Origin of the sequence: Arthrobacter sp. NPDC058130 (assembly GCF_042884475.1) — a bacterium.
Lineage (GTDB): Bacteria > Actinomycetota > Actinomycetes > Actinomycetales > Micrococcaceae > Arthrobacter.
In genome coordinates, this window is the sequence record NZ_JBHVTV010000014.1 from 1 (window position 1) to 55501 (window position 55501).

Below are 55501 nucleotides of genomic sequence, written 5' to 3' on the forward strand. Positions count from 1 at the left end.
GGCCTGCCCATGGCCATCAACCTCGTCAAGGCCGGCCACACGGTCACGGGCTTCAACCGCAGCCAGGACAAGATCGACAAGCTCGTCTCCGAAGGTGGCCGCGGCGCCGGCAGCATCGCTGAGGCCGTCAAGGACGCCGACGTCGTCATCACCATGGTTCCGGACTCCCCCGACGTCGAAGCCGTGGTCAGCGGCGCGGACGGCGTCTTCGCCAATACCCGCAAGGGCACGCTGTGGGTCGATGCCTCCAGCATCCGCCCCGATGTCGCCAAGCGCCTCGCCGACGACGCCCGGGCCGCCGGGATCCGTCCCCTCGATGCCCCGGTCTCCGGCGGCGAACAGGGCGCCATCGACGCCGTGCTCTCCATCATGGTGGGCGGCGACGCCGCCGACTTCGAGGCCGCCCAGGATGTCCTGAACGCCGTCGGCAAGACCATCGTCCACGTGGGGCCCTCCGGCTCCGGCCAGACCGTCAAGGCAGCCAACCAGCTGATCGTGGCCGTCAACATTGAAGTCCTCGGCGAGGCGATCGCCTTCCTCGAGGCTTACGGCGTGGACACGGACGCCGCCCTGAAGGTCCTCGGCGGCGGCCTGGCCGGCTCCAAGGTCCTGGACCAGAAGGGCCAGAAGATGCTGGACCGCAACTTCGACCCCGGCTTCCGCCTGGCCCTGCACCACAAGGACCTCGGCATCGTCACCGCCGCTGCCCGCGAGGCCAACGTCGCCGTCCCCCTCGGCGCCGTCGTCGCGCAGCTCGTCGCCGCCACCGTCAACCAGGGCGACGGCGGACTGGACCACTCCGGACTCTTCAAGCAGGTCCTCCAGCTCAGCGGCCGCAAGTAACCAGGCCGCAAGACATCCCCGGCGACAGGCCGGACAACAAGCAAAAACCGGGCAACCGCCGTCGTACATCAACGACGGCGGCTCCCCCACCACACCCAAAAACAGACTTTCAAGGAGCACACCATGACGAAGATGCGCACTGTAGACGCAGCCGTCGCCATCCTGGAGAAGGAGGGCGCCACCGAGGCGTTCGGCCTGCCGGGCGCCGCAATCAACCCGTTCTACTCGGCCATGAGGGCCCACGGCGGCATCCGCCACACCCTGGCCCGCCACGTTGAAGGCGCCAGCCACATGGCTGACGGCTACAGCCGGGCCAAGGACGGCAACATCGGCATCTGCATCGGCACCTCCGGCCCCGCCGGCACGGACATGATCACCGGCCTGTACGCGGCATGGGCAGATTCCATCCCGATGCTCTGCATCACCGGCCAGGCCCCCGTTGCCAAGCTGCACAAAGAGGACTTCCAGGCCGTGGACATCGAGTCCATCGCCAAGCCCGTCACCAAGATGGCCATGACCATCCTGGAGCCGGGCCAGGTTCCCGGCGCCTTCCAGAAGGCGTTCCAGCTGATGCGCTCCGGCCGCCCCGGCCCCGTACTGCTGGACCTGCCGATCGACGTGCAGATGGCCGAAATCGAATTCGACATCGACACCTACGAGCCCCTGCCCGTGGAGAAGCCCAAGGCCAGCCGGAAGCAGCTGGAAAAGGCCCTGGACATGCTCACCGCCGGCGAGCGCCCGCTGATCGTGGCCGGCGGCGGCATCATCAACGCCGGCGCCTCCGGCCAGCTCGTGGAACTGGCCGAACTGCTGAACATCCCCGTGATCCCCACGCTGATGGGCTGGGGCGCCATCCCGGATGACCACACCCTGATGGCCGGGATGGTGGGCCTGCAGACCAGCCACCGCTACGGCAACGAGAACTTCCTGCGCAGCGACGCCGTGATCGGCATCGGTAACCGCTGGGCCAACCGCCACACCGGCGGCCTGGACACCTACACGGCCGGCCGCACGTTCGTGCACATCGACATCGAACCCACCCAGATCGGCCGGGTGTTCTCCCCGGACTTCGGCATCGCCTCCGACGCCGGCGCCGCCCTGGACGGCCTGCTGGAACTGGCCCGGGAACGCCGCGCCGCCGGCTCGCTGCCGGACTACACCGCCTGGGTTGACGAATGTTCCGGGCGCAAGGCCACACTGCACCGCAAGACCCACTTCGACAACGTGCCGATCAAGCCGCAGCGCGTGTACGAGGAAATGAACCGTTCATTTGGACGCGACACCACCTACGTGTCCACCATCGGACTGTCGCAGATCGCCGGCGCCCAGATGCTGCATGTGTTCGGCCCGCGCAAGTGGATCAACGCCGGACAGGCCGGCCCGCTGGGCTGGACCGCCCCCGCCGCGCTCGGCGTGGTCCGCGGCAAGCCGGATGAGACCGTGGTTGCCCTGTCCGGTGACTACGACTTCCAGTTCATGATCGAGGAACTGGCCGTGGGCGCACAGTTCAACCTGCCGTACATCCACGTGGTGGTCAACAACTCCTACCTCGGCCTGATCCGCCAGTCCCAGCGCGGCTTCAACATGGAACAGAACGTGTCCCTGGCGTTCGAGAACATCAACTCCACTGAGCTCTCGGCGACCGCCAGCGGCTACGGCGTGGACCACATCAAGGTGGCCGAGGGCCTGGGCTGCAAGGCCATCCGGGTGGAAACCCCGGAGGACCTGCCTGCCGCGTTCGACAAGGCCAAGGCACTCATGGGCGAGTTCAAGGTTCCCGTCGTGCTGGAAGTGATCCTGGAAAAGATCACCAACATCTCCATGGGCACCGAGATCAACGCCGTCAACGAGTTCGAGGCCCTGGCCGAGACCGCCGAGGACGCCCCCACCGCCATCCTGGCCCTGCAGGCCTGAGATGCGCGTCGTCATAGCGCCGGACAAGTTCAAGGGCTCGCTCTCGGCCCCGGACGTTGCCCGGCACCTGGAAGCGGGGCTGCAGCGGGCGTGCGGCGGCAACCTGGAGGTAGTGCGGATTCCCGTGGCCGACGGCGGCGAGGGCACCCTCGATGCCGCCGTCGGCTCCGGCTTCACCCGCCGCAGCGCAACCGTCAGCGGCCCCACCGGCGCGCCGCTCCGGGCAGAATTCGCGGTCCGCGGACGCGAGGCCGTCATTGAGATGGCCGCCGCGTCCGGACTCGCCGTCCTGCCGGACGGCATCAAGGACGCCAAAGGCGCCACCAGCCTGGGCACCGGGGAACTGATCCGGGCAGCGCTCGACGCCGGGTGCCGGCAGATCATCCTGGGCGTCGGCGGCAGCGCCAACACCGACGGCGGCGCCGGGGTCCTGCAGGGACTCGGCGCCAAGTTCCTCGACGCCGACGGCAACGAGCTGCCTCCCGGCGGCGCGGCCCTGGCCAGGCTGGACTGGATCGACTTCTCCGGCTTCGATGCCCGCCTGGACGGCGCACGCTTCGTGCTCGCCAGCGACGTGGACAACCCGCTGCTCGGAGCCCAGGGCGCCGCGGCAATCTTCGGCCCGCAGAAGGGCGCCACGCCGGAGGACGTCGGTGTCCTCGACGCCGCCCTGGCCCACTTTGTGGACGTGCTCTCGGCCGAAATCGGGCCCCGCGCACGCAAGGCCGCCGAGGCCCCGGGCGCCGGGGCGGCCGGCGGGGCGGGCTACGCCGCGATCGCGGTACTGGCCGCAACCCGCCGTCCGGGCATCGACGTCGTCCTTGAATTCACCGGGCTGGCGGAGCGGCTGGCCGGCGCTGACCTGGTGATCACCGGCGAAGGCAGCCTCGACGAGCAGAGCCTGCTGGGGAAGACCCCGGTGGGCGTTGCCCGGGCGGCCCGCCGCGCCGGGGTCCCGGCGGTTGCGGTCTGCGGGCGGTCCGTCCTGACCCCGGAGCAGACCAGCAGTTCCGGATTCCTCGCCGTCCACGCTTTGACGGAGCTGGAAAGCAATGTAGACACATGTATAGCCGAGGCCGCTGCGCTCCTGGAGCGCCTCGGACGGCAACTTGGCGAGCAATTGACCAACGTGGCGTACTCCGCGCAGGGCGCCCGCGCCCTGGACAGTGCTCCGGGAAAGGAGACCCTCAGTGTCTGAAGAAACCTATGACCTCGTCTTCCGCGGCCGGCGGGTGCTGACCACAGCCGGCATTGCCGCGCGGGAAGTCGGCATCCGCGGCGGGGTGATTGTCGCGATCGAGCCGTTGGGCAACGGCCTTTCCGGCCGTGAAGTGATCGAGCTCGCCGACGACGAAACCCTCCTGCCGGGCCTCGTGGACACCCACGTGCACGTCAACGAGCCCGGCCGCACCGAGTGGGAGGGCTTCGCGTCCGCCACCCGGGCGGCCGCGGCCGGCGGCGTCACAACCATCATCGACATGCCGCTGAACTCCATCCCGCCCACCACCACGGTGGAGGGCCTCAAACTCAAGCGGGAGGTGGCCGAGGACCAGGCGTTCGTGGACGTCGGCTTCTGGGGCGGAGCCGTCCCGGGCAACAAAAACGAACTGCGGCCGCTGCACGACGAGGGCGTCTTCGGCTTCAAATGCTTCCTGCTGCACTCCGGCGTGGACGAGTTCCCGCACCTGGAAGCGGACGAGATGGAAGAGGACATGGCCGAGCTGAAGTCCTTCGACTCGCTCATGATCGTCCACGCCGAGGACTCCCACGCGATCGACCACGCTCCCCACCCGGGCGGCGACCACTACTCCACGTTCCTGGCCTCCCGCCCCCGCGGCGCCGAGAACAAGGCCGTCGCCGAGGTCATCGAACGAGCCCGCTGGACCGGCGCCCGCGCCCACATCCTGCACTTGTCCTCCTCCGACGCGCTGCCCATGATCGCCAGCGCCAAGCGCGACGGCGTCCACCTCACCGTGGAAACGTGCCCGCACTACCTGACGCTGACGGCCGAGGAAATCCCGGACGGCGCCACGGCCTACAAGTGCTGCCCGCCCATCCGCGAGGCCTCCAACCGCGAACTGCTGTGGGCCGGCCTGCAGGACGGCACCATCGACTGCATCGTCTCGGACCACTCCCCCTCCACGCTGGACCTGAAGGACCTGGAAAACGGTGACTTCGCCGTGGCCTGGGGCGGCGTCTCCTCGCTGCAGCTGGGCCTGTCGCTGATCTGGACCGAGGCCCGGCACCGCGGCATCGCGCTGGAGCAGGTTCTCTCGTGGATGGCGGCCAAGCCTGCCCAGCTCGCCCGCCTGGGCAACAAGGGCCAGTTGGCGCTGGGGTACGACGCCGACCTCGCCGTCTTTGCCCCGGACGAGGCGTTCGTGGTGGATGTCTCCAAGCTCAAGCACAAGAACCCCATCACCCCGTACGACGGCAAGGCGCTTTCCGGCGTCGTCCGGCAGACCTACCTCCGCGGCACACTGGTCGACGGCCGGACTCCGACCGGCAAGCTGATCCGCCGCGGCGGCGTGTGAGCCAGTCGGCCGTGGCCGGCACCGCACCCGCCGGTCACGGACGGGCCCAGCCCAACGGGCAGGCACGGCAGGGGCAGGCGCGGGCCAACGGACAGGCACGGCCCACCGGACAGGCACGGCAGGCCGGCCTCACCGCGAGGGGACTGGCTGTCTGGGTCACCGTGCCGGACGGCGCCGACCTTGATCCGGCCTGCCTGGCCCGCGCGGCCGAACTCGTGCTCGGCCGCGCCCTCAGATGTGCCCCGGAGGCGGAAGTCCACTTTAGGCCCGCCGCCGGAGCCGCAACGTCCGCCGTCGTCCGGTCCCCCGAAGACGACGGCGGGGCGGGCGCCGGGGCTTGCCCGGCGCCTGGCCCGCCAAGGCACCCTATCCCCGGCAGCATCAGCCGGCTCGCCGTCGACCTCGCGGCCGGGGACGCCAGGCTCGACGGCGAGCGGGTGCCCCTGACGGAGCTGGAATTCACCCTCCTGAGATGCCTCGTGCAGAACTGCTCCCGCACGGTGAGCCGGCAGGAGCTGCAGCAGTGCCTCGACGCGTTTGACACTCCTGGCGCGGCAACCCGGTCCATCGACGTGTACGTCGGCCGGTTGCGCCGCAAACTCAAGGGCTGCCGGCACGCCGTCGTCACCGTCCGCAGTGGCGGCTACCGCTTCATCCCGGGTCCGATGGCAACTGTGCGCGGACCGGCGGAATACAGCATCTGACGCCGTACCAGCCACCAGACCGTACCTGCCATCCAGACCCCACCGAAGGAACCGCATGCAAACTGCACTGACCAACAAGCTGCTCACCAAGCTGCAACCGGGCACACCCGCCCCCGCGTTCACGCTGCCCGACGCCGAAGGCAAGCCGGTTTCGCTGGCCGATTACCGCGGCAAGAACGTCATTGTCTACTTCTACCCGCGCGCCGCCACCCCTGGCTGCACCACCGAGGCCTGCGACTTCCGCGACAGCCTCGCTGCCCTCCAGGGCGCGGGCTTCGAGGTCCTGGGCATCTCCCCCGATCCCTTGGAGGCCCTGGCCGCCTTCGCCGCCGAGCATGCGCTGACCTTCCCACTGCTCTCCGACGAGGACCACGCCGTGGCCCTCGCCTGCGGGGCCTGGGGCGAGAAGCTGGTGGACGGCGAGGTCCGCGAGGGCACGGTCCGGTCCACCGTGGTGGTCGGTCCCGACGGCACGGTGGTCTTGGCGCAGTACCAGGTCAGTCCGCAGGGCCACGTGCGGGCGCTGCGGGACGAGCTCGGCATCTAGGCGCGGCACTCCGGGTCTGCGCGTGTTCGGTTTCCGCCCGTGTTCGTTTCTGCGCCGTTCGTTTCCGCGCCGCGTTCCGATTTCTGCCCGGCTTTCGGACAGGGCGCCGCAGATCCGGGCCGCGGTGGTCCGAATCCGCCGCGGAAATCCGAAAACCCCGCTAGAACAGGGCGCCCGCCACCGCCTGCGTCAGCTGATGAATCACCTCGGTGCGTTCCGGGACGTCGCTCAGGTCCTGGCCCTTGGTGTAGATGACCAGGGCGCAGGCGGTGCCGTCCCGGGTGAGGATGCCGGCGTCGTGCAGTTCATCGTTCAGGAGCCCGTACTTGTGGAAGACGGTGATCCCGTCCGGCACCGCGGCGGGAATGAGCGTTTCGTAATTCGTGTCCTGCATGTAGGACAACAGCTCGGCGGTGTCCGCGGCGTCCAGGAGCGTCCCGGAATAGACCCCCGCCAGGATCCTGGCCATAGCAGCCGGGGTCAGCCTGTTGGTTTCCGGGTCGTAATCCACACCGAGCGACGCCGCGTAGTCGGTCAGTTCCGAGTGGCCCACCGCGTCCATGACGAGCGACCACGAGTCGTTGTCGCTCTGCTGGATCATTTCGCGGAGCTGGAACCTGGCCGTGTAGGCCCCCAACGGGTCATCGACGCTGGCGGCGCCGGTTTCGACCAGGTGGTAGTAGGCTGCGGCGGCCAGGACCTTGGCAGTGCTGGCCGCCACGAAGTCCTCCCGGACCCCGTATTCATGGACTTCCGCGGGGTCCGCTCCGGAGGACACGTCCATCAATGCCACGCCGATCTGGTACTGGCTGTTGGCATCCAGGATGGCCTGGATGCGCGCGTCCAGTGCCGCGTCCGCCGTGCCCGCCGCCTTGTCAGATGCAGGGGCTGATACCTCGGCTGAAGCGTCCGCAGAAGCCTCGACGCCGGGAGCCGCCGGGGCGCCGCCCGCTGCCGGGCTGGCCGCGGACAGGCCTCCGGCCGCCGTCAGGGTCCGTGCCCCGGCGGCCGAAAAGAAGCCGGCCGCCAGCGCGACGGCGAGCACTGCGGCACAGACCGCCCCCATCAGGACCCGCGGCCGGGCTGCTATTCGGCGGGGACTGCGGCCGGCACCGCGCCGGGATCCGAATCGACGCTGCCGTGGTGTGTGCTGTTCCATGATGGCTCCACGCTAGCGGTGGCAGCTATGCCGGAGCTATGAAAAGGCTGTCATAGGCGACCTTCGAATACTGCCCCGGGACCGGTGCTTGGTAGGCTCAGGCGGCGGAATACAGCCTCGGCCAACGATGTTGTGCATCACAGACCCGTTGTCCACTCCCCCCGAAGGATCATCATGAGCGCAAACATGACCGTCAAGCTCCAGCCCGGCACGCCGGCCCCGGACTTCACCCTGCCCGACGCCGAAGGCAAGCCGGTTTCCCTTGCCGACTATCGCGGCAAGAACGTCATTGTGTACTTCTACCCGCAGGCCGCCACCCCCGGCTGCACCACCGAGGCCTGCGACTTCCGCGACAACCTCGCCTCCCTGCAGGGCTCCGGCTACGAAGTCCTGGGCATCTCCCCGGACGCCCCCGAGGCCCTGGCCCACTTCACCGGCGACTTCGCCCTGACCTTCCCGCTCCTGGCCGACGAGGACCACGCCGTGGCCCTCGCCTATGGTGCGTGGGGCGAGAAGCTGATCCAGGGCGAGGTCACGGAGGGCATTGTCCGCTCTACCGTGGTGCTGGACCCCGAGGGCAAGGTGACGCTTGCGCGGTACCAGGTCAAGGCGCAGGGCCACGTCGCGGCGCTGAAGGAAGAGCTGGGCGTCTAGCCGCCCTGGTTTTCGCTGTGGTTTCGGAGCACCGCTGCGGAATGGGACACCTGCTGCGGGGATCCGCGGCGCGCCAGTCCGATGCCCACGCGCCTGCCCGGAACTGCAGCGGAAAAGTTTTCCACTTCCGCTTTGCCGGTCGTTGTCCAGCCGGGCGGCACGGACCACGATCGGGGCATGGAAACACCCCCACTGATTCTCAGCAGCGATCTCGCACAACTCGGCCAAGACGCGCGGGGCCTTGCGCGACAGGCGAAGTCCGGGCAGCTCCGGCGCATCAGGCAGGGCGTCTACGTCCGGGCCCAAGAGTGGGAAGCGCTGACGCCATGGGACAGATATCCAGTCCTCATCCGGGCAGCGGCGTCCACGCTGCGCAGCCGCACTGTCTTCTGCCGCCAATCCTCCGCTGCGCTGTGGGGCATGCCACTGCTGGGCCACCGCCATGTGGTGCATGCATGCACTACCGACGACGGCGGCGGACGCTCGCGCGCAGGAGTCCGGCGGCATTTCGTCGATTTGGACTCGGTGCGAATCGAGGAACGGCACGGACTCCTGGTCACGGACCGTGTCCGGACGGCCTTGGACTTGGCAGCCTTCGAATCGTTCGAGCAAGGCGTCACGGTATTGGACCACGTCCTCCGGCCTCAGCCTGACAACTTGGCACCGCTCAGCCGCGAGGAACTCTACGCAGGCATCGATGGCAACTACACGGGAGCCGCGGCCCGGCGAATCCGGGCCGCCCTGAAGTTCGCGGATCCTGCGTCCGGTTCCCCAGGAGAATCCGTGAGCCGTGCCCTGATGCACCGGCTCCGTTTCCGGCTCCCCCTCCTTCAGATCGAAATCCGCGATGCCCGGGGGTTCGTGGCATTCACAGACTTTGACTGGCCCGATGAGCATCTTTGCGGAGAGTTCGACGGCCTCGCCAAATACCGCAAGCCGGAGTATCTCCAAGGCCGGACGCCAGCAGAGGCCCTCACCGACGAGAAACGCCGGGAGGACAGGATTCGCGCCACGGGCCGACGCGTGATCCGATGGACTTGGTCGGAGCTGTCCAGTCCCGGAACATTTGGCTCATTTCTGGCGGCGGCCGGCGTTCCCCGGCAGCAGCTCCCGTCCTGCCGGCGCTGATCCTGCCCCGCTTCCGGGAAGGCGCCACGGAATCGGACACAGGCCCGGAGGATCCGGGGTGCATCCGTCCAAAAGCCACGCCCCGGTCCGAAAACGCCGCGAAAACCCGCCTAGTTACCCCTTGGTCCCGGCCACCACGGTGGCGGTCGACCGGAGCCGAATCGCGCCGTCGTGCTCATAGCGGCCCAGCAGCGCAAACACGTCCTGGCGGATCAGGGCCCGCGACTGCTCGTCCGCCTTGGCCAGCCCCATCGCCACGGTGGTCGCGATGTCGGTCATGAACTCCCAGTAGCTCTCGGGGGATTCGTGCACCAGCTCGGTGCTGACCTGGCGCTCGGTCACGTCCGCGAGGCCCGCATCCTTGAACATGCGGGTCATGAACCCGGTGGGTGCGCAGCGGAACAGCCCGGGAGTCCCTGCGGGCGGAATGGGCAGTTCGCGGTGCCGGGCAATCGTGCCCAGGATCAGGCTGGCCCACGGGTTTGCGGCGGCGCGCCCCCAGACAACGGCCCCAACGCGGGCGCCCGGCTTGGCGGTGCGCACCATCTCTGCCATAGCCGCGGACATCACGGGAAAGAACATCAAGCCAAAGCAGCAGTACACGGCGTCGAACCTGCTGTCCCCGAAGGGCATAGCGGCAGCGTCGCAAACCTCAAAGTCCACGTTTGTCAGGCCCCGGGCCAAGGCCTTCTCTTCGGCTACGCGGAGCATTCCCGCCGAGATGTCGGTCAGGACCACCCTGCCCTCCGGCACTTGCCCGGCGACATTGAGCCCAGGTTCCCCCGACCCGGCGGCGACATCCAGAACCCAGGAGTTGGAGCGCAGCCGCAACTCCTCGAGCAAAGCTTCCCCGAACGGAGCCTGCCAGCCGAGCAGTTCAGCGTCCCATTTGTGCCAGCCCGCCGAGAACTCGTTCCAGATCATGCGCTGCTGGTCACGAACGCGATCGGCTGAGGCTAACATGGCGGTTCCTTAGCTCGTCTGTACCTAGCCCTCCCCCATCCCCTAGTCTGCTCCGGGAACCGGTCCCCGGCAATGAACGAGTCCGAGGGCAGTAGGCTTAACGGCATGTCTTCCCACGAAACCCCCGGCACCGCAGGCTCCGACCCAGAGCGGGAGTCTGCCCCGGGCGGCGTTCCGGAGCGCCGCGAGGTCACCGTGCGCCGGGCGCCGAAATTTGTGCCCTTCCTGATCCTGGGCGGGCTCGTGGGCGTGGCCGTGGCCGCCATCATCGCCTACGCCCTGCCCGGTGACGCCAGCTACGACCGCGGCTCCGTCTTCGGCTTCTTCATGGTCCTGTGCGCTGCCGGCGGCGTCATCCTGGGTGCCGCGGCGGCCCTGGTGCTGGACCGGCTGAGCGTCCGCCGCGCCGAGCACGCCGTCGTCGAGTCCGCACCTGACGCCGACGACGACGAAAACGGCGCCTGAGCGGCCGCCTGCACTCCGCCTAAGCCCCGCCTAAGGCCCGCCTGAGCTGCACCTGAGCCGGGCGGCAGGTCATAAAACGGCCGCCGGAAAAGTCTTAGCGCACATCGTGAGATAATCGACCAGTGGCACGCGGCGATGGAAAACTTTCTCATGATCTTCTCCCAGGCGAAAAAGGCCCTCAGGACGCATGCGGCGTCTTCGGGGTCTGGGCACCCGGTGAAGAAGTAGCAAAACTTACCTACTACGGGCTGTATGCATTGCAGCACCGCGGTCAGGAGTCGGCTGGCATAGCAACCAGCGACGGCAAGCGGATCAACGTCTACAAGGACATGGGCCTCGTTTCCCAGGTCTTCGACGAGACCACGCTGAACACCCTGACCGGGCACCTGGCCGTCGGCCACTGCCGCTATTCAACTACCGGCGCCAGCCACTGGGCCAACGCCCAGCCCACCCTGGGCGCGACCGCCACGGGCACCGTGGCGCTGGCCCACAACGGCAACCTGACCAACACCGCCGAGCTCAAGGCGATGATCGAGGACCGCAACGGCGGCCAGCTCAGCGGCGAAATGAAGCAGGGCAACACCTCGGACACGGCACTGGTCACGGCGCTCCTGGAGGGCGAAGAGGGCAAGTCCCTCGAAGAGACCGCCATGGAGCTGCTGCCCAAGATCAAGGGCGGCTTCTGCTTCGTCTTCATGGATGAGGGCACCCTCTACGCGGCCCGGGACACCTACGGGATCCGTCCGCTGTGCCTCGGCCGGCTGGAGCGCGGCTGGGTGGTTGCCTCCGAGCAGTCCGCCCTCGCCACCGTCGGCGCCAGCTTCATCCGCGAAATCGAGCCCGGCGAGTTCATCGCGATCGACGAGGACGGCGTCCGCTCCCAGCGCTTCGCCGAGTCGACCCCGGCCGGCTGCGTTTTCGAATACGTGTACCTCGCCCGCCCGGACGCCGCCATCGCGGGCCGTTCGGTGTACGAATCCCGCGTGGAGATGGGCCGCCAGCTGGCCCGCGAAAACACCCAGGAAGCGGACATCGTCATCCCGGTGCCGGAATCGGGCACCCCCGCGGCCGTGGGCTACGCCGAGGAATCCGGCATCCCCTTCGCGCACGGCTTCGTCAAGAATTCCTACGTGGGCCGCACGTTCATCCAGCCTTCGCAGACCCTGCGCCAGCTCGGCATCCGGCTCAAGCTCAATGCCCTGGAATCCGTGATCCGCGGCAAGCGCGTCGTGGTGGTTGACGACTCGATCGTCCGCGGCAACACCCAACGCGCCATCGTGCGGATGCTCCGGGAAGCGGGCGCCGCCAGCGTCCACATCAAGATTTCCTCCCCGCCGGTCAAATGGCCCTGCTTCTACGGCATCGACTTCGCCTCCCGCGCGGAACTGATCGCCAACGGCGCCACCATCGATGAAATCACCCAGGCCATCGGCGCCGACTCGCTCGCCTACATCTCCGAGGACGGCATGATCGAGGCCACCCGGCAGCCGCGCGAACGGCTCTGCACCGCCTGCTTCACCGGCAAGTACCCGATCGAGCTGCCCGGCGCGGACAAGCTCGGCAAGAACCTGCTCGAGCGCACGGACCTCGGCGGCCTGCCGTCCGCCCCCGCGGGTGCCGCTGTCGGCACGGCGCCGGACTCCACTCCGGGCGCAGCGGCCGACCCCGAACCCGGCACCTCGATCTCCGACGACCCGGCCGAGAAGGCCGGCGCCACCGGCTGCGATCCGGGGCCGGACTCCGAATTCGAAGAACTGCTCACCGATGCCGACCGCGTCACCTCAGCCGACAAGAAAGAGCCAGTATGACTTCCGCCTCCCCGGCCGCTGACATGAACGCCGCCCAGAACGCCGGCATCACCTACGCCTCCGCCGGCGTCGACGTCGAAGCGGGAGACCGCGCCGTCGAACTCATGAAGGGCGCCGTCAAGGCGACCCACAACGCCTCGGTGATCGGCGGCGTCGGCGGGTTCGCCGGCCTCTACGACGTCTCCCGGCTGCTCACCTACAAGCGCCCGCTGCTGGCCACGTCCACCGACGGCGTCGGCACCAAGGTGGCCATCGCCCAGGCCATGGACATCCACGACACCATCGGCTACGACCTCGTCGGCATGGTGGTGGACGACATCGTCGTGGTGGGCGCCGAGCCGCTCTACATGACCGACTACATCGCCTGCGGCAAGGTGGTCCCGGAGCGCATCGCGGACATTGTCCGCGGAATCGCGGCCGCCTGCTCGGTTGCCGGCACCGCCCTGGTGGGCGGCGAGACCGCCGAACACCCCGGCCTGCTCGGTGAACACGAGTACGACGTCGCCGGTGCCGCCACCGGCGTGGTCGAGGCCGACGCGCTGCTCGGCCCGGACCGTGTCCGCGCCGGCGACGTGGTCATCGGCATGGCCTCCTCCGGCCTTCACTCCAACGGCTACTCCCTGGTCCGCCGCGTCATCAACCACGCCGGCTGGGCCCTGGACCGCCAGGTCTCCGAACTCGGCCGCACCCTGGGCGAGGAACTCCTCGAGCCCACCCGGGTCTACGCCGCGGACTGCCTGGACCTGGCCCGCACGTTCCCCGTCAACGGCTCCGCGGCCGGCAAGGCAGTCCACGGCTTCAGCCACGTGACCGGCGGCGGCCTCGCCGCGAACCTGGCCCGGGTCCTCCCGCAGGGCCTGCTGGCCACCGTCGACCGCGCCACCTGGGAACTCCCGGCCATCTTCAAGCTGGTTTCCGAGCTCGGCAACGTCCCGCTGGCCGATCTCGAGCGCACCCTGAACCTGGGCGTCGGCATGGTCGCCATCGTGTCGCCGGAAGCGGCCGACGCCGCCGTGACCCGGCTCAACGACCGCGGCCTGCCGTCCTGGATCATGGGCACGGTCGAGCAGAACTCGGATTCCATCGTCAAGACCGGACCGGACTACGTCCAGGGCGCCAAGGGAGTCGACGGCGGCGCCGTTCGGCTGGTCAACGCCTACGCCTAAAGGCCCTTAACCGCATCGAGTGCTCCGAAACCGCCCTTTAGCAGCATCATAAGGGCGGTTGGGGAGCACTCGATGGTTAAGGGCTAGAGCACCGCAGACAGGAAGGCGCGCGTCCGTTCGTGCTGCGGATGGTTGATGACCGCTTCGGCGGGGCCTTCCTCAAGGATCCGGCCGCCGTGCATGAACACCACACGGTCAGCCACGTCCCGGGCGAACCCCATTTCATGGGTGACAACGATCATGGTCATTCCGCTCCGGGCAAGGTCCTGCATGACCCGGAGGACTTCACCGACGAGTTCCGGGTCCAGGGCGGAGGTGGGCTCGTCAAAGAGCATCAGTTTCGGTTCCATGCAGAGCGCCCGGGCGATCGCCACTCGCTGCTGCTGGCCGCCCGAGAGATGGCGCGGGTAGGCCTGGGCCTTCTCCGCCAGTCCCACCTTGTCCAGGAGCCCGAGTGCCCGACGCCGGACCTCGTCCTTGCGCTGTTTGAGCACCCTCAGCGGGGCCTCCATGAGGTTTTCCAGCACAGTCATGTGCGGGAACAGGTTGAAGTGCTGGAAGACCATGCCAATGTCGGTCCGGTCGGCGCAGATCTCGTTGTAGGACTGTTCGTGCAGCTTCTGGCCCTTCAGCCGGTAGCCCACCACGCGGTCCTCCACCCGTAGCAGGCCGCCGTCGATCTTTTCCAGATGGTTCACGCACCGCAGGAAGGTGCTCTTTCCCGATCCGGAGGCGCCGATGATGCAGACCACCTCGCCGCGCCGGATTTCAAGATCGATGCCCTTGAGCACCTCGTTGGGGCCAAAGCTCTTGCGGACGCCCTCGGCCCGCACCAGCGGCCTTGGCTCTGCTACCTCGGTGGTCATGATTGGCTGCCCCTTCCTGAGGCTTGCGGGGAGTGGACCCTGAAGAAACTCCGCAGGCGTTCGGCGGCCGACGGCGGCACGGACCGGGAGGTGCCGCGGGAGAACCGCCGCTCCAGATACCCCTGTCCCACGCTGAACACGGTGGTGAGGATGATGTACCAGATGCTGGCCACGAGCAGCAGTGGCACCACCTGGAGGTTCTTGGAGTAGATGATCTGGGCCGAATAGAGCAGCTCCGGGACGGCGATAACGCTGACCAGCGAAGTCATCTTCAGCATGCCGATGAACTCGTTGCCGGTGGGCGGGATAATCACCCGCATGGCCTGCGGCAGGATCACCCGGAACAGGGTCTGCAGTCGGGACATGCCCAGGGCGCCGGCGGCCTCGCCCTGGCCCTGGTCGATGGACTGGATGCCAGCCCGGACAATCTCCGACATATAGGCCGCCTCGTTGAGGCCCAGGCCCAGGATGGCCGCGGCCAGGGGCGTGATGAGCTGGTTGGCATCGAGGCTGACACCCGGGATGCCAAACGTGATCTCCGGGTACAGCGCCGAGAGATTGAACCAGAACAGCAGCTGGACCAGCACCGGGGTGCCGCGGAAAACCGTCACGTACATGCCGGCCGAGGCCTTGACCACTGGGTTGGCGGAAAGCTGCATCACGGCGAGAATGACGCCCAGTCCGACGCCGGCGGCCATGCAGACGACGGTCAGCATCAGCGTGATGCCAATGCCGTTGACGATCGTCGTGTCCCGGAAGTACAGGGCCACCTTGTCCCAGCCAAAGCGCGGGTTCGTCACGGCCGAAATAAGGACGAGAACGACGGCGGCGGTGACCGCGGCTGCGGCGACCCAGCGCCACGGGTGCCGGGCCGTCACCACGCTGTACTCTCCCCTGGTGCCGGCGGTCTTCGAGAGGCTCATGGTCCCGCTCATTGCGTGGCTCCCGCGTCGACCTGGTCCGCGCTGACCTTCACGGAATCGGGGATGCCGTACTTGGCGTTGATTGACGTGTAGGTGCCGCCGGCCACGAGCGCCTTGACAGCCGCCACGACGGCCTTGGTCAGCGGCGAGCCCTTCGGCATGGCGACGCCCACGGCCGTGGGCTCCCACCCGGTACCGGGGGCGAGCTCGAAAGCGCCTCCGGACAGTTTGCTGGCGTAGGCCATGCCGATGTCTCCGGACAAAACGCCGTCCACGCGGCCAGACGTGAGGGCAAGGTTGGCCTCGTGCTGGGAGGGGAAGAGCTGGATGTCGATCGGCGCCTGCCCCGCGTCCGTGCATTGCTTAGAGAAGTCCGGCAAGGTTTCGATGCCCTGGGACGTTCCCTTTTCGCCGCCGATCTTGAAGCCGCACAGCTTCATGGCATCGAGGGCGAGATTCTTCGGGTTCCCCTGCTTGACGGCCAGGCCCGAGCCGCTGTTCATGTAGGTGGCGAAGTCGGCGTTCTTCTTGCGTTCGGCGGTGACATTGAATCCGGAGATCCCGACGTCGTACTTATGCGATCCGACGCCGGGGAGGATGGTGTCAAAGGTGGCCGGGACCATTCTGACCTCCAGGCCAAGCGTCTGGCCGAGTGCCGTGGCGAAGTCTGCGTCCCATCCCGTCACTGTCTTGTTGTCCTCTGCGTAGAACTCGTAGGGCGGGAACGTGGGGTCCGTCCCCACCAGCAGCGTTCCCTTGGACCTGACCTCCGCGGGCAACAGGTCCGCTGCCGCCTGGTTGAGCGGCGCGGCGGCTATGGCACCGCCCTGGCCGGGCAGAGACTGGGCGGCGGTTGCGCCTCCGGCCTCGAGGGAGGCGTTGGTGCAGCCGCTGAGCCCGATAAGGGCGGCGAGCAGCAAAGTGCCGGTAGTCATGAAATTAGGCTGTGACATAGTTGCCTTTCGGGTGGGTAGTTCCGTGGTCAACGGCGATGTTGACCAGGGTTGTTCCGACGTTGACGGGGGCCGGATGCCGGACGATGGCAACCACCCCGTCGATGGGTGCGAAGAATTCCTTGGGCGGGCGGTCGAGTTCCTCCACTGAATGAACCCTGGCCACGAGGGCCCCCGCCGCGACTCTTTGCCCCAGCTCAACCGTGGGTTCGAAGAGCCCGGCCATGGTGGAGTTCACCGGGGACTGCGGCGTGAGCTCCACCCACTGGACCGCGGATTCGACGGCGGACCATTCCGGCGATCGTTCCGTGGGCGGGGCTTCCTGGAGAAGCCCCCAATGGCCCAGGAGCGCCCGGAGTCCCTTCCGTGCCCGCTCCAGAATCTGTACTGAAACCGTGCCCCTGCCGCCCAGTTCGGTGGAGATCATGGGCACCCCGGCCCGGTCGGCCGCGCCGCTGATGGAACCGGATTTAAGCATGGGCTGCACAACCACGGAATACGGCACGTTGAAGGCAGCCACGGCCGCGGTCTTTTGGGCCCAGAGTTCCGGTGTGGGTCCGTGGTAGACGAAGGCTGAGGGCACGTATTCCGAGGCGATGCCGCCGGAGTGGATGTCCATGACGAAATCCGCCAGCGGGATGAGGTCCTCGGCCACGATGGAGGCTATCTGCTGCGCAGGGCCCCCGGCGGCGTTGCCCGGAAGGGACCTGTTGAGGTTCACTCCGTCCACACTGGCAACGCGGCGGCCTTCCCTGACGGCGGCGATATTCAACGCCGGCAGGACGATCAGGCGCCCGCTGACTTCCGCCGGGTCGATGGAGCGAATGAGCTCCTGCAGGAGGATCTGGCCTTCGTACTCGTCGCCGTGCGTGCCGGCGATCAGAAGCGCTGTTGGCCCGGCCCCGCCGCTCAGCACGGCGATGGGGGACGGGATGACGGCGGCGTCGTGGGCGTTGTCCGAATGTTCGATCTCCAGATAGCCGAGCTGCCTGCCTGTGGCAAGGAAATCGACACCGGGGATTCGGGGAATATGCAGGGGCATGGGCTGACTTTCAGCTAGGCTGGGCAAGATTGGATTCACTGTATACAGTGAATACTGTGATGTAAAGCACGTAGACTTGATGAATTCTTGGGATCAGAAGGGGATGAGGCGGATGGCTGCGCAAGTTGCCAAGAAGATGCGGCCGTTGAGCGAGCAGGTCTACGACCGGATCAGTGATGAGATCGTCAACGGCGTGGTTGAGCCGGGCGCTCCGCTGGTCCAGGAGCAGCTTGCGGACGAATACGGGGTTTCCCGCACGCCGATCCGCGACGCGCTGAACCGGCTGGTCCACGAAGGCCTGGCGACCCTGGTGCCCGGCGCCGGGTACTTCGCGACGACGTTGACGCCGTCGAACGTTGCCGAGGTCTATGAAGTCCGCAAAGCACTGGAGATCATGGCCATCCGGCAGTGCGGCGCCAAGTACACGCCTCTGGAGCTGGCCCGGCTGGAGCTGCTGATCGCCGAGGGTTCCGCCAGCGTTGATGCGGAGGCGCTCTTCACGGCAACACGGGGGTTCCACCTGAGCCTGGCGGCTCCGTGCCCGAATAAGTTCCTGCTGACCACGCTCGAGTCCGTCTGGGACAACCCGGTCCAGCGCCTGATCAGCCGCTCATATCCGCTGGACGATGCCAAGCTGGCCCGCGTAGCCGATGCGCACCGGAAGATCCTGGCCGCGGCGCGGGCCGGCGACCCTGATGTCCTGATTCCTTTGCTGGACCTCTGCCACGAGAAGGACTGAGCGGAACCCGTCACTCCATGTGCTTAGGCCGCGGCCAGCGCCTCCAGTAGCTGGGCCTCCAGTAGCTGTGCCTCCAGGAGCTGGGCCTCCGTCAGCTAGATCTCCAGCAGGTTGAACACGCCGCCCTGCGGGTCCTTCAGTGTGGCGATGGTGCCGGCTTCCTCGACCTCGTCCGGTTCAATCAGTACGACGCCGCCGGCTGCCACCGCGGCCTGCACCGCTGCCGCGACGTCGGTGACGCCGAAGTAGACCTGCCACCCCGGTTCCAGGGTGTCCTGGGCATCGCCGGGGACCCGCGCGATGCCGGCCACTTCGGCGCCGTCGACCATGAGCGTGGTGTACGTGCCGCCGTCGTCCTGGGGGTATTCGGTCACCTCGTGCCCGAAGAGCTGCTGGAAGAACCCGACAGCGGCCTGCGGTTCGGGCGTGAGCAGCTCCGCCCAGGCCAGGGTTCCCGCCTCCTGGCTCCGGCCGGCTCCGAAGTGGCTGCCCGCCTGCCAGGCGCCCGTGGTTCCGCCGCCGGGCGGGGCGAAGAAGACCATGACTCCGGTGTCGGCGATGGCCTCCGGGCCGAATTCAAGGCGCCCCGTGGAATGGGCCAGTTCGGCGGCGAGGTGCCCGGCGTCGTCGACCGCGAAATACACGTTCCATTTACCCGGCTCACCCGCGGCTTCCTGCCGGGGGTTCTGCGGCGCGAGCACTGTCACCAGTGCGTCGCCGAGGAAGGCTTGCGCGTAGCTGCGTCCGTCCGGGGTGGGCAGGTCCTCGTACCGCCAGCCAAACACCGCTGTGTAGAAGGCCTTCGCCGCCTCCACGTCCTTGGTCTGGAGGTCTGTCCAGCAGAGCTCACCCTCGGCGAATCCTGTGCGCGTGGTCATGGCAGTCCTTCCGGGCAACTGGGCGGCGTCCGGGAAATTCCGGCACGAATAACCTAGCCCGGGGCCCCGGCGGTGACAACTGCGCCTCGAAAACCGGGACTGGAAGAGGGACAGGAAATGGCGTGCCGGAAAGGGCGTACGAGAAACGGCGTGCTGGAATCCGGGGACAAAAAGGCCGCCGGGCACACCCGTTTCAGGTGTGGCCGGCGGCCTGAAAAACTTTGGCCGGCACCGCAGTGCCGGAAGGATCCCCCGACAGAATCTGCCGGGCGGAAGCGTCGACTAACCTATGCGACGGGAATTTACCTCGTCGTCGTCGTCTTCCACATCGTCCGCGTACTTATCCACATACGCTGAATAATCCGGTTCGACCGGGTCTTCCGCGAAATGGCTCGTGGCACGACTTCCCGGGCCCGTGAGCTCGCGCTGAAGGGCCGAATAGTCAGTGTTCGGGGAGTAGTACTTGATGTCCCGAGCCTGCTTGGTAGCTTTTGCCTTTTGACGGCCGCGCCCCATGGCGTGACCCCCTTTTGTACTTGGACCGGAGGTGGTCACCTTTGGCGATCGGTGAGGCCCCGGAATGTTTGGTCAATTTGTCGTACACCTAGATTACATGCTTTCGGCGTCAACTGCTCGCCGGCCCCACCCCCTTGTGGACAGCGTAGCGTTTCCGGCAACGGCGGCCGCGGCCGCCGGCACATGCGCCGTACCGCGCATCTTCGATAGAGTTTCGTGATGTGCGCCCAGAAAAGGGCCACAACGCCGGGCCTCCAGCCATGGCAAAAGACGCACGGAAGTGGTGAATTTCTCAGTGACTGAAGAGAATCCAAGGAACGACGCCGGGTCCATCCCGCCGCCGCCTTCGAGGCCGCCGACGTCCGCCCTGCCCGTCATCACGGCCGAACCGGCGAGGGCCACGAACCGTCCAGCGGCACCGGCTGCGAAACCCGCGGGCGTCACCTTCGACCGTATTGTTGCCGCGCTCTCATGGCGTACGCGGCGCGTGGCCCGCCGGATCCGCAGGCAGGGGCCACGGCGGCTCGGCGTGGCCGCGGCCGTTCTTGTTGCGCTCGGCCTCCTGCTCTGGTGGGCTGTGGCCTCATTTGCCGGCAGCGGCCAGCTTTCCTCGGACGGCCCGGCCCCGGCCCCGACGGCTTCGGCTGAGTCCGCCCCGGCCAGCCGCGGATCCTTGCCGCTGGAAGGCGTCAACCCCCTGGATTTCCAGCTGCGTGACTGCTTCAAGGACTTCGATCCGGATGCGCAGCAGTCCACCGTTGTGGACTGCGCCACGGGCCACTCGGCGCAGCTGGTGGCGGTAGAAAAGTACGGGGCAGATGACTCGTACCCCGGCCGCGAGGCGCTCAAGCAAAAGGCGCGCGGTATCTGCAAGGCCGCGCCACTGACGGACAAGGCCGGCAGCTACGACCTGAGCTACAAACTGGCCTACCCGAGCTCCAACAGCTGGGGGAAGGGCGACCGCCGGGTCGACTGCTACGCCGTGACGGACGGCGGAAACGTCATCAAGGAGTCCCTGCTGCCCTAGCCTCACGCTGCGTTCAGCACGGATTAACGCCACTGGCAGCCGGGCGGACCCCGGCTGCCAGTGGCGTTTTTTGCCGTTGCGGTCTTCTGCTCTTACGGCTTACTGCTTCGGCGGCGCCTGCTCTTTGCGCCGGACCGACAGTCCGCTGCCGGTGGCCGCGCCGCGGTCGGACAGGTCCATGTCCTCCAGCTCGCCCATGGTGAGTTCCATCAGGTCCGGCGCGGTGTCCACGAGGACGGTGTCGCCGTCGTTGATTTCGCCGGCCAGGATTTCCTTGGCCAGCCGGTCGCCGATCTCGCGCTGGACCAGCCGGCGCAGCGGCCGTGCCCCGTACGCCGGATCGAAGCCGGTCACGGCCAGCCAGGCTCGGGCGCCCTCGGTGACCTCGAGGTTCAGCCGGCGGCCCTTGAGCCGCTCGCCCAGCTCCTTGACCTGCAGTTCCACGATCTCGGACAGCTCCTCCACACTCAGCGGATCGAAGAGGACCACCTCATCCAGCCTGTTCAGGAACTCCGGCTTGAACGAGGCGTTCACCATGGCCATGACGGCATTCTTCTTGGCCGCGGCGTCGAGGCTCGGGTCCACCAGGAACTGGCTGCCCAGGTTCGAGGTGAGCACCAGGATCACGTTGCGGAAATCCACGGTGCGGCCCTGGCCATCGGTGAGCCGGCCGTCGTCGAGCACCTGCAGGAGGATGTCGAAGACTTCCGGGTGGGCCTTTTCCACCTCGTCGAGCAGCAGCACCGAGTACGGGCGCCGCCGGACGGCCTCGGTGAGCTGGCCGCCCTCCTCGTAGCCGACGTACCCGGGAGGGGCCCCGACGAGCCGGGCCACGGAGTGCTTCTCCGAATATTCGGACATGTCGATCCGCACCATGGCGCGCTCGTCGTCGAAGAGGAAGTCCGCGAGGGACTTGGCGAGCTCGGTCTTGCCGACGCCGGTGGGGCCGAGGAACAGGAACGAGCCGGTGGGCCGGTTGGGGTCGCTGATCCCGGCGCGGGCGCGGCGCACGGCGTCGGAGACCGCGGCGACGGCCTTCTTCTGGCCGATCAGCCGCTCCCCGAGGACGTGTTCCATGTTCAGCAGCTTCTGGCTCTCGCCCTGCAGCATGCGCCCGGCGGGGATGCCGGTCCAGGCCGAGATCACCTCGGCGATGTCATCGGCGGTGACCTCGTCGGCCACCATCTGCCCGGATTTGTCCGGCACGGCGGCCTCAGCCTCTGCCGCGGCGCTCAGTTCCCGTTCCAGGGCGGGAATCTCGCCGTAGAGGATCCGCGACGCCGTCTCGAGGTCCCCTTCGCGCTGGGCCTTGTCGGCCGCGGAGCGGAGCTCGTCGAGCTTGGCCCGCAGGTCGCCTACCCGGTTCAGGCCCGCCTTCTCTGCCTCCCACCGGGCGTTCAGGGCTGCGAGCTCCTCCTTCTTGTCCGCCATGTCCGCGCGGAGGGCCGCAAGGCGTTCCATCGAGGCAGGGTCGGTCTCGCCGGCCAAGGCCAGTTCCTCCATCGTCAGGCGGTCCACCTGGCGCCGGAGCTGGTCGATCTCCTCCGGAGCGGAATCGATTTCCATGCGCAGCCGGGACGCGGCCTCGTCCACGAGGTCGATTGCCTTGTCCGGCAGCTGCCGGCCGGAGATGTACCGGTTGGAGAGGGTCGCGGCCGCCACGAGGGCGGAGTCGGAGATCGAGACCTTGTGGTGGGCTTCGTACCGTTCCTTGAGGCCGCGCAGAATGCCGATGGTGTCCTCCACGCTGGGCTCGCCCACGTAGACCTGCTGGAACCGGCGTTCCAGCGCGGGGTCCTTTTCGATGTTCTCGCGGTACTCGTCCAGTGTGGTGGCGCCGATCAGCCGCAGCTCGCCGCGGGCCAGCATGGGTTTGAGCATGTTCCCGGCGTCCATGGAACTGTCCCCGGTGGCTCCGGCGCCCACCACCGTGTGGAGCTCGTCGATGAACGTGACGATCTGCCCCTCGGAGTTCTTGATCTCCTCCAGCACGGCCTTGAGCCGCTCCTCGAACTCGCCGCGGTACTTCGCCCCCGCCACCATCGAGGCGAGGTCCAGGGCGATCAGGGTCTTGCCGCGCAGGCTTTCGGGCACGTCGCCGGCCACGATCCGCTGGGCGAGGCCCTCGACGACGGCAGTCTTGCCGACGCCGGGCTCGCCGATAATGACGGGGTTGTTCTTGGTGCGCCGACTCAGGACCTGAATGATGCGCCGGATCTCGGCATCGCGGCCAATCACCGGGTCCAGCTTGCCCGAGCGGGCGACCGCGGTGAGGTCGGTGCCGTACTTCTCAAGCGCCTGGAACGAGTTTTCCGGGTCTGCGTTGTCCACTTTCCGGTCGCCGCGGACGCCGGGCAGGGCGGCCAACAGCGCCTCGTGGGAGGCGCCGGCCTCGCGCAGGAGTTTCCCGACGCCGTCGCTCCCGGCAGCGAGGCCCAGCAGCAGGTGTTCGGTGGAAACAAAGCTGTCCCCGAGCCGTTCGGCCTCGTTCTGGGCATTCTTGATCGCCTGCAGCCCGGCCCGGGACAACTGCGCCTGCTGCACACTGCTTCCGGATGTCGAGGGCAGGGCCTTGATGGCGGTGCTCGCCTGGACGCTGACGGCATCCGGGTCTGCGCCCGTTGCCCGGAGCAGTGCGACGGCGACGCCCTCCCGCTGGTCCATGAGCGCCTTGAGCAGGTGGGCGGGCTCGAGTTGCGGGTTTCCCGCGGTCGAGGCATTCATGGCGGCGGCAGCGAGAGCCTCCTGGCTCTTGGTGGTGAACTTGGCGTCCACAGAGGGCTCCTTCCGGAATGGTCTTTATGTCAGGGTTGAGTCTACATCGCTCAACTTTGCCGTGATGGGCGCTGGCTCCATGTTTGCCGACAGCGAAACGCCTGTCTAGGGGCGGACTGCCCGCGGGCCCGGGGGACGGGGGCTGGAGGCTTGGGGGCTGGGGACTGAGGCTGCGGGACATGCCCTCCCCCGGGCCCAAAGAATGGACATAGCCCCACTATGCCCAATGCCCCAGCCCGAGACTGGACATGTCCCCTCGGGTTGGGCTCGAACGATGGACATGCCGCTCAGTCTGCGCCCAGGACTGGACATGTCCCCTCGGACTGGGCGCGAACAATGGACGCGTCCCCTCGGACTGTGCCCAGGAATGGACATGTCCCCTCGGACTGGGCTCGACCAACGGGCATGTCCCGCGCCCGCCGCCCACGCAGCCTGCAAGTATCACTTAACGTTGCTTAACGACGAACGGGCTCCTTACTGTAACTGGGGTCACAGCAACACGAACCGACGCGAAGGAGGGCCGGACATGCACGAACACGTCACAAGCGCCACCTTGGATGGCCGCGTCGCGCCGGTTTCGGCCGCCGCAGTAGCCCGGGCCGCCGGGGTTTCCTCCGCCGCCGTCTCCTACGTCCTCAACGGCAAGGGCGGCGTCTCACCGGAGACCCGGCGCCACATCATCCACGTGGCGAACGAGCTCGGCTTCAGGCCCCGTAAGCCCTCCCAGTCAACGGACCCGCAGCGGACCCGGGTCATCGGGCTGATCCTGCCGAACATCATCAATCCGATGTTCCCGCGCTGGGCGCAGGGCGTCATCACGGCTGCGGCGGAGTCCGGCTACGAAGTCTTCGTCGCCACCACGCAGGATGATCCTGAGGTCCTTGCGCAGGTCACCTCCACGCTGGCGCACCGCAACGTGGACGGCATCATCCTGGCCGCCTCGCTCCGGGACGACGCCACCGCGCTCCGCACGCTGAGGGCGGCCCGGATCCCCTACGTGTGCCTGTCCCGGCGGGCGGACTTCCTCGACTCGGACTTTGTCGGGATCGACGACGACGCGGCCGCCACCACGCTGATGCAGCACATGCTCAGCCACGGGTTCACCGAAATCGCCACGGTCATCGGGCCCCGATTCTCGACCGCCTCCCTGGCCCGCGAACAGGCGTTTGTCCGCACCGCCGCCGCGGCGGGCATCACGATCAGCGGCGACCGAAAGATCAGCACCAGGGTCAACAACGAGGGCGGCCGGCTGGCGGCGGAACGGCTGTTCTCCGCCGGAACTCCGCCCCAGGCCGTGGTGTGCGGCAGCGACGAACTTGCCATCGGCGTCATGGAATACGCCCTGTCGCGCGGCCTGCGCATCCCGGACGACGTCGCCGTCGCTGGCTGTGACGGTCTGCCGCACAGCCGCTCCGGGCTGATCAATCTGACCAGCATTGTCCAACCGCAGCAGGAAATGGCCAACGAGGCCTTCGCCATGCTGCTCAAACGCATCGATTCCCCGTCCGCCTCCTACACCTCGAAAGTGTGCCGGCACCGCCTGCATGTCGGGCGGACGTGCGGCTGCACGCCGCCGGACATCTGAGGCCCGGCGCCACACCGGTAGCCACACGCCCGGCGCCACCCCCGCAGCAACACGCCGGCCGGCCCATCCTCGGGCCAGCCGTCCACATACACCAATCCACGCCAATCCCTCACGACGGAGGCTCCGTGCGCCCGCAGCACGGTTCCCGGTTGCCTGCCTTCCGCACGCCCGCTCTGACCACCGATCCCGCCCACCGAGCCCGCCCACCAACACAAGGACCCCGACCCATGTCAGTTGTAACCGCACCAAAGAAGATGCGCACACCGCAGGAAATCAACGGCGTGATCCTACGCCGCGTGATGCCGCTGCTGATCGGCGCCTACATCATGGCCTTCCTGGACCGCACCAACATCGGCATGGCCAAGGACAGGCTGGAGATCGACCTCGGCATCTCCGCCACCGCCTACGGCATCGGCGCCGGGCTGTTCTTCCTGACCTACGCACTCTCCGAAATTCCGTCCAACCTGATCATGCACAAGGTCGGCGCCCGCTTCTGGATCATGCGGATCATGATCACCTGGGGCATCATCTCCGCCGGCATGGCCTTCGTCCAGGGCGAATGGTCCTTCTACATCATGCGGATGCTGCTCGGCGTCGCCGAGGCCGGGCTCTTCCCGGGCGTCATGTACTTCCTGACCCAGTGGTTCGTGGTCAAGGACCGCGCCAAGGCCAACGGAATGTTCCTGCTCGGCGTCTCCATCGCCAACATTGTCGGCGCCCCGCTGGGCGGCCTGCTGCTGACCATGGACGGACTCGGCGGCCTGCACGGCTGGCAGTGGATGTTCCTCGTCGAAGGCCTCCCGGCGTGCATCCTCGCCTACGTCGTCTGGAAGAAGCTCCCGGACCGCCCCAGCCAGGCAACTTTCCTCAGCGCCGAGGAAGCCGCCGATCTTGAGGCCCGCATCGCCGCCGAGGAATCTGCCGGCGCCGAGGCCTCCGGCAACCACCGGCTCCGCGATGTCCTGAAGGACAAGCAGATCCTCCTCGTCGTCGGCGTTTACTTCACCCACCAGATCGCCGTCTATGCCCTGTCCTACTTCCTGCCCTCCATCATCGGTACGTACGGCAAGCTCAGCCCGCTGCAGATCGGCCTGCTGACGGCCATCCCCTGGATCTTCTCCGCGGCCGGCGCCCTGCTGGTCCCGCGTTTCGCCACCGACGGCCGCCGCTCCCGGATGCTGGTCACCGGCACCATGACCGGCATCGTCGCCGGCTTCGCGCTCGGCGCCGTCGGCGGCCCGCTGCTCGGCATGATCGGCTTCTGTCTCGCAGCCTTCAATTTCTTCGCCCTGCAGCCGATCCTCTTCACCTACCCGGCCACCCGTCTCAGCGGCGCCGCCCTCGCCGGCGGCATCGCCTTCGTCAACACCGTCGGCCTCTGCGGCGGCTTCCTGGGTCCCTATGTCATGGGTTTCATGCAGGACGCCACCGGCTCCAAGCTGTCCGGCCTGTGGTTCATCGTGGCCATGTGCGTCATCGGCGCGCTGCTGTCCCTGCTGCTGAAACGCGGCACGGAGAAGCCCGCGACTGTCCCGGCCGCCCACTGACCCACTGCTCACCGCCCGTTCCGGATGCGCCGCGCCGCGCGTCCGGAACGGGCGCTCCAAACCATCCCACTGCAAGGAATACTCATGGATTTCACCGCCAAACGCGTCCTGGTCACCGCCGGAGCCAACGGCATCGGCCTGGCCATCGCCAACAGGTTCCGGGAACTCGATGCCGCCGTCTTCGTCACCGACATTGACCCCGACGCCGTCGAGAAGGCCCGCGTCAACGGCCTCGCCGCCGCCGTCAGCGACGTCTCTGACGAATGGCAGGTCCGCGCCCTCATGGCCACGGTCCGGGAGGAACTGGGCGGCCTGGATGTCCTGGTCAACAACGCCGGCATCGCCGGGCCCACCGGCCCCCTGGAATCCCTCGACGCCGCGGCGTGGAAAGCGACCTTCGATGTCAACATCCACGGCCAGTTTTTCTGCATCAAACATGGCCTGCCCCTGCTGCGCGAAGGCACCGGCGCCTCGATCGTGAACCTGTCCTCGGCCGCCGGCCGGCTGGGCATGGCCGGCCGCAGCGCCTATTCGGCGTCGAAGTGGGCCGTCGTCGGGCTCACCAAGACCCTGGCGATCGAACTCGGCCCGGACCGGATCCGGGTCAACGCCATCTGCCCCGGCGCCGTCAATGGCCCCCGGATCGACGCGGTCATCAATGCCAAGGCCGAAATGCTCGGCCGGCCCTCGGACGAGGTGTCCGAGCTTTACCACAACCAGTCCTCGCTGGGCCGGCTGATCGAGGCCGAGGACATCGCCAATATGGCCGTCTTCGTGGCCAGTGACCTGGCCCGCAACGTCAACGGCCAGGCCCTCGCCGTCGACGGCAACACCGAAAAACTCTACTGATCAACCGAGGAGCGACACCCATGGCTGCTGCACGCAAAGTCATCATCACCAGCGCCGTCACCGGCGCCATCCACACCCCGTCCATGTCCCCGCACCTGCCCGTCTCCCCCGAAGAGATCGCCGACGCCGCGATCGGCGCCGCCGAGGCCGGAGCCGCGATTGTGCACATGCACGCCCGCGATCCCAAGGACGGCCGCCCCTCGCAGGACCCGGAGCACTTCGCCCCGATCCTGGACAAGCTCAAGCGCAACACCGACGCCGTCATCAACATCACCACGGGCGGCTCGCCGCACATGAGCGTCGAGGAGCGCATGCAGCCGGCTGCGCTGTTCAAGCCGGAACTCGCCTCGCTGAACATGGGCTCGATGAACTTCGGGCTGTACCCGATGCTGGAGCGCTTCACCGAATTCGGCCACGACTGGGAGCGCGAGGGGCTCGAGAAGAGCCGCGACCTGGTCTTCAAGAACACCTTCCAGGACATCGAGACCATCCTGGGCATCGGCAACGAAAACGGCACCCGGTTCGAGTTCGAGTGCTACGACATCTCGCACCTGAACAACCTGGCCCACTTCCACGCCCGCGGCCTGGCCAGGGGTCCGCTGTTCGTCCAGTCGGTCTTTGGCCTGCTCGGCGGCATCGGCGCGCACCCCGAGGACCTCATGCACATGCGCCGCACCGCAGACCGGCTGCTGGGCGGAAACTACGAGTGGTCCATCCTCGGCGCCGGCAAGAACCAGATGCCGCTCGCCACGATCGGCGCCGCCATGGGCTCCCACGTCCGGGTGGGCCTGGAGGATTCCCTGTGGATCGGGCCGGGACAGCTCGCCGCGTCCAACGCCGAACAAGTCACCCGGATCCGCACCATCCTGGAAGCCCTCAACTTCGAGGTCGCCACCCCGGACGAGGCCCGCGAAATGCTGCAGCTCAAGGGCCGTGACAAGGTGGGTTTCTGAGCGCATGAGCATCCTCGTGGCCCCGGACAGCTTCAAGGGCACCTTCACGGCGCCGCAGGTCTCGGCGCACATTGCCGGCGGGATCCGTTCGGCGGGAGGCGCCGCCGTCGAACTGCCCGTGGCCGACGGCGGCGAGGGAACCTTCGAGGTCCTGGTCCGGGGCCTGGACGCCCGGCCCGTCCGCGTCAGCACCGTGGGCCCGTGGGGTGACGCGGTCGACGCCGCCATCGCCCTGGCCGACGACGGCACCGCCGTCGTCGGCCTGGCCTTCGCCAGCGGACTCAATGTGCCCACTTCCGGAGACCGGGACCCGGTGGCCGCCAGCACCTACGGCACCGGCGTGCTCATGGCGGAGGCCGTCCGCCAGGGGGCCCGCCGGCTGCTGGTCGCGGGCGGCGGGTCTGCCACGACCGACGGCGGCGCCGGGGCTATCGCGGCGATCGAGGAGCGCGGCGGGCTCCGCGGGGCGGACGTCGTGATCCTGAGCGACGTCACCACGCGTTTTTCCGACGCCGCCCGGGTGTTCGGCCCGCAGAAGGGCGCCGGCCCGGCCGTAGTCGCTGACCTGACCCGCCGGCTCGAGCTGCAGGCCGAACGCTTCGCCGCCGACTCCGGGCGCGATCCGCGCCTGGTGGACCGGACCGGCGCGGCCGGCGGGTTCTCCGGCGGCATGTGGGCACGCTACGGCGCCAGCCTGGTGTCCGGCGCAGACTATGTGCTGGATTTGCTGGGCTTCGACGCGCAAGTGGCCGCGAGCAGCGCCGTGGTGGTCGGCGAGGGCCGGCTGGATTCCCAGACCGGGCAGGGGAAGATCATCGCCGCCATCCTGGCCCGTGCCGGCGACAAGCCCGTCTACGCAGTGGTGGGGTCGGTGGATCCGGACCTCGGCGACGACGCTGGCCGCTTTGCCGGCATCATCGTGGCCGGCAACCCGGACGCCATGCGGGCGGCGGGGGCCGAACTGGCCCGGTCTGCCTCCCGCGCTGCTGCTGCTGCGGTTCGTGCTTCCGTGTGACGCCACGGGACATGGCCTTCGCGGCCAGGCGTGACCACCGGACATGCACAACCACTGGACATGTCCCCCGCAGCCCGGCGCGGCCACCGGACATGCCCTTCATTGGCCCGCACCAATGGACATACTCCCCTTGTGCCCATTCCCAGGCCTGAAGGCTGGACATGTCCCCCGCGGCCAAGCGCGACCACTGGACATGCCCTTCATTGGCCCGCACGAATGGACATACTCCGCATGTCCCCCGCAGCCAGGCGCGACCACTGGACATGTCCCCGGCGGCCAAGCGCGACCACCGGACATGTCCCGCGGCCAAGCGCGACCACCGGACATGTCCCGCGGCCAAGCGCGACCAATGAACATACTCCACTTGTGCCCATTCCCAGGCCTGAAGGCCGGACATGTCCCCCGCGGCCAAGCGCGACCACTGGACATGTCCCCCGCGGCACCCAAAAATGGGCATGTCCCATTGCGGGGTCTGGCGAAAGTTCGGATTTGGCAAAGCTTGGCGGGGCTCAACGGGGCGATGCCCGGCCCCGCAGTAGCGGTTCGGTGGCCGGGTCCCCCAAGGAACCGGCCACCGAACCAAACACTCCCACCCCCACAGCTTGTCACACATTTGACAAAACTGTCACACGACCCTCCGGGCCGGGCCGAAGCTCGTCGGTATTGTGGAATCCATGACTGAGACGGCGGCTCCGCAGAATCCTGATCACCGGAGTGTTTTCCTGGACAAGGAGCACCCGGCGGCGTGGCGTGCACTCAACGGGCTGGGCCTGAAAGCCAAGGAAGCCGCCGCCGAGGCGGGGCTGGACGGGATGCTGATCGAGCTGCTCAATGTTCGCATTTCGCAGATCAACGGCTGCGCCTACTGCCTGGACATGCATGTGGGCGACGCTGTCAAGAATGGCGAGTCGGCCCAGCGGCTGGCTGTCCTCTCTGTCTGGCGGGACACCACGCTGTTCTCCGAAAAGGAACGGGCAGCCCTGACCCTGGCCGAGGCCATCACCACCATCAGTGACGCCCACGCCCGTGACCACGAGGGCGCACAGGCCCGTCGACACCTGACGGCCGAGGAGTTTTCCGCCATCAGCTGGCTGGCGATCACGATGAACGCGTTCAACCGGGTTTCCATTATTAGCCAGCACCCGGTGCGCGCCGCCCGCGACTGACCCCCCGGCGCCCACCGAGTCACCCGCCAAGACACCAGCTGGCCCATCCGGCCGCAGGGCAGGCAGGCGTCCAGGCACCCCGGGCATCTGTGCTGTTCCGCCGGCCAAGCCGAACGCCGTAGCCACATTCGGCGCGCGGTCGTAAGCTCGGAAAGTGGGGCGGAGCCGCGGTCACCGAGGGAGCACTGCCATGAAGTGGGTCAGGCCGGGTCACCCGGAATACGACGAAACTCGAAGACTCTTCAACGCGATGATCGACCGCCATCCGGCCGTCATTGCCCCATGCGCCGACTCGGCAGAGGTGGTCGAGGCCTTGGCGTACGCGCGGACACACGGCTTCGATGTCGCCGTCCGCGCGGGCGGGCATTCCGTGGCCGGCATGTCCATGAACGACGGCGGCCTCGTAGTCGACGTTCGTCCAATGAAATCCGCACGGGTGGACCCGGAGGCCCGCACGGCCACCGTGGGGGCAGGCCTCACCTGCGGGGAGTTTGACCGCGCGACCCAAGAGTACGGACTCGCCATCACCGGCGGGCGCGTCTCCACGACTGGTCTCGCAGGTTTCACGCTCGGGGGCGGGTCCGGGTGGCTCGAGCGCGCCTTCGGCTTCGCCTGCGATGACCTCGTCTCCGTGGATCTGGTCACGGCCGCCGGTGAGCAGGTGACGGCCAGCGCCCAGGAGAACCCCGAGCTGTTCTGGGCCCTGCACGGAGGCGGCGGGAACTTCGGCGTCGCCACGTCCTTCACGTTCGGCCTGCATCAGCTCGGGCCAAAGGTACACGCCGGACTGCTGATGTGGCCTGGGGACGCTGCTGCAGAAGTCAGCCGTGGCTACCGGGAACTGGCCCTTGCGGCGCCCAACGAAGAGTCCGCCACCCTCATCTACGCGATCGCGCCCGCGGAGCCGTTTGTGCCCGCGAACCTGGTGGGCAAGATGGTGGTGTGCGTGGTGTACGTGTTCGCCGGGGACGCCGCGGAAGGAAAGGAACATGCCAAGGCCTACCGGGAGCTTGGCCCTGCGGTGGACCTGGTGGAGGATACGGACTACGCCGACTTCCAGTGTTCCCTCGACGACCCGCCCGGCAAGTACAACTACTGGAGCGCCGATTATCACGACGCACTCTCCGACGACGCCCTGGACATCATCATCGACTCGGCCCGCAACCTCCCGGGACCAAGTTCCCAGCAGCTGATCGCCCACTGGGGTGGGGCCGTGAGCGGGCCCGGCGCTGGGGCCACTCCCCTGCTGAACCGGAACGCCAGCTGGGTGAGCCACCCCTTCGGCCTGGGCGACACTCCGCAGGGCGGGCAGGAGGCGAAAGCCTGGGTCAAACGGTTCCGCCAGGACATCGCCCCCTACGCGACCGGAGGCGTCTGGCTGAACTTCATCGGCAACGAGGGCCAGGACCGCGTCCGGGCCGCCTTTGGGGAGGACAACTACGCCCGGCTGGCCAACGTGAAACGCGAATTTGATCCCCGAAACGTTTTCCACGGCAACCAGAACATCCGCCCCTCCGTCGCGGTGTGACCACCCGCCCGCGCACGTCCGCCAACTGCCCAGCCACGTCAGCCCGCCCACCCCCGGCCACTCGGCACCCGGAGCCCGGCGCCGGGCCAGGATCCGCGGGCGGCGCTAGACTGCCTCCATGGCCGTCTACGTCGATCCGCCGCTCTGGCCTGCCCACGGAACGCACTTCTCGCACCTTGTCTCGGACACCTCGCTTGAGGAGCTGCACGCGTTCGCCGCGGCCGCCGGCATCTCCGGGCGTGCGTTCGACGGCGACCACTACGACGTCGCCGAGGACCGGTACGCGGCCCTAGTGACGGCCGGCGCCATCCCCGTGGAGGGCCGCGTGCTGGTCCGCAAACTGATCGCCAGCGGCCTGCGTATCCCGGCCCGCCGGCGCGGCAAGGCCCTCCGGATCCCGCTGCTGAACAGATGGAATGCGGCGCTGCCGGGGCACGACGCCCTCTTCCTGGACCTGCTGGACCGCTGGGGCGAGGAGCACCGGAAGTACCACGGCCGCACCCACCTGCTGGCTGTGCTCGAGGCCCTGGACCTGCTGTGCGATCCGGCCGATCCGCCCCGCACCGTACTGTTGGCCGCTTGGTTCCACGACGCCGTCTACCGCGGCGTGGCGGGACAGGACGAGGAGGAATCGGCGCGGCTGGCCGAAGTCCGTCTCCTGCATGCCGGCCTGCCGGCCGCCGAGGTGGACGAAGTGGTTCGCCTGGTCCTGCTGACGGCGGACCACTGTCCGGAGCCCGGAGACGTCGCCGGCGCCCTGCTAAGCGACGCTGACCTCTCCGTCCTCGGCGGGGACCCGGACGCCTACGCCCGCTATCTGGCCGCCGTCAGGGAAGACTTCGCACACATCGGCGACGCCGACTTCGCCACCGGCCGCGCCGCCGTCGTCCGCCGGCTGCTGCAGCTGGAGCCGCTCTTCCACACGGACCGGGCCCGCGGGCTGTGGCTTGAGGCGGCCCGCCGGAACCTGCAGGGCGAACTCGCTTGAGAAACGTCCCGCGCACCCACCGGCAGCCGGTGATACTCAGGCAGCAACGCTGAGGTGATTCGCCAGCCTGTCGAACGATTCGCGCCACCCTTCGCCGTGGCGGTCGCGGCTGGCCGCAGAGTCGAACGGCCCCTGGGTGAAGGTCATTTGGGTGCCGCCGTCGACCTCCTCCAACCGGATCGTCACCTCAGTCTCGAAACCGCGGGTGCCGTCCGGCCGGTCCCAGGCATGGGTGAACACCAAAAGATGCGGCGGCTCAACATCGGTGTGCACCCCGCTCCACCAGAATTGCTGCCCGCTGCTGTCCTGGATCATGCAGGCGCGGTACAGGCCCCCGACCTCAAGGTCCGTGTCGACGCTCTCTCGCTGGACATGGAAGCCGCGCGGACCCCACCACTGCGGGGCCTCGTCCGGGTCCGTCAACGCGGACCACACACCCCGGATCGGGGCCCTGAACTCGCGCACAATGACCAGCATGAGGTCCGTGTCCCCGGACGCCGGTTCGCTCATGGTCCTCTCCCTCGGATTGCTTGGACTGGACTGGGGACGCCCCCTCGGTCCCCGAGGCTGCGCGGCCGCCTTAGCGTCGGCCGGGGCTGTAGGCGGTCACGTAGGGCGTATTGCTCGGGACAATCTGTTTGCCGAGCGGCATCAGCGAGACCGGGATGAGCTTGAGGTTGGCGATCGCCAACGGGATGCCGATGATCGTGATGGCCATGGCGAAGGCCGTGACGACATGCCCGATCGCGATCCAGATCCCTGCCACAACGAGCCAGATGACGTTTCCCACCAAGGCAAATATGCCGTTTCCGCCGGGCTTGTCGATCACCATGCGGCCGAACGGCCACAAGGCATAGGACGCGATGCGGAACGAGGCCAGCCCCCACGGGATGGTGACGACCAGCACGCAACATACGACGCCGGCCAGGAAGTACCCAAGGGCCAGCCACAGGCCGCCAAAGAGCAGCCAGATGATGTTCAGGAGTGTCTTCATGGATTCATTCTCGCCCGTTGGAGTGACATTCGGATTAGTGGTTCTCCCGGAAATAACCCTGATTTTCGAGCCCGGCCTCCGCAAACCGGTCCAAGTGCGTGATGCCGGGTGCAAACCCGGCTTTTCGGGGCTTAGGCGCCGGCCTGCTTGACCATGGCGGCCTCAACGTTGATCTTGACCTTGTCGCTGACCAGCAGCCCGCCCGCTTCGAGGGCGGCGTTCCAGGTCAGGCCGAATTCCTTCCGGCTGATGTCCGCCTCCGCGCTGAATCCGGCCCGGGTAGCGCCGAAAGGGTCCACCGCCACGCCGGTGAACTCGACTTCGAGGTCCACGGGCTTGGTGACGTCGCGGATGGTGAGGTCGCCGGTCAGCACGTAGTCCTCCCCGTCACCGCGGATGCTGGTGGCCCGAAAAGTCATGTCGGGGTACTTCTCGACGTCGAAGAAGTCGGGGCCGCGGACGTGGGCATCGCGGTTGGCGTCACCCGAATCGAAGCTGGCGGTCTTGACAGTGGCGTGCAGGCTGGCGTCCGCCAGCGACTCGCGCACCCGGGCCTCGGCGGAGGCCTCGTTGAACCGGCCGCGGACCTTGCTGATGCCCGCATGGCGGACGCTGAAACCGATTTCGCTGTGGGACATGTCCAGCGTCCACACTCCGGGGGTCAAACCTTCGGGCAAAGTCACAACAGTCTCCTTCGAGCGGGGGCGGGCCTGTCCCGCCGGGGCGATCGGGGTATTCCCCTTCTTGCATGCTAACGAGGAAGCCCTTCCCGGGCTAGGTCCCACCGGCCCTGACGCGGGCACGCGTGCACACAGGGCTGCCGGCAAACGGCACCGGGCCAACCGGCGTGCGATTCCGGATTTTCGACGGCGGAATCCGCTCTGGGGTGCCAGCGCAGTCTCTGGCCATCGCATTCTCTGGCCTTCGCTTCACGGCCGGGCTACTCTGGCCTAAAAATGCCGGAAAATCACCGAGCTTCGCAGGACTGCTCGCACCAGCCTGATCAACCAGGTCCTGATCAACCAAGTCCTGATCAACCAAGTGATGTGAGGAATCGTGGCCGGGTCGTTGGGGAAACGTGGCAAGGCGGGAATCAGCGCGTGCCTAATGAGCCTGGGCGTGGTGCTGTCGGCCTGCCTGCCCGGGCCGCCGGAACCGGCCCCGCGCCCGGGCCCCGGCACGCCGTCGTCCGCGCCGCCGTCGTCCGCACCGCCATCGTCGGCCCTGCCGCCGTCCGTACTGCCGCCGTCGGGTACCGCACCGTCTGCCGGCGAGCCTGTGCACTTCACCGCCCAGGGGGACGTGGGCATCGGCTCGGGCGCCAAGAAAGTGCTCGACGTCGTTGCCAGGCTCGATCCCCAGCTGAACCTCGCGCTCGGCGACTTCGCGTACAAGGCCGGGCTCGAACAGCAGTTCTGCGACATGGTCACCAGCCGCCTGGGCGAGAACTTCCCCTACCAACTGGTGACCGGTAACCACGAGAGCGACGGCAGTGACGGCGACATTGAGAAATATGCCCGGTGCCTGCCCAACAAGCTGCCCGGCCTCCAGGGCGAATACGGCACCCAATGGCGCGTGGATGTTCCCGAGCAGAATCCTGTTGTCCGCTTCATCCTGGTCTCTCCCGGCATCGAGTTCCGGGGCGGGCGGCCGCTGGACTACTCACGGGGCAGCGAACGCTGGCGCTGGACGGAGGACGCCATCGACGAGGCCAAAGCGCAGAACATCCCCTGGACGGTGGTGGGCATGCATACCCCGTGCCTGAGCATCGGCAATTATGACTGCCAGGCTGGGCAGGACTTCACGAACATGCTGATCGAAAAGGGAGTGGACCTGGTCCTGTCCGGCCACGACCACGTCTATCAGCGGACGCATCAGCTGGCCACGGGCGGAGAGTGCGCGGAACTCGTTCCCGCCAGCTTCGCCTCCGGGTGCCTGGCCGACACCGATGCCGCCATGGCCCAGGGCTCCGGGACCGTATTCGCCACGGTGGGCGTTGGCGGCGTCGGACTCTACAACGTCAGATCCGATGACCCGGAAATGCGCTACTTCGCCAGCACGTCCGGAAAGAACCAGGACCCGGCATTCGGGACACTCGATGTCACGGCCACGGTGGATGAGCTTGCCGCCCGGTTTGTTCCCGCCGACGGCTACACCTTCTCGGATTCGTTCACCCTCCGCAGGTAATCCGCAGCTTTGACCTGGCGCGGGTAATCCGGCAGCGTTCCCAGCATTTCAGGCCGGCACCCAGATGCTGATCCAGTCGAGGGAGACGTGCCCCTGGGTGGCCGGGGCCGGGCAGCCGGTGAGGCATGACTCGGTCTGCAGGATCAGGTGCATGGGCAACGTCGGCGCCTTATTGCTGACGCCCAGGGAACGTCCGTCGAGGAAGAACTCAACCCGCCCGGGACTCCACTCCATCGTGGCCACATGCCACGATGTGACGGACTGGTCCGAATCGAATTTCTCGAAGGCATCGGCACCGTTCCGGTCAAAGTGGACGGCGCCGTAGATGATCGCCGCCAGATCCCCTTCGGGGAAGTCCACCTCACCGTCCCGTGGCCAGACGCCGCTGTCCGGCCACAATAGCCAAGCGGTTTTGAATCCGGGCAAGGCGTCCGCCCGATAGCGGACCGAGTACCGGCCATAGAGCAGACTGTTGGCACGGGGTGGATTGGAGCTCGCGTTTGGAATCTTGGGGGTGGGCGCTGCCCCCATTGAGACGCCATTTTCGGAGTGAAGATACCAGTCCAGGGAGCCATTGCGGACGCTGAGCACCTTCGACGGGTAATAGCCGGACTTTCCACCACTGGCCTGCCCGGCCGTGTCCGGTATCCCGTCCTTGTAGCCGGCGCTCCACCGCGCGCTGTAGAGCGGGCCGGGGAAGCCGCCCACCGGGACGTCGCCGGCGGAGAAGTCCTCGACAAAGACCTGCTTCCAGCCGGGCAGATCACCTGCCATGGTCACATCCGTTGTCCGGAGCGGAAGCGCTGCTGATCCGGGTTCCGATGGGGGCGCGGCCGGCACGCCCGACGCCGGGGCGGGCTCAGTCACGGCGACGCTTTCCGGAGCCCCGGTCGGCACGCCCGGCTGGGAGCCAGTATCCGAGGCGCCAGGGCCCGGGTTGCCAGTGCCCGGGCTGGCACTTCCCGGGTTTGCGGAGGGCCCGGCCGGCGACGCCGACATGGACGTGAACAGCGGCCGCTCGCCCCGGGGAGCCGTATCCGCGGCGCACGCGGCCAGCGCCAGGGCGGGACCCAAGACCATGACGGGAACCAGCCTGAACCAGAGGGTGTGGAGACGCCGGCGGCGTGCCGCCACGCGCCCCCATACAACGCGCGTCCGCATTTGGCCAGTGTCGCACGGAGGCAACGGTGCATCAACCGTTTTCCGCCATTTTTGCTTGAGCATTCAAGTTAATCCAAGGTTAATGCAAGGTGCCGTGACCAAACTTTAAGCCTGGGGTAAATCACTAAGTTGTCCACAATTGTTCAGCGTCAGCGTTGGGTCTATTTCCGATTTGGAGGAGGTCGGAGAGCGCTGCAGTTGGGACGAGCAGAATACGTCATTGAGTGGTGAGGCCAGTGTCCATCCCGAATCTCAAGCCAAACGTGCGCCCCCAAACGACGCCCCCGCCGGCAAATCCCTCGGTCAGTGTGGTGATCCCCACCTTGAACGAGGCGATGAACTTGCCGTGGGTTCTGCGTCGTATGCCCTCCTATGTAGATGAGGTGGTAATTGTTGATGGCCGTTCCTTGGACGGCACAGTCGATGTCGCCCGGGCCATGCGCCTGGACGTCGTGGTGGTGGCCGAGCCCCGCCCCGGGAAAGGAAACGCCGTGCGGGCCGGATTTGCCGCGGCCTCCGGTGACATCATCGTCATGCTGGACGGCGACGGCAGCATGGACCCCCAGGAGATCGGCTGGCTGGTGACTCCGCTCCAGCATGAATACGACTTCGTCAAAGGTTCCCGCTACGTGACGGGCGGCGGCTCCGACGACCTCACATGGCTGCGCAGCGGGGGGAACAAGATGCTCACCGGGCTCGCCAACGCCGTTCTCCACAGTGACTACTCGGACCTTTGCTACGGCTACATTGCCCTCCGCCGCGAATGCGTTGACATTCTGGAACTGGAGTCGGACGGGTTCGAGATCGAAACCGAACTGATTGTCCGGGCTTCAAGGGCCGGCCTCCGCATTGCCGAGGTTCCCAGCCACGAACTGTCCCGGATCTCCGGCCAGTCGAACCTGCACACGTTCCGGGACGGCTGGCGGGTTCTCCGCACCCTCGCCCGCGAGCGCGTGAGCTGGGAGGCCCCCACCGCCGGCGCCCGCCCCGAGGCCCTGCGTCGAGTCAAGTACAAGTACCCCAGCGCGGTGTTCCCCCACGTTCCCACCGATCCCAGCAGCGTCCTGGGCGTACGGGCAGGCGAATAGGATGTCCGAACATTCCAGCCTCCCGGCAGTATCCGTGGTCATATGCTCCTACTCAGAGGACCGGTGGGACAGGCTGATGGGCGCCCTGGACTCGGTCCGCACCCAGACCGTCCCGCCCAAGCAGACGATCGTCGTCGTCGACTACAACGTGGACTTGTACAAGCGGCTGATCTTCACCGTCCCGGACGCCGTCATAGTCGAGAACACCGGGCCCAAGGGCCTCTCCGGCGCCCGCAATACGGGCGCCGGCATCGCCAAGGCAGAGGTCGTGGCCTTCCTCGATGACGATGCCGAAGCCGAGCCGGATTGGCTCGAGCGGCTCGCCGCCTTGTACGACGATCCCGACGTCCTTGCGGTGGGCGGCCGGGTGGAACCGCTCTGGGAAGCCGGCCGGCCGGGCCACTTCGCCAACGAGCTCGACTGGATTGTCGGCTGCACGTACCGGGGAATGCCCAAAGTAGCCGCCGAAGTCCGCAATGTCATTGGCGCGAACATGTCCTTCCGCGCCGATGTCCTGGACCGTGTCGGCGGCTTCAACACAGCCTTGGGACGCCAGGACGCCATCCCGCTGGGCTGCGAAGAGACCGAACTGTGCATCCGCGCGGTGATCGGAGCTCCCGGATCCCGGGTGGTCTATGAACCCGCGGCCCTGGTGCATCACCACGTACCGGCGGAGCGCGGCACCCTGCGCTACATGCTTGCACGCTCCTGGGCCGAAGGGATTTCCAAGGCGCAGGTCAGCAGGGTGGTTGGCCACAAGCGGGCACTGGGCCCTGAACGGCGCTATGTCCGGCAGGTCCTGCCACGGGCAGTGTTCGCCGGAATCCGCGGCTGGCTCGGCGGCGGCGACCCTGCCGGGATTGGCCGGGCGGCAGCCATCATCGCCGTGCTCGCAGCCACCGCGACCGGCTACGTTCGCGGGCGCCGCCTGCCTGCCGCGCCCTCGCCCGTGAAAGCGGCCCCGGCGTCGGCAGAAGAGCCCTGGAGGGAAGTCCAGTGAATCGCGCAGCCTACGTGCCCGTCCCCGCAGACTGCCCGGTGCAGCACCTGCACCCCCTGCACCCTGAACCACCTGACCGCAGATACCCGACCCCAGAAAGCTTGGATCATGAGCCAGCCTGAACGCGACGTGAAACAGCCGACCGGCGCCTCTGTCGGAGCCTCCTTCGATGTCCACGGGATCGTGGGCATCGATGTCGAGGCCGGGACGCCTGGGGAACCGCAACTGCGGGACATGCTCGCCCCGTTCCTTGGGAACTCCGCCGCGACACGGCGGATCACCATCGGCGCAAAGATATCGCCGGTTTCCAGCCAGTCCCATGCGGAGGATGCCTACCGGTTCACCGGGGAATCCCTCTACATTCCGGCGGACCGCGTCCAGATTATCGAGACGAAGGACGGGTACCGGATCGAAGGCGCCGGCGAGCTCCTGACCTCCGTGATTCCCCTGCTGGACCGGCTGTGTGTCCAGGAGGAGACGGCCATGATCCATGCCGCCGTGGTGGATTTCCGAGGCTCCGGGGTGCTCCTGCCGGCCTGGGGCGGGGTCGGAAAAACCAGCACGGTGGCGAAACTGGTGGCCATGCGCGACGTTCGCTTCATGGCAGATGACTGGGCCTTCATGGGCGCCGGCGGGATGCTCATGGGCTACGCCAAACCGATGTTCATCAAACCCCACCACCGCGCCATCTACCCGGACATGTTCCGGGGCACGCGCAAACCACTGGCCCCGGGATGGCTGACGACGCCGGTCGCCCACCTGGCGACGGCGGTCCATCCGGTCATAGTCCGCTACCCGAAGACCGCCGCGTTCACCCGGCGCTGGTCCCCTGAACACCGCATGGTGCAGCCGGAGCACGTCTTCGGGGCGCAGCGGATTTCGACCGCGGCGCCGGCGCAACTGGCCATCTTCCTTGAGCGGTTCGACGGCGCAGACGCCAGGCTGGAAGCGCGAAGCGCGGAGTGGATGACGTCACGGGTCGTAGGCAACTTCCATTCGGAGCTGCCCATGGTGTCGCGGCGGCTCGTCGAGGCCCTCGGCGCCACCAGTCTGGTCCCCTTGGAGGAACATTTCGGCCAGAAGGCGGCCGTGGTGCGCCGGGCTTTGGAGGATGTTCCCTGCTGGCTGCTCCGGCTGCCCGCGGCATGGTCTGCGGACCAGGCCTCTGACTTCATCGCAAATCTGGTCCGTTCAAAACTGGATGAGTGAGGCGAGGCCACGTGAGCGATCTGAAGGTGTCGGTTGTCGTTCCGGCGCGCAATGCCGGAGCGTGGCTGGGCGAGTGCCTTGAGTCGATCCGCAGCCAGCACCCGCACGAAATGATCGTCATCGATGGCTGCTCGACGGATGACACCGCCGCCATCGCCCGTGACTGCGGTGCCACGGTCATCTCCGATGAGGGCCGCGGCCTGCCGGCCGCACGGATGCTCGGCGCAAGAAGCGCCACTGGTGAGGTAGTCGCCCTGATCGATGCCGACGTCGTCCTGCCGCCGAAAAGCCTGCCCAAGCTGCTGAGCGAGTTCGAGGCCGGCGACTACGACGGCCTGCAGTTCGGGCTGGCCAGCGAAGCGGACGGCCCCGGGTACTGGGGTGCCGCGCTGGCCTGGCACCACAACCACAGCCGGGTGCGTAAGTGGTTCGGCGTCAGCGCCACACTGATGCGCCGCGACGTGCTGCTCGGCGTCGGGTTCGACGACGACTTCCGCTCCGGGGAAGACGTGGAGCTGAGGATCCGGCTGGAGCAGGCTGGTTACCGGCTCGGCGTCTCCGACTCAGTGACGGTCAGGCACCGGTTCGACGACACGTTCGACTACGCCCGCGACCAGTGGCTCCAGGACGGGGCCGGGACGGCCCGGACCGTCCGCAAGCACACCGGCCACCTCTGGCTCGTGATTCTGCCCCTGCTGGCCACCGTGAGGGGTGTGGGCCTGTCCCTGGTCCGGGCACCCCGCTTCCTGCCGTACTGGATGGGCTTCCTCCTCTACAACTACCGCGCCATGTTCGGCGAACTCCTCCGGCCGGCCCACAAACCCATTTCGGTCGGTGGGAATGCGGCGTGGCTGGCCGCTGCGAGGATCGCGCCCATGGTGACGGGTTTCCTGTTCTGGGCGCTGGCGGCGCTCGTGCTGCCACCTGCGCAAATAGGCCTCAGCTCCGCGGTGGTGTCGGCCGCCCTCCTGACCGTGCAGTTGGGGATGCTCGGCGTCGGGCCCGCCACGCTGACGCTCCTTCCCGCGGAAACTGACGGCGGCCGGCGCCTTATTGCCACAAGCCTGCTAACCGTCGCCGCGTTCTCACTGCTGGGCGCGGGCCTGCTGGTTGCCATCACGTATTGGCTTGGCACGGGTGTGGGCGAGGCGTGGGTCGACCCCCTGGTCACGGTACTTTTCCTGGCCACGGCGCTTCTCGCCGCCAGCGCCTACCAGCTTGACCACGTGGGCGTGGCCCAGGAACGTGCCGACCGCGCGCTGGTCAGGAGTCTGGTGCAGAGCCTCGTGCAGCTCGCCTTCCTGGCCGCCGCGTTCGCCGTCGGGCTCCGTGACGTCGAGGTGGTCGTCGGCGCCGTTGCCGCCGGCGCGCTGGCCAGCGTCCTCGTGGGCCTGCGCCAGCTGCGCCGGGCCCAGGTGTCCCCGGACTGGAGGCATGGGCTGCGGCCGCGTCCGGCCCTGAAACTCCTGAAGCCGGGACTTCCCAACCACGTCCTCATGCTCGCCGATCGCGCGCCCGGTTACCTGCTCCCGCTCATCGTGGCGGCCACTCTGGGTCCGGCCCCGACGGCCGCCTGGTACATGGTGTGGATGATGGCCTCCGCGGTGTTCTTCGTGCCGCAGTCCGCCGGATTTACCCTGCAAACGGCCCTCGCGGGAACGCGGGCGCGGCCGGGCCTGGTCGCCTCCGCGCTGCGGGCCAGCTTCCTGTTGACCCTCGTGGCCGGGCTGATACTGATACTGGCCGGGCCGCTGCTTCTGGGCTTCCTCGGGCCGCAGTACGCGTCCGCGTGGACCCTTCTTCCTGTACTCGTGCCGGCACTGCTCCTGAGTTGCGTGACCCAGGTCTATTACGGGCTGTGCCGGGCCCAAGGGCGGCTCGTGGAATCCACGGTAGTCGCCACCCTGGCCGCCATCCTGGTCGTGGCACCCGCCGTGGCCGTGGCCCAGCAATATGGCCTCACTGGCATCTCCGTCCTCTGGGCCGTTGCCCAGGCGACGGCGTCGCTGATCGCCGCCCGGCGTCTGATCGTCCTGACCCGGGCGAAGTCCGCCACCACCGCAGGCGAGATTCCCTCAGCGGCGCGCCACCAGCCGACCTGAATCGAGAAATGATGATACGCGAAACGGCAACCAGCCTCCCGGCGCACGGCGCCCACCGGCAGGAGGCGCATGGGCATGCGCATGTCGGCGGTGCCAAGCCGCCCACGCACCGCAACCTTGGACTGACGCCGTCATGGCACATCGGCGCCCTGGCCGCGGCTGCCGCGGCCGCCCTGGCCCTCGGCGTCTGGGGCATGACCCAGGTCGATCCCGTGCTGATCGGCGGGGCCGGACTCATTGCCGCCCTGCCGCCAGTCTATTTCGTGGCGCTCGGACTCAGTCTGGCCGCATTTGTCGCCTCTTTGAGCCTCCGCCGGCTCGTTCCCGGGCTTCTGACCTGGCAGATCCTGGTCACAGTAGTTATCCTGCATGGCGCTGACGCCGTGATCCATGGCCTGCCCCGGCTGGAGGCAAGCTACCGCCATCTGGGCATCGCCGACACCATTGGCCAATCGGGCCAGCTGAACCCGAACCTGGACGCCTACTTCAACTGGCCGGGTTTCTTCGACCTGCTGGGAATGCTCTCCGGGGCAACGGGCGCAAAAGACCTTCTGGGCATCGCGACGTGGGCGCCCGTGGGGGTCAACCTCCTCTTGCTCGCACCGCTGCTGGCCCTCGCACGGCGGCTGACGGCGAATCCTCGCCAGGCGTGGGCGGCAGCCTGGATCTTCTACCTCGCCAGCTGGATCGGACAGGACTATCTGTCGCCGCAGGCCTATTCGTTCGTCCTCCTGCTCACCTTGGTCGCCTGCCTGCTGAGCGTGTTTGACGGATGGGCCTGGCCCGCGGAGCGCACGAAGTTCTCCAAGTGGCTTGCCCGGAATGTCACCAACCTTGACGGCTCAGTCCCCCGGTACGGCGCCGTAGCGGCACCCCGGGCGGACACGGCGGTGCTCGTTGTGGTCTGTGCGCTGATCCTGATTGCCATGACGGCGTCCCACCAGCTCAGCCCGTTTGCCGTGATCCCCATCCTGGCCGCGCTGCTTCTGACCGGCCGTCTCCGGCTTCGATTCCTCCCGGTCCTGGCCGTGGTCCTGCCCATAGGCTGGCTGCTCTTTGCGGCTTCAAGCTTCGTGGAGGGTCACTTCGGCCAGCTGCTCGGCTCGCTCGGTGACATCGGGGCGAACAGCCTCGGTGCGCTGAGCAGCAGGGTCTCAGGCAGCGATGCCCATGTGTTCGTCGTCTACACCCGCATGGCCGAGGTCGCGCTGGTCTGGGCCCTCGCCGTGGTCGGCGCCATCGTGGGCTACCGGCGGAAGTCGCCGTGGCTCGCCACCGCGGCCGCGGCCCTTGCGCCGCTGGTACTGATTCCCCTCCAGCCATATGGCGGTGAACTGCTCCTGCGCCTCTATCTGTTCAGCCTGCCGTTTGCGGTCTGCCTGGCTGTGCTGCCCCTGATGTCGGACCATACCGCCGGACTGAGCCTGCGCCGGGCCCTGGCACTGCTGCTGATGGGTTCCGTGCTGGCTACGGCCACGGTCGTGTCCCGCTACGGAAATGACAGCATGGAGAGCTTTAGCAACGACGAACTCGCAGTCGTGAACCACCTCTATTCGACCGCGCCCACCGGCTCTGTCCTCATTGAGGCTGTTCGCAACACCCCGTGGAGATTCCAGCACTACGCGGACTACGACTACCGGGCGCTCGTTGCTGCCGAGCCCATCCCCAACGCCGCGCCGCTGAGCTGTGACGCGGCCAATCAGATCGCCCACAAAGCGGGGGCGTACCTCATCGTTACCGAAAGCCAGCAGGAGGCAGCCGAACTTCGCGGCTCGACCCCCACTGGCGACATTCAACGCTTTGTCGCCACCTGCGCCACCAGTCCGGGCTGGACGAAGGTTTTCGAAAACGCCGGCGGCGTGATTTATCACATCGAAGGAGTTAGCAATGGCAACTGAACGCAGCTACGTGAGCTATGCGACGGCAGCCGTCGCCCTGGCAGCCATACCGCTCTCGTTTGTCGGCCCAGAGGGCCTGCGCCTGGCGGTGATCGGCCTGCTGATGCTGGCCGGGCCCGGAACAGCATTGGTACTGCTCCTGCGCTTCGACCCCCCGCGCTCAGCCCAGGCCACCGGCGCGCTGCCCCTCAGCATCGCCATCGCAATTGCCTTCAGCCTGGCGATGTCCACCCTCGTGGCGACGGCGATGATCTATGCACGGCTCTGGTCACCGCCGGTTGGCGTGTGCGTCCTCTCGCTGATCACGCTCGCCTTCCTGGGCCTTGAGCTCAAGCGGCCGAAGCGGGCAATGGTGCGTGCGAAATGATCCTCTTCCTGACAGGGCTGGCCACTGTGTCCGCACTCGTGAGCTGCGATGTGCTGCGCGTCTTGAAGCCTGACAAGGCACTCCCGCGGGCCGTGGTGGTCACCACCGCCGCCCTGCTGGCCATCGTCTGCGTCGCTGTGATCGTGCAGCTGGCGCACCTGGCGCAGCTTGTGTGAAAGGAGCCACTCGCCCGGGGCCGGGCAAGCGCACGTCAACAACTCGAACCAACCACGGAAAGTATCTTCAAATGAGAAAACTCAAAGCCCTCAGCACGGTGGGGACGCTCGGATTGCTCGTAGCCGGTTCCCTCATTTTCGGTTCCGCGTCGGCTGCCACCGCCGCGACCTGCGCCCCCGCGCCGACAAACACCTATCCCGGCACCGTGGTGCTCGCCACGAGTTTTGAATCGAGCGGCTTTTGCGGCCTCGTCCCCCAGGTGTCGGGCACCGGCACGGCAACTATTTCCAGTTCGCTGACCCATACCGGTGCCCGTTCGGCCAAACTGCACGTGACCACGGATTCCGGTTCGCTCGCAAATCTTTCCGCCCCCGCATTTCCCTCGGGGACCAAGACCTCATACGCCGACGGCTGGTTCAAGATCACGGTGGCCGGCGTTTCCGGCAACGACGTCCCGTACTTCCGGTTCTTCTCCGGCTCAACCCGCGTTGCAGACATCTACCGGTACAACAGCAACGGGCAGCTGTGGCTGCGGGTGACCTCACCAAGCGGCGCCTTTGTCTACACGAAGCTGATCTCCAGCAGCATCTCCCTGAGCGCGTGGCACCACGTCTCCATGCGGGTGACCGCGAACGGCAGCAAGTCAACAATCCAGGTGTGGTTCGACGGCGTGCAACGGTACAGCAGCACGAGTGTCAGCATGCTGGGGAGCAGCTTGAGCAAAGTTCAGCTCGGGGCGGAGCACAACCGTCAAAAGGGTGACGAATACATTGATGACGTCATCATCAAACGCTCCTAGTCGATAGTCCGTGGCTCCCAAGTTAGAAAAGCGACCGGTCCGTTTGACGAGTGGCAGCCCCCGTTAGAAGAGTGGCAGCAAGGGGACCATCCCGCTGCCACTCTTCCGTGTCCGGCCGGGCCTCAGTCCGACCCCTTGGCCGCCCGCACGAAGCCCCCAATTTTGGCCAGGTCCTTGACGCCTCTCGCCGACTCGACGCCGGAGGAAACATCGACGCCCCACGCACCGGCCTCCACCGCTGCACGGGCCACATTGGCGGGATCCAGGCCGCCCGCGAGCAGCCATTTGCGCCCCGCAAGAGCCTTGGCCCGGACGGAGCCGTAGTCCCAGGCTTCGCCGGAGCCGGGGACGGCGGCGTCGATCAGGAGCAGGTCCTCGCCCCAGTCCTCGAAGGCTTCCGTGCCGGCCGCCATGGTGACCGCCCGGATCAGCTTCATCCCGGCGTCGTGCACCGTCCGGACGTCCGCCGGTGAGCGGTCCCCATGGAGCTGGACCCAGGCCAGGCCGGCTTCACGGGCGACGGCGACGGCGTCGGCGGCCGGTTCGTGCCGGAACACCCCCACCGCCGGCAGCCCGCTCGGAACGTGGGTGAGGAGGTTCCTGACCTGTTCCGGCGTGACTTCCCGGGGGCTGCGGGTCAGGACGAAGCCGACGGCGTCCGCGCCGGCGCCGGCCGCGACGCGGACCGAATCCGGGGTGCTAAGACCGCACACTTTGACAAACATTCGGGGCTCCTTTTGCACGCTTCCTGCCTCTGACGTTAGCAAGCCCGGACCGCGGCCGCCGACTTTGCGTCGGGGCGGCCGAGGCGGCGGCAGCCCGGCCGATGCCCGGCCGATAGGCTGAGGCCATGGAGATCATCCGCTACGCCGAGCTCAAAGCCCACCCCTGGCGCAACGGCGGCGGGGTGACGCGCGAACTGGCACGCCATCCTCGGACGTCGCAGGACAACGCATGGGACTGGCGCGTCAGCATTGCCGAGGTATCCAGGGCCGGCCCCTTCTCTGTCTTCGCCGGGATGGACCGCGTGCTGACCGTGATCGACGGCGAATTGTTGCTCCTGAGCGTTGACGGCGCAGAGCATCCGCTGGAGAAGTACCGCCCGTTCCGGTTCTCCGGCGACGCGGACTCGGCGGGAGCACTGCCCACCGGCGACATCCGGGACTTGAACGTCATCACCCGCAACGGCGCCTTCAAGGGCTACACATCCATCGTCGAGCTCTCCAAGACGCGCGCCCACCCGGTGTTCGAAGGCCAGTTCGGCATCCTCCTGCAGGGGCAGGCGACCGTCAGCCCGGGGACGCCGGGCGGCCCAACACCCTCGGCCGGCACGCCCGCCGAGCCGCCGGCCCCCGCCGCTCCGGAGCCGGAGCGCGTCGAGCTCAACCGCTATGACGCCGTCGTCGGCTCCGATACCGGGACGCCGGAGATCGTGGGCCGCGGGTTCCTGGCGGTCGTCTCCATCGATCCAGCCGGCGAGCCAGGCACGGATTAGCGCGCGTCCGCCTTAACCCGGGCGCCGCTGACCCGCACGGAGTCCCCGGACAGCTTCTGCGCGAGCCAGATCGGAACGATTGAGACCACGATCAGCACGACGGCCACAACGTTGACCACGGGCGCCTGGTTCGGACGGAACAGGTTTTGCAGGATCCAGATCGGCAGCGTCGTCTCACCGGCCCCGATCGTGAAAGTGGTGACGATGATCTCGTCGAAGCTGAGCGCGAAGGAAAGCAGCCCGCCGGCCAGCAGGGCAGAGCGCAGTTGGGGGAACGTCACCAGGTTGAATGTGGTGAAGACGCCGGCGCCGAGATCGGAGGAGGCTTCCTCCAGACCGGGGCTCATTCGGCGGAGCCGGGCAATGACGTTGTTGAACACGGTCACCATGCAGAACGTGGCGTGGGCGATCACCACCGTCCACAGGCTGAGCGGGATGCCCATGATGGTGGTGAACATGTTGTTCAGGGCGATGCCTGTGACAACACCGGGCAGGGCGATCGGCAAGATCACCAGCAGGTTGATGACGTCGCGGCCGAAGAACTCATACCGCTGCAATGACAGTGCCAGCAGCGTCCCCAGCAGCAGCGAGATGATCGTCGCGACCACCGCCACCCACAGCGAGGACAGGACGGCCTCCCGGACGCCGGGCGAGTCAAAAGCCTTGCCCCACCATTCCAAGGTGAATCCTTTGGGCGGCCAGCCGAACGTCCGGTCCGCGTTGAACGAGTTCACCACCACGAGCATGAGTGGGGTGTAGATGAACAACAGCACCAGCGTGGTAACGACGCCCAGGACCACTTTGGCGCTACGGGAAAGCCTCATGATGCGCCTTTCGCTACAGGTTATTCAGGGCGCCGGTGCGGCGGACGATGAAGAGGTAGAACATGATGATGGCGATCGGAACCAGCGACACCGCGGCGGCAAAGGGCAGGTTGTTCGCGGATCCGACATTTGCGTAGACCACGGTGCCGAGCATCTGGGTGGTCCCGCCGACAATCTGCGCGGTGATGTAGTCGCCCAGGGACAGCGAGAACGTGAAGATCGTGCCCGCAATGATGGAGGGGACCAGCAGCGGAAGCATGACCAGGCGCATGGTGGTCAGCGGTTTCGCGCCCAGGTCCCCGGAGGCTTCCAGCAGGGAGTCGGGTACCCGGTCAAAGCCCGCGTAGATCGGCAGGATCATGTACGGCAGCCAGATGTAGGACAGGGTCAGGATTACGGCGGTCTCGCCGTAGCCCGGGGACGAGAGTCCGATCGGCGCCCCCAGCCACTCCAGCAGACCGCCCTCGGCCAGGACATTCCGCCAGGCGTAGGCCTTGACCAGGTAGCTGGCCCACAGCGGCATGAGCACGGCCACCACGAGCAGTTTTTCCCACCGGGCGCTGGCCACCTTGGCGATGAAGAACGCGATGGGCAGGGCGAGGACCATGTCGATCACGGTCACCGCCACCGCGATCCACAACGTCCGCAGGGTGATCCGCTGGTACACCGGATCGGTCAGGACCGTGACGATGTTCTCCGTGGTCCAGACCGTGGACACCTCTCCGGTGAAGGTGTCCACCGTCCAGAAGGCGGTGACCAGCAGTGCCGCCAGGGCAGCGATGTACACAAGCACCAGCCAGGCCGCCGGGGCTGTGAGCAGCCCGGCAAGCCTCAGCCGGGGTGAGCGGTGCAGCAGCGCCGAGAAGGCGTTGGTTTTCGCCCGCGGTACAGCGCCGGCATCACGGGGTGGGCCGGGCGGCAGCTGTTGTATCTGTTGTGCCATCTCGCCTTAATCTCTGCCGGCCGCCGGGGCCGGCTTCTTCTTGCGGTATTGGTGCGGCGGTGCCGGTATCAGCCCTTGATTTCCGTCCAGGCCTTGGTCCATTCCGAGTAGTCGGTGCACTTGACGTCCTTGCGGCCATCGAGGCATTCGGCCACAGGGGTGGTCCAGTACCAGATCTTTCCGGCGTAAGCCGTATCACCGGAGTGGTAGGTCTCGCAGTGCTTGGGATCAGTGGTCAGCGCGCAGGCTTTCGCGTTGGCCGGGGATTCGCCAAAGTACTCCGCCACCTGGGCATTCGCCTTGGGGCTGGCGATGTAGTCGAGCCACTTGTAGGAGCAGTTCGGGTTCTTGGTCTTGGCCCCGATCATCCACGTATCCGACCAGCCCGTGGCACCTTCTTCAGGGAGAAGCGTGGCGACCTTGGCGCCGCCTGCCGTCGCGATGTTGGCACCCACCTGCCAGGTGGTGCCGACCACGGTGCTCCCGGCGGTAAAGGCCTGGACCTCCTTGACGACGTCGCTCCAGTACTCGCCGATGTGCGTGCGCTGCTGCTTGAGCAGGTCGACGGCGGCAGCCAGCTGGTCCTTGTCGAGGGCATACGGGTTCTTGATGCCCAGCTCCGGCTTATGGGCCATGAGGTAGACGGCGGCATCGGCGATGTAGATGGGCGAATCGTAGGCCGTGACCTTGCCGGTGTGCTTGGCGGCGTCGTCAAAGACGGCGCTCCAGGAGGCGGGCGCCGGGGTGACCTTGTCCGTGGTGTACATCAGCAGGTTGGCGCCCCAGCCGTGGGGCATCCCGTAGTTAACGCCGTTGACCGTGTTCCAGGCTTTGTCCTTCAAAAACGGATAGATGTCCGGGTAGTTCTTCAGCAGGCTCATGTTGACCGGCTGGACGTCATGGCCGGCGACCAGGCGCAGCGAGGCGTCCCCGGAGGCGGAAATGACGTCGTACTGGCCGGTGCGCATGAGCGTCACGGCCTCGTCCGAAGTGCCGAACGGTTTGAAGCTGACCTTGCACCCGGTCTCTTGTTCGAACGGATGCACCCAGTCGACCGCAGGGTCGTTGCTGCCGTCCTCGACATACCCGGGCCAGCCGAGGATGGAGACCTGGCCCTCACCGGCGCCGATCTCGGTCTTCACCGGCTGCGTCGACGCCGCGGTACCCGATCCGCCGCTGGTTCCGCAGGCCGACAGCGCGAGGGCCGCCGCCGCAACCACGCCGACCACCAGGGAGGCCTTTGTTCTTGGTGCCATGATTCTTACCTTTCGGTCTTGGGTGAGTCGATGTGTGGAGAATCGGTGTGGGCGGCATCGGTGGCGGGCGCATCGGTGCCGGAGCCGCCGGCCGGTAGCCACACGACGGCGTCGTCGTCCCAGCTGACAGTGACGGGCCCGTTCACCAGCTCGGCGTCGTTGCCGGGAAGCTTTTCCGGCACGAGCGCGACGACGGCGGGTCCGCCGTCGAGCTGCACCCGCACCTGGGTGGCGTGCCCGACGTACACGAACGAGGTCACCGTCCCGGACCGGGAGGTGGTGCCGGCACGGCCCTCAGGTTCCCTGGTCCAGGCCACGCGCAGCCGCTCCGGACGGACGCACAGGGGATCCGGCCGGCCGTAGACCGCCTGCGCCTGGCCCGCGTCGAAAATGTTGGACGTGCCGACGAAATTGGCCACGAAGACGCCGCCGGGGTGCTCGTAGATTTCGTGCGCGGTACCAATCTGTTCGATGCTGCCGTTGTTGAAGACCCCGATCCTGTCGCTCATGGTCAGGGCCTCCTCTTGGTCGTGGGTGACGAAGATGAAGGTGATGCCGAGCGAGCGCTGCAATTCCTTGAGTTCGACCTGCATCTGCTGCCGGAGCTTCAGGTCCAGGGCTCCGAGCGGCTCGTCCAGCAGAAGCACCTTTGGCTCGACAACGAGCGCCCGGGCCAGGGCAACCCGCTGCCGCTGGCCGCCGGAGAGCTGGGCAGGTTTGCGGCCGAGGAACTTCCCGAGCTGGACACGGTCAAGGGCCTCCCTGGCCCGCTCCCGCCGCTGGTTCCCGGGCATGCCGCGCACCCGCAGCCCGTAGGCGACGTTGTCCACGAGGGACATGTGCGGGAACAGCGCGTAGTCCTGGAACACGGTGTTGACGTCCCGCTGGAAGGGCGCCATTGCCGTGACGTCCTTGCCCTCGAGTTCGATGCTCCCGGCGGTCGGCAGTTCGAAGCCGGCAATCAGCCGCAGGACTGTGGTCTTGCCGGAGCCGGACGGGCCGAGCATGGAGAAGAACTCGCCGTGGCGGATGTCCAGGTCCACGGCATTGACCGCGGTGGTATCACCGAAGACCTTGGTGAGCTTGCGCAGGCGGATCGCCGGAACCTCTTCGGTTCCGGTCGGGGTGCCGGCGGCCAGTGTTTCGGTCATGCGGTGCGCCTTACGTCGTTGCCGGATGGTCCACGGGGAAAGCCACGCAGCGGAATGTGATCCAGAGCACACTGGGCTGCTGGCCAAAATGCTATTACTTCATAGGTTTTATGTATAGACCCTCCGGCAAAGCCCGGATTAGGATGACATCAGCCCGGATGACGCACGGCGGCGCCGCCCGCGGACACTGCAGGGATGCCGGCCAGGACGGCCGGATACCGCCGGAGGGAAGGGAGGCCCGGATGTTGTTGTCGCCGAAGGGCGCCTCCCGGAGCCTCGCTGCGGTGTTCACGCCGATCAAATCACGCGGGCTCGTGGATGAAGTGTGCGGCCGCATCGAACAGGCCGTGGAGACTGGGCTGCTGACCAGCGGGCAGCGGCTGCCGAACGAGACCGAGCTGGCTGCGGCCCTCGGAGTGTCTGCGGTAACGGCACGGGAGGCCCTCTCCCAGCTGCGGGCCTCGGGAATCATCCGGACCGCCCGCGGCCGCAGCGGCGGGAGCTTCATCGCGGATGACGTGCTGCCCTCCCGGGAACGGGCCCTGGAGCAGCTGCATGAGTTGAGCCGGCTGCAGATCAGGGACCTCGCGCTGCACTACCAGGCGATCGCCGCGGCCTGCGCCGGCGTCGCGGCCCGGCGCTCGGACGCGGCCGACATCTCCATGCTGCGCTCGTTCATTCCCGCGGCGGATGATGACTCCCTGAGCTGGCGGCTGGCCCTCTCGGAGTTCCTGCTGGAAGTCGCCGCCATCGCCCGCTCCGCCCGGCTCGCCCGCGAGCTCATCCGGCTGCAGGCCGACCTTGGCACGCTCACGCTGCTCCCGTGCGCCGACACCGGCTACCGCGAACGCACCACAGTGATCCTCGAGGCGGTGGCGACCGCCATTGAGGCCCACGACCCCGGGGCCGCCGAAACGGGGGTCAAGGCCCTCATCTCCGCCACTACCGACTGGCTGCTGACCGAGCAGGCCAAACGCTATTGACCTCACGATTTTGACCACACCTCTTCACCGCGAAATGTCCCGGCCCCTTCGAGCTAAGGCAGCAACCATGTCCGAAACCACGTCTACCGCAGGCCGCTCCGCCGTCACGCCGGTAGCAGCTTCCGCAGGCCGCTCCGCCGTCAGCCCGGCAGCCGCCTCCGCCGGCCCCACCGCAGGGCGCTCCGCTGCTCAGTCCGCGGCGGCGGCCGGCCCAGATCCTGCCGGGCGGGCGGCCGCAGAACTCGATTCCACCATCGCCGGCATCGAGCGCCGCCTGACGGTGTGGGCCGCTGACACCGGCGCAGCCCTAGCCGCAATGTCCGGCAAAGTCACGGGCACGGCCGTGGACAAGCTCATCAGACCGTTCGTCGAGGAACTGGTGCAACTGCCCGATGGCTACGCCGCCGGCGCAGGGTTCATCGCCAACGCCGGGCTGCTCGGGCCCGAGCGCAGCTATATCGCCTGGTGGCAAGGCCCGGACCTGGAACCAGTCGACGCCCTGGCCAACTTCAGCCCCAATTCCATCAGCCGCTACGTCAAGGCCGAATGGTTCCGTATCCCGGTGGAAACGGGCCAGGCGCATGTCACCGGGCCCTACGTGGATTTCCTCTGCACCGACGAATACGTCCTGACCTTCACGCACCCGGTTTTCACCCGCCCGGATGGTCCGGTCGCGGGAATCGTGGGCATCGACGTCACGGTCCAGCGCCTCGAACGGGGGGCCATGCCCGCCTTGCGGCGGATCGGCGGCCGGGCCACCCTGGCCACCGCCGACGGCCGGGCCGTGGTGTCGGCGGCATCCGATATCGACGCCGGCGACCTCACCGCTCCGGACGAGCCGTGCGCCCGCTACCCCGTGGGGCGCACGTTCACGGTCTGGAGCAACGCCATCGGGCGGTGACTCCCGCCTTGCGCTGACTCCCGCCTTGCGGCGACCCGGCTTTTGCTAGACTTGAAGGCCAAGGCCCCCTCCGGGCCTCCGGACGACGGTTCAGTACCCGGTACGCGACAAGACTGGCCACGGGAGCCGTCATGTCATGGTTAATACTCATTCTTTCCGGAGCGCTGGAAGCCGTCTGGGCCGCCGCGCTGCACCGCACGTCGCAGGCCACCGGCCGGCGTCGGCTGGTCCCGGGCCTGGTTTTACTCGTCTCCGTCATTGCAAGCACGGGCGGGCTGGCCGTCGCCATGCAGTCCATCCCCACCGGAACGGCCTACGCCGTATGGGTGGGCGTCGGCGTCGTCCTGACGTCCGGCTACGCGATGGTCACCAAAGTTGAGCGCGCCGCCGCGGCCCGGATCCTGCTGCTTGGCGGGATTGCCGCGAGTGTCGTCGGCCTGAAGCTGGTGGCGTGATGATGGCCGCCAACTCCGGCAAGAACCGCCAGGATAACCGGCCAACTCCGGCCCTCACCTGGCTGATCCTGCTCGCTTCCGCCGTGCTGGAAGCGGTCTGGGCCACGGCCCTGGGCCTGTCCGACGGGTTCACCCGCCTTATGCCCACCCTCGTTTTCGCGGTAACGGCCACCCTCAGCATGGTGGGGCTTGGCATGGCCGTGAAGCGTATCCCGCTCGGCACCGCCTACGCCGTCTGGGTGGGGATCGGCGCCGCGCTGACGGTGGGCTGGGCGATGGCCACCGGCGCCGAACCGGCGAGCCCGCTCAGGCTGTTGTTCATCGCCGGGATCGTCGGCTGCGCCGCGGGCCTGAAGCTCCTGGCCGCCGGAGAGCGGGCCCCGACGCTGCAACAGCAGCCGCGCTCCCCCGCGGAGTCTCCCCACGTCTGAGCCTGCACGACGGCGCGTCCCCCGCGACGCGCCGTCGTACCGGCCGCGCCACAGGCAAAGGTGGGGAAAATCCTCCGGCGTGACCGGGCCCGAATCGGAATAGCCGCGCGCGCCCTAGGGTTCTTGGCAGGGACGGAACTACTTCGGAACCACTGAGTGCGCGAATGGAGACCCAGATGACGGCAGCAACAGTCCAGCTCGGCGACGGCCTCACGGTCAGCCCCCTGGGGTTCGGCGGCATGGCCCTGACCCCTGTCTACGGCGACGTGGACCCGGCCGAGGCCCTCAAGACCCTGCACCACGCCGTCGACGCCGGCGTCAGCTTCATCGACACGGCGGACATCTACGGCGGCGGCAGCAACGAGGAACTCATCGCGCGGCTGCTCAAGGAACGCCGCGGCGACGTCCAGTTGGCCACGAAATTCGGCCTCGTGGGCACGCCGTCGGCCGGCTACACGGACATCCGCGGTGACGCGGAGTACGTGAAACAGGCCGTGGACCGCAGCCTGCAACGGCTCGGCACCGACTCGATCGACCTGTACTACCTGCACCGCCGTGACCTCCGCGTTCCGATAGTGGAAACCGTGGAGGCCATGGCGGGGCTGGTGCAGGCCGGCAAAGTGCGGCACCTTGGCCTGTCCGAGGTGACGGCCGAGGAGCTGCGGGAGGCCAGCCGCGTCCACCCGATCGCCGCGGTCCAGAGCGAATGGTCCATCTGGAGCCGCGACGTGGAACGCAACGTAGTTCCGGCCGCGGCCGACCTCGGGGTGGGCTTTGTGCCCTATTCGCCGCTGGGCCGGGGATTCCTCACCGGCACCGTAGACGCTGCAACGCTGGGCAGCAAC

General features: G+C 67.6%; 54 protein-coding genes and 1 riboswitch (1 of these 55 cut by a window edge). Of the genes, 36 read left to right on the forward strand and 18 right to left on the reverse strand.

Annotation, left to right across the window (positions count from 1 at the left end):
* The 6 genes from ACFVTM_RS19225 to bcp (ACFVTM_RS19250) all read left to right on the forward strand — a co-directional run.
* A partial coding sequence (locus ACFVTM_RS19225; RefSeq protein WP_390205531.1) for a 2-hydroxy-3-oxopropionate reductase occupies positions 1–843 on the forward strand: 843 nt, incomplete at its 5' end.
* Between the two features lie 123 nt (positions 844–966).
* A complete protein-coding gene (gene gcl / locus ACFVTM_RS19230) occupies positions 967–2757 on the forward strand; it encodes a glyoxylate carboligase (RefSeq protein ID WP_390205532.1) in 1791 nt (596 codons plus the stop codon).
* A 1-nt stretch (position 2758) separates the two neighbouring features.
* Positions 2759–3955 carry a glycerate kinase gene (locus tag ACFVTM_RS19235; RefSeq protein ID WP_390205534.1) on the forward strand — a complete coding sequence of 399 codons (1197 nt, stop codon included), beginning with the start codon at positions 2759–2761 and terminating at the stop codon, positions 3953–3955.
* Positions 3948–5291 (forward strand): allantoinase AllB, encoded by a 1344-nt coding sequence (gene allB, locus ACFVTM_RS19240; protein ID WP_390205535.1) that lies wholly within the window; start codon positions 3948–3950, stop codon positions 5289–5291. Before ACFVTM_RS19235 ends, allB begins: the two co-directional genes overlap by 8 nt.
* A gap of 11 nt (positions 5292–5302) precedes the next feature.
* Positions 5303–5995 (forward strand): winged helix-turn-helix domain-containing protein, encoded by a 693-nt coding sequence (locus tag ACFVTM_RS19245; protein ID WP_390205536.1) that lies wholly within the window; start codon positions 5303–5305, stop codon positions 5993–5995.
* A 55-nt stretch (positions 5996–6050) separates the two neighbouring features.
* Entirely contained in the window at positions 6051–6542 is a 492-nt protein-coding gene (gene bcp / locus ACFVTM_RS19250; RefSeq protein WP_390205538.1) for a thioredoxin-dependent thiol peroxidase, read from the forward strand.
* Between the two features lie 160 nt (positions 6543–6702).
* Here bcp (ACFVTM_RS19250) and ACFVTM_RS19255 read toward each other — a convergent pair whose 3' ends face one another.
* Entirely contained in the window at positions 6703–7701 is a 999-nt protein-coding gene (locus ACFVTM_RS19255) for a serine hydrolase (RefSeq protein ID WP_390205539.1), read from the reverse strand.
* A 174-nt stretch (positions 7702–7875) separates the two neighbouring features.
* On the opposite strand from ACFVTM_RS19255, the gene bcp (ACFVTM_RS19260) reads away from it, so the two are divergent.
* Positions 7876–8355, forward strand: coding sequence for a thioredoxin-dependent thiol peroxidase (gene bcp, locus ACFVTM_RS19260; RefSeq protein ID WP_390205540.1), 480 nt, complete (start codon positions 7876–7878; stop codon positions 8353–8355).
* A 177-nt stretch (positions 8356–8532) separates the two neighbouring features.
* A complete protein-coding gene (locus tag ACFVTM_RS19265; RefSeq protein ID WP_390205541.1) occupies positions 8533–9483 on the forward strand; it encodes a hypothetical protein in 951 nt (316 codons plus the stop codon).
* Between the two features lie 114 nt (positions 9484–9597).
* On the opposite strand, the gene ACFVTM_RS19270 is transcribed toward ACFVTM_RS19265, so the two are convergent.
* Positions 9598–10446, reverse strand: a complete 849-nt coding sequence (locus ACFVTM_RS19270; RefSeq protein ID WP_390205542.1) for a class I SAM-dependent methyltransferase — start codon at positions 10444–10446, stop codon at positions 9598–9600.
* A 105-nt stretch (positions 10447–10551) separates the two neighbouring features.
* Between ACFVTM_RS19270 and ACFVTM_RS19275 the strand changes: the two genes are divergently transcribed.
* The 3 genes from ACFVTM_RS19275 (at position 10552) to purM (ending at position 13885) form a co-directional block, all read left to right on the forward strand.
* Positions 10552–10911, forward strand: coding sequence for a hypothetical protein (locus ACFVTM_RS19275; RefSeq protein WP_390205543.1), 360 nt, complete (start codon positions 10552–10554; stop codon positions 10909–10911).
* A 122-nt stretch (positions 10912–11033) separates the two neighbouring features.
* The gene (gene purF, locus ACFVTM_RS19280) at positions 11034–12719 is read left to right on the forward strand and encodes an amidophosphoribosyltransferase (RefSeq protein ID WP_390205544.1); all 1686 of its coding nucleotides are present in this window, start codon (positions 11034–11036) and stop codon (positions 12717–12719) included.
* Positions 12716–13885, forward strand: a complete 1170-nt coding sequence (gene purM, locus ACFVTM_RS19285) for a phosphoribosylformylglycinamidine cyclo-ligase (protein ID WP_390205546.1) — start codon at positions 12716–12718, stop codon at positions 13883–13885. Before purF ends, purM begins: the two co-directional genes overlap by 4 nt.
* A gap of 83 nt (positions 13886–13968) precedes the next feature.
* Here the strand turns inward: purM and ACFVTM_RS19290 are convergent, their stop codons facing one another.
* Genes ACFVTM_RS19290 through ACFVTM_RS19305 form a run of 4 tightly spaced genes read right to left on the reverse strand, consistent with a single transcriptional unit; the run spans position 13969 to position 17669 of the window.
* Positions 13969–14751 (reverse strand): amino acid ABC transporter ATP-binding protein, encoded by a 783-nt coding sequence (locus ACFVTM_RS19290; protein ID WP_390205548.1) that lies wholly within the window; start codon positions 14749–14751, stop codon positions 13969–13971.
* Positions 14748–15674 carry an amino acid ABC transporter permease gene (locus tag ACFVTM_RS19295; RefSeq protein WP_390205550.1) on the reverse strand — a complete coding sequence of 309 codons (927 nt, stop codon included), beginning with the start codon at positions 15672–15674 and terminating at the stop codon, positions 14748–14750. The genes ACFVTM_RS19290 and ACFVTM_RS19295 overlap by 4 nt, the downstream gene beginning before the upstream one ends.
* Positions 15675–15682: 8 nt before the next feature.
* A complete protein-coding gene (locus tag ACFVTM_RS19300; RefSeq protein WP_390205551.1) occupies positions 15683–16609 on the reverse strand; it encodes an ABC transporter substrate-binding protein in 927 nt (308 codons plus the stop codon).
* A gap of 4 nt (positions 16610–16613) precedes the next feature.
* Entirely contained in the window at positions 16614–17669 is a 1056-nt protein-coding gene (locus ACFVTM_RS19305) for a succinylglutamate desuccinylase/aspartoacylase family protein (protein ID WP_390205552.1), read from the reverse strand.
* A gap of 112 nt (positions 17670–17781) precedes the next feature.
* Between ACFVTM_RS19305 and ACFVTM_RS19310 the strand changes: the two genes are divergently transcribed.
* The gene (locus ACFVTM_RS19310; protein ID WP_390205554.1) at positions 17782–18408 is read left to right on the forward strand and encodes a GntR family transcriptional regulator; all 627 of its coding nucleotides are present in this window, start codon (positions 17782–17784) and stop codon (positions 18406–18408) included.
* 95 nt (positions 18409–18503) lie between these two features.
* On the opposite strand, the gene ACFVTM_RS19315 is transcribed toward ACFVTM_RS19310, so the two are convergent.
* Both ACFVTM_RS19315 and ACFVTM_RS19320 read right to left on the reverse strand, forming a co-directional pair.
* Positions 18504–19286 (reverse strand): VOC family protein, encoded by a 783-nt coding sequence (locus tag ACFVTM_RS19315; RefSeq protein WP_390205556.1) that lies wholly within the window; start codon positions 19284–19286, stop codon positions 18504–18506.
* Positions 19287–19568: 282 nt separating this feature from the next.
* Positions 19569–19802, reverse strand: coding sequence for a DUF3073 domain-containing protein (locus tag ACFVTM_RS19320; protein WP_390205557.1), 234 nt, complete (start codon positions 19800–19802; stop codon positions 19569–19571).
* Between the two features lie 295 nt (positions 19803–20097).
* Between ACFVTM_RS19320 and ACFVTM_RS19325 the strand changes: the two genes are divergently transcribed.
* Positions 20098–20829, forward strand: a complete 732-nt coding sequence (locus tag ACFVTM_RS19325) for a septum formation family protein (RefSeq protein WP_390205559.1) — start codon at positions 20098–20100, stop codon at positions 20827–20829.
* Positions 20830–20928: 99 nt separating this feature from the next.
* Here ACFVTM_RS19325 and clpB read toward each other — a convergent pair whose 3' ends face one another.
* A complete protein-coding gene (gene clpB / locus ACFVTM_RS19330; protein ID WP_390205561.1) occupies positions 20929–23604 on the reverse strand; it encodes an ATP-dependent chaperone ClpB in 2676 nt (891 codons plus the stop codon).
* Between the two features lie 526 nt (positions 23605–24130).
* Here clpB and ACFVTM_RS19335 point away from each other — a divergent pair.
* The 8 genes from ACFVTM_RS19335 (at position 24131) to ACFVTM_RS19370 (ending at position 33235) form a co-directional block, all read left to right on the forward strand.
* Positions 24131–25189: a LacI family DNA-binding transcriptional regulator gene (locus tag ACFVTM_RS19335; RefSeq protein ID WP_390205562.1), complete on the forward strand. Its 1059-nt coding sequence runs from the start codon at positions 24131–24133 to the stop codon at positions 25187–25189.
* A 227-nt stretch (positions 25190–25416) separates the two neighbouring features.
* Positions 25417–26736 (forward strand): MFS transporter, encoded by a 1320-nt coding sequence (locus ACFVTM_RS19340; protein WP_390205564.1) that lies wholly within the window; start codon positions 25417–25419, stop codon positions 26734–26736.
* Between the two features lie 84 nt (positions 26737–26820).
* Complete coding sequence (locus tag ACFVTM_RS19345) at positions 26821–27585, forward strand: SDR family oxidoreductase (RefSeq protein ID WP_390205566.1); 765 nt, start codon at positions 26821–26823, stop codon at positions 27583–27585.
* 20 nt (positions 27586–27605) lie between these two features.
* Positions 27606–28538 carry a 3-keto-5-aminohexanoate cleavage protein gene (locus tag ACFVTM_RS19350; protein WP_390205568.1) on the forward strand — a complete coding sequence of 311 codons (933 nt, stop codon included), beginning with the start codon at positions 27606–27608 and terminating at the stop codon, positions 28536–28538.
* Between the two features lie 4 nt (positions 28539–28542).
* Positions 28543–29553: a glycerate kinase gene (locus ACFVTM_RS19355; protein WP_390205569.1), complete on the forward strand. Its 1011-nt coding sequence runs from the start codon at positions 28543–28545 to the stop codon at positions 29551–29553.
* A 674-nt stretch (positions 29554–30227) separates the two neighbouring features.
* On the forward strand, positions 30228–30719 hold the full coding sequence (locus ACFVTM_RS19360; RefSeq protein ID WP_390205570.1) for a carboxymuconolactone decarboxylase family protein: 492 nt from the start codon (positions 30228–30230) through the stop codon (positions 30717–30719).
* Positions 30720–30909: 190 nt separating this feature from the next.
* Positions 30910–32247, forward strand: a complete 1338-nt coding sequence (locus ACFVTM_RS19365; RefSeq protein ID WP_390205572.1) for an FAD-binding oxidoreductase — start codon at positions 30910–30912, stop codon at positions 32245–32247.
* A 118-nt stretch (positions 32248–32365) separates the two neighbouring features.
* Positions 32366–33235 carry a DUF4031 domain-containing protein gene (locus ACFVTM_RS19370; RefSeq protein ID WP_390205574.1) on the forward strand — a complete coding sequence of 290 codons (870 nt, stop codon included), beginning with the start codon at positions 32366–32368 and terminating at the stop codon, positions 33233–33235.
* Positions 33236–33271: 36 nt separating this feature from the next.
* On the opposite strand, the gene ACFVTM_RS19375 is transcribed toward ACFVTM_RS19370, so the two are convergent.
* The 3 genes from ACFVTM_RS19375 to ACFVTM_RS19385 form a co-directional block, all read right to left on the reverse strand.
* Positions 33272–33745, reverse strand: a complete 474-nt coding sequence (locus ACFVTM_RS19375) for an SRPBCC domain-containing protein (RefSeq protein ID WP_390205575.1) — start codon at positions 33743–33745, stop codon at positions 33272–33274.
* Between the two features lie 70 nt (positions 33746–33815).
* Complete coding sequence (locus tag ACFVTM_RS19380; protein ID WP_390205576.1) at positions 33816–34229, reverse strand: YccF domain-containing protein; 414 nt, start codon at positions 34227–34229, stop codon at positions 33816–33818.
* Positions 34230–34360: 131 nt separating this feature from the next.
* Positions 34361–34912: a YceI family protein gene (locus ACFVTM_RS19385; protein ID WP_390205577.1), complete on the reverse strand. Its 552-nt coding sequence runs from the start codon at positions 34910–34912 to the stop codon at positions 34361–34363.
* Positions 34913–35336: 424 nt separating this feature from the next.
* On the opposite strand from ACFVTM_RS19385, the gene ACFVTM_RS19390 reads away from it, so the two are divergent.
* A complete protein-coding gene (locus ACFVTM_RS19390) occupies positions 35337–36416 on the forward strand; it encodes a metallophosphoesterase (RefSeq protein WP_390205578.1) in 1080 nt (359 codons plus the stop codon).
* Between the two features lie 48 nt (positions 36417–36464).
* On the opposite strand, the gene ACFVTM_RS19395 is transcribed toward ACFVTM_RS19390, so the two are convergent.
* Positions 36465–37190: a glycoside hydrolase family 16 protein gene (locus ACFVTM_RS19395; protein WP_390205579.1), complete on the reverse strand. Its 726-nt coding sequence runs from the start codon at positions 37188–37190 to the stop codon at positions 36465–36467.
* Positions 37191–37885: 695 nt separating this feature from the next.
* On the opposite strand from ACFVTM_RS19395, the gene ACFVTM_RS19400 reads away from it, so the two are divergent.
* From ACFVTM_RS19400 to ACFVTM_RS19435, 8 genes are all read left to right on the forward strand, one after another.
* Positions 37886–38665: a glycosyltransferase family 2 protein gene (locus ACFVTM_RS19400; RefSeq protein ID WP_390205707.1), complete on the forward strand. Its 780-nt coding sequence runs from the start codon at positions 37886–37888 to the stop codon at positions 38663–38665.
* 1 nt (position 38666) lies between these two features.
* Positions 38667–39665, forward strand: coding sequence for a glycosyltransferase family 2 protein (locus ACFVTM_RS19405; protein WP_390205581.1), 999 nt, complete (start codon positions 38667–38669; stop codon positions 39663–39665).
* A gap of 108 nt (positions 39666–39773) precedes the next feature.
* Positions 39774–40874: a hypothetical protein gene (locus ACFVTM_RS19410; RefSeq protein WP_390205583.1), complete on the forward strand. Its 1101-nt coding sequence runs from the start codon at positions 39774–39776 to the stop codon at positions 40872–40874.
* 11 nt (positions 40875–40885) lie between these two features.
* Positions 40886–42976 carry a glycosyltransferase gene (locus ACFVTM_RS19415; RefSeq protein ID WP_390205584.1) on the forward strand — a complete coding sequence of 697 codons (2091 nt, stop codon included), beginning with the start codon at positions 40886–40888 and terminating at the stop codon, positions 42974–42976.
* A gap of 8 nt (positions 42977–42984) precedes the next feature.
* On the forward strand, positions 42985–44874 hold the full coding sequence (locus ACFVTM_RS19420) for a hypothetical protein (RefSeq protein ID WP_390205585.1): 1890 nt from the start codon (positions 42985–42987) through the stop codon (positions 44872–44874).
* Positions 44864–45241 (forward strand): hypothetical protein, encoded by a 378-nt coding sequence (locus ACFVTM_RS19425; RefSeq protein ID WP_390205587.1) that lies wholly within the window; start codon positions 44864–44866, stop codon positions 45239–45241. The genes ACFVTM_RS19420 and ACFVTM_RS19425 overlap by 11 nt, the downstream gene beginning before the upstream one ends.
* A complete protein-coding gene (locus tag ACFVTM_RS19430; protein ID WP_390205589.1) occupies positions 45238–45417 on the forward strand; it encodes a hypothetical protein in 180 nt (59 codons plus the stop codon). The genes ACFVTM_RS19425 and ACFVTM_RS19430 overlap by 4 nt, the downstream gene beginning before the upstream one ends.
* 71 nt (positions 45418–45488) lie before the next feature.
* Positions 45489–46217, forward strand: a complete 729-nt coding sequence (locus ACFVTM_RS19435) for a hypothetical protein (protein ID WP_390205590.1) — start codon at positions 45489–45491, stop codon at positions 46215–46217.
* A gap of 122 nt (positions 46218–46339) precedes the next feature.
* On the opposite strand, the gene ACFVTM_RS19440 is transcribed toward ACFVTM_RS19435, so the two are convergent.
* Positions 46340–46942 carry a phosphoribosylanthranilate isomerase gene (locus ACFVTM_RS19440; RefSeq protein WP_390205591.1) on the reverse strand — a complete coding sequence of 201 codons (603 nt, stop codon included), beginning with the start codon at positions 46940–46942 and terminating at the stop codon, positions 46340–46342.
* Positions 46943–47067: 125 nt separating this feature from the next.
* Here ACFVTM_RS19440 and ACFVTM_RS19445 point away from each other — a divergent pair, with 125 nt between their 5' ends.
* On the forward strand, positions 47068–47712 hold the full coding sequence (locus ACFVTM_RS19445) for a HutD family protein (RefSeq protein WP_390205593.1): 645 nt from the start codon (positions 47068–47070) through the stop codon (positions 47710–47712).
* On the opposite strand, the gene ACFVTM_RS19450 is transcribed toward ACFVTM_RS19445, so the two are convergent.
* The 4 genes from ACFVTM_RS19450 to ACFVTM_RS19465 all read right to left on the reverse strand — a co-directional run bounded on the left by ACFVTM_RS19450 (position 47709) and on the right by ACFVTM_RS19465 (position 51886).
* Complete coding sequence (locus ACFVTM_RS19450; protein ID WP_390205595.1) at positions 47709–48536, reverse strand: ABC transporter permease; 828 nt, start codon at positions 48534–48536, stop codon at positions 47709–47711. The genes ACFVTM_RS19445 and ACFVTM_RS19450 overlap by 4 nt on opposite strands.
* Positions 48537–48549: 13 nt before the next feature.
* Positions 48550–49479 (reverse strand): ABC transporter permease, encoded by a 930-nt coding sequence (locus ACFVTM_RS19455; protein ID WP_390205596.1) that lies wholly within the window; start codon positions 49477–49479, stop codon positions 48550–48552.
* A 68-nt stretch (positions 49480–49547) separates the two neighbouring features.
* Positions 49548–50735: an ABC transporter substrate-binding protein gene (locus ACFVTM_RS19460; protein WP_390205598.1), complete on the reverse strand. Its 1188-nt coding sequence runs from the start codon at positions 50733–50735 to the stop codon at positions 49548–49550.
* 5 nt (positions 50736–50740) lie between these two features.
* Complete coding sequence (locus ACFVTM_RS19465; protein WP_390205600.1) at positions 50741–51886, reverse strand: ABC transporter ATP-binding protein; 1146 nt, start codon at positions 51884–51886, stop codon at positions 50741–50743.
* A 242-nt stretch (positions 51887–52128) separates the two neighbouring features.
* Here ACFVTM_RS19465 and ACFVTM_RS19470 point away from each other — a divergent pair, with 242 nt between their 5' ends.
* The 5 genes from ACFVTM_RS19470 to ACFVTM_RS19490 all read left to right on the forward strand — a co-directional run.
* Positions 52129–52869 carry a FadR/GntR family transcriptional regulator gene (locus tag ACFVTM_RS19470; protein WP_390205602.1) on the forward strand — a complete coding sequence of 247 codons (741 nt, stop codon included), beginning with the start codon at positions 52129–52131 and terminating at the stop codon, positions 52867–52869.
* 67 nt (positions 52870–52936) lie between these two features.
* Positions 52937–53770, forward strand: coding sequence for a cache domain-containing protein (locus ACFVTM_RS19475; RefSeq protein WP_390205604.1), 834 nt, complete (start codon positions 52937–52939; stop codon positions 53768–53770).
* Between the two features lie 57 nt (positions 53771–53827).
* A riboswitch (guanidine-III (ykkC-III) riboswitch) is annotated at positions 53828–53892 on the forward strand.
* A gap of 9 nt (positions 53893–53901) precedes the next feature.
* Positions 53902–54225 (forward strand): DMT family transporter, encoded by a 324-nt coding sequence (locus ACFVTM_RS19480; protein ID WP_390205606.1) that lies wholly within the window; start codon positions 53902–53904, stop codon positions 54223–54225.
* A gap of 2 nt (positions 54226–54227) precedes the next feature.
* Positions 54228–54656 carry a DMT family transporter gene (locus ACFVTM_RS19485; protein ID WP_390205708.1) on the forward strand — a complete coding sequence of 143 codons (429 nt, stop codon included), beginning with the start codon at positions 54228–54230 and terminating at the stop codon, positions 54654–54656.
* Positions 54657–54832: 176 nt separating this feature from the next.
* Positions 54833–55501, forward strand: partial view of an aldo/keto reductase gene (locus tag ACFVTM_RS19490; protein ID WP_390205607.1) — the 5' portion only. The gene runs 342 nt beyond the window's last position; the window shows 669 of its 1011 coding nt (coding positions 1–669); it begins with the start codon at positions 54833–54835; its stop codon lies off the right edge, out of view.

What these genes read in the sequence shown, in the direction of transcription:
- gcl (WP_390205532.1), top strand. Translation starts at nt 967, where the DNA reads ATGACGAAGATGCGCACTGTAGACGCAGCCGTCGCCATCCTGGAGAAG.
- ACFVTM_RS19235 (WP_390205534.1), top strand. Translation starts at nt 2,759, where the DNA reads ATGCGCGTCGTCATAGCGCCGGACAAGTTCAAGGGCTCGCTCTCGGCC.
- bcp (WP_390205538.1), top strand. Translation starts at nt 6,051, where the DNA reads ATGCAAACTGCACTGACCAACAAGCTGCTCACCAAGCTGCAACCGGGC.
- ACFVTM_RS19255 (WP_390205539.1), bottom strand. Translation starts at nt 7,701, where the DNA reads ATGGAACAGCACACACCACGGCAGCGTCGATTCGGATCCCGGCGCGGT.
- bcp (WP_390205540.1), top strand. Translation starts at nt 7,876, where the DNA reads ATGAGCGCAAACATGACCGTCAAGCTCCAGCCCGGCACGCCGGCCCCG.
- ACFVTM_RS19265 (WP_390205541.1), top strand. Translation starts at nt 8,533, where the DNA reads ATGGAAACACCCCCACTGATTCTCAGCAGCGATCTCGCACAACTCGGC.
- ACFVTM_RS19270 (WP_390205542.1), bottom strand. Translation starts at nt 10,446, where the DNA reads ATGTTAGCCTCAGCCGATCGCGTTCGTGACCAGCAGCGCATGATCTGG.
- ACFVTM_RS19275 (WP_390205543.1), top strand. Translation starts at nt 10,552, where the DNA reads ATGTCTTCCCACGAAACCCCCGGCACCGCAGGCTCCGACCCAGAGCGG.
- purM (WP_390205546.1), top strand. Translation starts at nt 12,716, where the DNA reads ATGACTTCCGCCTCCCCGGCCGCTGACATGAACGCCGCCCAGAACGCC.
- ACFVTM_RS19290 (WP_390205548.1), bottom strand. Translation starts at nt 14,751, where the DNA reads ATGACCACCGAGGTAGCAGAGCCAAGGCCGCTGGTGCGGGCCGAGGGC.
- ACFVTM_RS19295 (WP_390205550.1), bottom strand. Translation starts at nt 15,674, where the DNA reads ATGAGCCTCTCGAAGACCGCCGGCACCAGGGGAGAGTACAGCGTGGTG.
- ACFVTM_RS19300 (WP_390205551.1), bottom strand. Translation starts at nt 16,609, where the DNA reads ATGACTACCGGCACTTTGCTGCTCGCCGCCCTTATCGGGCTCAGCGGC.
- ACFVTM_RS19305 (WP_390205552.1), bottom strand. Translation starts at nt 17,669, where the DNA reads ATGCCCCTGCATATTCCCCGAATCCCCGGTGTCGATTTCCTTGCCACA.
- ACFVTM_RS19310 (WP_390205554.1), top strand. Translation starts at nt 17,782, where the DNA reads ATGGCTGCGCAAGTTGCCAAGAAGATGCGGCCGTTGAGCGAGCAGGTC.
- ACFVTM_RS19315 (WP_390205556.1), bottom strand. Translation starts at nt 19,286, where the DNA reads ATGACCACGCGCACAGGATTCGCCGAGGGTGAGCTCTGCTGGACAGAC.
- ACFVTM_RS19320 (WP_390205557.1), bottom strand. Translation starts at nt 19,802, where the DNA reads ATGGGGCGCGGCCGTCAAAAGGCAAAAGCTACCAAGCAGGCTCGGGAC.
- ACFVTM_RS19335 (WP_390205562.1), top strand. Translation starts at nt 24,131, where the DNA reads ATGCACGAACACGTCACAAGCGCCACCTTGGATGGCCGCGTCGCGCCG.
- ACFVTM_RS19340 (WP_390205564.1), top strand. Translation starts at nt 25,417, where the DNA reads ATGTCAGTTGTAACCGCACCAAAGAAGATGCGCACACCGCAGGAAATC.
- ACFVTM_RS19345 (WP_390205566.1), top strand. Translation starts at nt 26,821, where the DNA reads ATGGATTTCACCGCCAAACGCGTCCTGGTCACCGCCGGAGCCAACGGC.
- ACFVTM_RS19350 (WP_390205568.1), top strand. Translation starts at nt 27,606, where the DNA reads ATGGCTGCTGCACGCAAAGTCATCATCACCAGCGCCGTCACCGGCGCC.
- ACFVTM_RS19355 (WP_390205569.1), top strand. Translation starts at nt 28,543, where the DNA reads ATGAGCATCCTCGTGGCCCCGGACAGCTTCAAGGGCACCTTCACGGCG.
- ACFVTM_RS19360 (WP_390205570.1), top strand. Translation starts at nt 30,228, where the DNA reads ATGACTGAGACGGCGGCTCCGCAGAATCCTGATCACCGGAGTGTTTTC.
- ACFVTM_RS19365 (WP_390205572.1), top strand. Translation starts at nt 30,910, where the DNA reads ATGAAGTGGGTCAGGCCGGGTCACCCGGAATACGACGAAACTCGAAGA.
- ACFVTM_RS19370 (WP_390205574.1), top strand. Translation starts at nt 32,366, where the DNA reads ATGGCCGTCTACGTCGATCCGCCGCTCTGGCCTGCCCACGGAACGCAC.
- ACFVTM_RS19375 (WP_390205575.1), bottom strand. Translation starts at nt 33,745, where the DNA reads ATGAGCGAACCGGCGTCCGGGGACACGGACCTCATGCTGGTCATTGTG.
- ACFVTM_RS19380 (WP_390205576.1), bottom strand. Translation starts at nt 34,229, where the DNA reads ATGAAGACACTCCTGAACATCATCTGGCTGCTCTTTGGCGGCCTGTGG.
- ACFVTM_RS19390 (WP_390205578.1), top strand. Translation starts at nt 35,337, where the DNA reads ATGAGCCTGGGCGTGGTGCTGTCGGCCTGCCTGCCCGGGCCGCCGGAA.
- ACFVTM_RS19395 (WP_390205579.1), bottom strand. Translation starts at nt 37,190, where the DNA reads ATGGCAGGTGATCTGCCCGGCTGGAAGCAGGTCTTTGTCGAGGACTTC.
- ACFVTM_RS19405 (WP_390205581.1), top strand. Translation starts at nt 38,667, where the DNA reads ATGTCCGAACATTCCAGCCTCCCGGCAGTATCCGTGGTCATATGCTCC.
- ACFVTM_RS19410 (WP_390205583.1), top strand. Translation starts at nt 39,774, where the DNA reads ATGAGCCAGCCTGAACGCGACGTGAAACAGCCGACCGGCGCCTCTGTC.
- ACFVTM_RS19420 (WP_390205585.1), top strand. Translation starts at nt 42,985, where the DNA reads ATGATGATACGCGAAACGGCAACCAGCCTCCCGGCGCACGGCGCCCAC.
- ACFVTM_RS19425 (WP_390205587.1), top strand. Translation starts at nt 44,864, where the DNA reads ATGGCAACTGAACGCAGCTACGTGAGCTATGCGACGGCAGCCGTCGCC.
- ACFVTM_RS19430 (WP_390205589.1), top strand. Translation starts at nt 45,238, where the DNA reads ATGATCCTCTTCCTGACAGGGCTGGCCACTGTGTCCGCACTCGTGAGC.
- ACFVTM_RS19435 (WP_390205590.1), top strand. Translation starts at nt 45,489, where the DNA reads ATGAGAAAACTCAAAGCCCTCAGCACGGTGGGGACGCTCGGATTGCTC.
- ACFVTM_RS19440 (WP_390205591.1), bottom strand. Translation starts at nt 46,942, where the DNA reads ATGTTTGTCAAAGTGTGCGGTCTTAGCACCCCGGATTCGGTCCGCGTC.
- ACFVTM_RS19445 (WP_390205593.1), top strand. Translation starts at nt 47,068, where the DNA reads ATGGAGATCATCCGCTACGCCGAGCTCAAAGCCCACCCCTGGCGCAAC.
- ACFVTM_RS19450 (WP_390205595.1), bottom strand. Translation starts at nt 48,536, where the DNA reads ATGAGGCTTTCCCGTAGCGCCAAAGTGGTCCTGGGCGTCGTTACCACG.
- ACFVTM_RS19455 (WP_390205596.1), bottom strand. Translation starts at nt 49,479, where the DNA reads ATGGCACAACAGATACAACAGCTGCCGCCCGGCCCACCCCGTGATGCC.
- ACFVTM_RS19460 (WP_390205598.1), bottom strand. Translation starts at nt 50,735, where the DNA reads ATGGCACCAAGAACAAAGGCCTCCCTGGTGGTCGGCGTGGTTGCGGCG.
- ACFVTM_RS19465 (WP_390205600.1), bottom strand. Translation starts at nt 51,886, where the DNA reads ATGACCGAAACACTGGCCGCCGGCACCCCGACCGGAACCGAAGAGGTT.
- ACFVTM_RS19470 (WP_390205602.1), top strand. Translation starts at nt 52,129, where the DNA reads ATGTTGTTGTCGCCGAAGGGCGCCTCCCGGAGCCTCGCTGCGGTGTTC.
- ACFVTM_RS19475 (WP_390205604.1), top strand. Translation starts at nt 52,937, where the DNA reads ATGTCCGAAACCACGTCTACCGCAGGCCGCTCCGCCGTCACGCCGGTA.
- ACFVTM_RS19480 (WP_390205606.1), top strand. Translation starts at nt 53,902, where the DNA reads ATGTCATGGTTAATACTCATTCTTTCCGGAGCGCTGGAAGCCGTCTGG.
- ACFVTM_RS19485 (WP_390205708.1), top strand. Translation starts at nt 54,228, where the DNA reads ATGGCCGCCAACTCCGGCAAGAACCGCCAGGATAACCGGCCAACTCCG.